The organism is Jiangella endophytica (genome assembly GCF_003427025.1).
GTDB classification, from domain to species: Bacteria; Actinomycetota; Actinomycetes; order Jiangellales; family Jiangellaceae; genus Jiangella; species Jiangella endophytica.
Window position 1 is genome coordinate 1 of the sequence record NZ_QVAI01000004.1, and the last position, 57,145, is coordinate 57,145.

A 57,145-nucleotide genomic window follows, 5' to 3' on the forward strand; every position below is an offset into this window, starting at 1 on the left:
GTGACGGTCCGGATGCCGATGACGGCCGAGGCGCTGGGCCGGTCCCGGTTCGGCATCTCGCCGTGCGCCGAGGTGGTCGGGAGCCTGCGCGCGCTGCACCGTCCGTCGCCCGGGTCGCCGCACCTGATGCGCTGGCGGGCGCGGGCGCTCGACGCCGTCCCGGGCACCCAGCTGAGCCTGCTCGCGGCGCTGACCGGCAGCACCGTCTACATCCTCGACCTGCTCACACCGCCGCCGGACGCCGCGGTGATGACGATCGACGACGAGGCCTCCGCCATCGCGGCGACGCCGGCCGAACTGACCGAATACCAGCTGGACATCGCGTTCCGCGGCCGCGCGATCCCGCCCGCCGTGGCCGCGAGCGTCGGCGGGCCGGCCCGGTTCGAGGAGCTGCGCCAGCCGATGCCGGCCGTCGTCGCCGAGGCGTTGGCCGGGGGAGTGACGGCATTCGTCAAGCGGCTGGCCGACGCGATGCGCACGTACTTCGAGCGGCTGCTGGCGCCTGACTGGCCGCGGGTGCTGGACGTGCTGACGGCGGACGTCGCCTACCGCGGCGACCGGATCGTGCGGGACGGCGCGCTGGCCCTCCTGGACGACTTCCACCCGTCGGTGCGCTGGGACGACGGCGCGATCCTGGTGCGCAAGCCGTTCGAGCTGGTGGTCGACTGGCCGCACGACGGCCTGCTGCTGATCCCGAGCACGGGGCTGAGCGACGGTGTGCTGCTCAACGCCGAGCGCCCCACGACGCCCTCGATCCTGTACCCGGCCCGCGGCCTGCACGCGCTCTGGTCGACGACGGCGGCGGCGCCGGCCGATCTCGGCGAGCTGATCGGGCACACCCGGGCCACGCTGCTGGCCGCGCTGGACGCCCCGCGCACCACCGCCGAGCTGGGCCGACGCGAGGCGCTGTCGGCTGCGACGATCTCGTACCACCTGGCGATCCTGCACCGCACCGGCCTGGTCGCTCGCCGCCGCTCCGGCCGCCGCGTCGTCTACACCCGCACCGACCTCGCGGCGGCGTTGCTGGGGTAGCCGGCCCGACCGAGAGGTGCTGGAGATACGGGTGCGTGCGGGTGGTGGCGGGTGCGTGCGGGCGTCGGCGGGGGTGGGTCCGGGCGCTGGCGGGGCGCGTGCGGGTGGTCGTGGATGGGTGCCGGTGGTGGCGGGTGCGTGCGGGCGTCGGCGGGGGTGGGTCCGGGCGCTGGCGGGGCGCGTGCGGGTGGTCGCGGATGGGTGCCGACGGTGGCCGGGCACGGTGCGTGCGATGGCCGCAGGTATGTGTCGGCTCTGCCGGGGCGCATGCCGGCGCTGGGGCTGCCGCGCGGCGGCTGGCGTAGCAGCCGACGACAGGTGCGGCACCGGCGGTTGGACGGTGCAGATGGGGCTGCCCGCTGATTGCGTGACCAGTGACCAGTGACCAGTGATCAACGGGCAGTGATCAACGGGCAGTGATCAGCGGGCAGTGATCAGCGGGCAGGCACGTCGCGGGTGGGGGCGTCGATGTGGGGGCGTCGATGTGCGCGGGGAGTGCCGGCCGTGTCGCGGGTGGGGGCGTCGATGTGCGCGGGGAGTGCCGGCCGTGTCGCGGGTGGGGGCGTCGGCCGTGGGGCCGCCGTGACGCGATCGATTCGACCCAGCAGGGTGGAGGCCGGTACAGGTCAGAAGGGCACCACCTCCTGACGAGCGCCGTCGGCCGGTGGGCGGGCGCGGATCGGGCCGACGACTTCTGGCGCGACCGGGTAGCGGCGACCGGCCGGGGTGATCCACCAGGTCGTCCGTTGCGAGTCGGTGGTGACGGCGAACCCGTGCCATGTCTTGGCCCGGTGATGACCGCCGTGAAGTGCCCACGTGTTGTCCGGGCCGGTGTTGCCGCCCTGCGCGAAGGGCACCTGGTGGTCGATCTCGGACTCGGTGGCGGGTCGGTGGCAGGTGGGGAACCGGCAGGTCCGGTCGCGGGCGACGACGTGGGCCGCGAGGCCGGCCGGCGGCGCGTAGGTGGCGCGGCCGTACTCGAGCAGTCGGCCGTCGGCGGGATCGGTGAGCAGCCGGCGCACGGTGGCGTCGCCGGCGATGCGGCGGGCGGTGCCGGCGGTGATGGGGCCGAATCCGGCGAGCTCGCCCGGCGCGTCCTGGGCCCCGGTGAGGACGTCGATCGGCACCGTGACCAGCACAGCGGCGGCCTCGCCTCGAGACCGGCCGAGAACTACCGGCCCGGCGGGGTGCGCCCGAGCCGCGGGACGGGCCGTAGCGGCGGAGTCGGTTGGTGTGCCGGGACTGGTGGGGTGGCCCGGGCTGCTGAGCGTGCCCGGGGCGACGGGCCGGCTGGACGCCGCGATGGCTGAAGGGGCGGCGGGAGCGCGCCGGAGCGGGTCGGGATCGGTGTCGTCGGCTGCGGCACGATCAGCCGGACGTACCTGGAGCATCTGCCCCGCGCTGGTGGGGTGTCGTGGGGTGCTGGGGTGGCCCGGGATGCCGGGTGTGCCGGGGTTAGCGGGTCGGTCCGGGGTGGTGGGGTGGGCCGGTCGGCTCAGGAAGGTTGATCTCGGGTGGCCGGCGGGTGTGGGGGCGGGGGTCGGCGCGGGGTCGCGGGCTGTGCAGGTGGGGTGACAGCAGCCGAGGTGCCCGGACTCGAGTGCCGTCCAGCCCAGGCCGGTGAGGAGGTCGAAGCGCAGTTGGTCGAGGGTGCGCGACTCACCGCTGGCACGAGCGTGGCGGGCGGCGGCATCGGTGGCGGTCCACAGCGCGGCGAGATCTTCGGCAGGTCCGCAGAGCATGAGGGTGGCCATGCCGTCCTCACCACCCGGCGCGGCGGGCTCGGGACGACCGACGTAGCGGCGCTCAGCGGCGCGGCGGCGGCGATCTTCGGCCCCGGTGGGATCGGCGATGATCACCTCACGGCGCAGGCTCCGGTCCAACGACCACCACGTGCGCGTCTCCGCGTCGGGCAGCACGGCCGCCTCGACCTGACGGCGCTGGACGGGGCCGGCCAGACAGCGGGTTCGGTCGGCGATCAGCCGCGCCTTGTCGGCGTCGAGGCGTCCCGCGGCGAGCGCCTCGAAGGTCTCCGGGAGGTCCTCGAGCAACTCGACCGCCAGGGCGACGCGCGCAGTCGCGCGGCCCGGACTCCAGCGCAATGCCAGGGACACTTCGTCGCCGGCGGCCTCGACCGCTCGATGCATGTGCGCGGAGGCCAGCTCAGGAGGAGCGCCGCACCGCTGGTACTCCGGCCGGCCCGCCAGCTCGGCGAAGACGCGCAACAACGCGGCTTCCTCGTGCGCGAGCTGCCGCTGCCGCGCCTGCGCCGCCACGATGAGGTCATGAGGGGACAAAGCCGTGAGGTCGATGCACGCGAGCAGCGCGGCCAGCTCTGCGCCCGGCGGAGCCATGGCCAGACGGTCGATCGGATTGGACACCACGCACGTCCCTTCTCGTCCACGATGAGGATGCGCTCCGATGCTGGAGCGCCATACCACCCGCGTTGGCCCATGGGGCTGGGGTGGACGACCGCAGGGACTGCGACCGTGGACGAGGCGGGGCATCTGGCGTGATGCCCTCTTCGCTGCCCGGGAACCCACTGCTGCCGCTCCCGGTGACGGCTGGATCTTGTTCTGAAGATGATCTTATCGAACAGGTGTGCGGATCGCAAATTCGATGAACTCGAGGAGCGGGCGCGTGGAGCGGCGCGATGCATCGTGGATAGATTGTCGCCCGGCGACAGCGCCTGCGGAGGGAGGGCGGGGTGCGGCGGACGGCGGCGGTGCTCGCGGCGACCGCGCTCCTCGGTATGACCCTGGCGATACCCGTGGCCGCGACCGGCAGCGCCACCGCAGACACCGGCAGCGCGCCTTCATCCGCGACGGGCAGTGCGGCCGCATCACACACGGGCAGCGCCACCGCAGACACCGGCAGCGCGCCTTCATCCGCGACGGGCAGTGCGGCCGCATCACACACGGGCAGCGCCACCGCAGACACCGGCAGCGCGTCTGCATCCGCGACGGGCAGTGCGGCCGCATCACACACGGGCAGCGCCACCGCATCACGCACCCGCAGCGCCATCGCAACACACACGGGCAGCGCGGCCGCATCCGCGACCGGCAGCGCCACCGCTGCAACGCCGTCCGGCACTGCCGAGGTACGGGACAGCGAGTGCCTCGTCGCCGTCCCGGCCGGCGGCGAGTGCGGCGTCCTCACCGTGCCGGAGTACCGCGCCGACCCTGAGAGCCGCACCATCGAGCTGCCGTACGTCCACGTCCGCGCCGAGCATCCGGCCGCGCCGCCGCTGGTGTTCATGAACGGCGGCCCGGGGTCGGGTTCGCTGCAGCTGGCCGGCTATTTCGCCGACGGCCTGGGGCTGCGCGAGACCCGTGACGTCGTCGTGCTGGAGCAGCGGGGCGGCGCCCGCGGCACACCGTCGCTGCAATGCCCGGGCGCGGCCGCCGCGATGGCCGACGCGTTCACCACCACCGATGACCCGTACGAGGAGTTCGAACCGGCCGCGGTCGCGATGCGTGCCTGCCTGGACGACTTCGTGGCCGGCGGCGGCGAACCGCGCGGGTACACCGTCACCGAGACCGCCCAGGACCTGCGCGACCTGCGGGAGGCGCTGGGCTACGACAGCTGGACGGCGTACGGGTTGTCGTGGTCGACGCAGGTGATGGCGGAGCTGGCGCGGATCGACCCGGACGGCGTCGACGCGGTCGTGCTCGACTCGTTCAGCGCGCCGGACCGTGACTTCGCCGCGACCGCGTACGAGGGGCTCGAGCTGTCGCTGGACCGCCTCGGCGAGCGTTCCGGCGGCGACTTCCCGGACCCGTACGCCGACCTGCTGGCGGCCGCGGATCTGCTGGACGCCACCCCGGTCGCCGTCGACGGTCACAACCCGGTGACCGGGCAGCCGCGCACGTTCCGGCTCACCGGCGACGACCTCATCACGTTCGTGCACGCCGGCCTGTACGACGTCGAGCTGCTGCCGGTGATCCCGTACCTGCTGGACCGCCTCGCCGGCGGGAACACGGGCGCGCTGGGCACGCTGGTCGACCTCGGCGTCGAGGAGCTGACCAGCCACACGCTCGGGCAGTACTGGGTCATGCAGTGCCAGGACGAGGTCGCCTACCGCCGGGCCGGCGCCGGACGCGCGTCGCCGCTGATCGAGTGGCTGGTCGCCGACGAGGTGGTCTGCGCCGAGCTGGGGCTGGCGTCACCACCGCTGCCGCCCGCGCCGGTCGCGTTCACCCAGCCGGCGCTGGTGCTGGCCGGGAGCGAGGACCCGGTGACGCCCGCGCCGGTGGCGGACGAGGCGTCGGCCGGGCTGGCGGACCGGCAGTTCCTCGAGTTCGCCGGCGTCGGCCACGCGGTGCTGCTGCAGAGCCGGTGCGGGCGCGAGAGCATCGCCGCCTGGCTGGCCGAGCCGGGGCACGACGTCGCCGACCTGTGCGACCGCGCGACGCCCGCGTACGCCGTCGTCGGCGCGGGAGACCTGCACCCGACGACGCGGGTCGCCCGGGCGGCGCTGGCGGCCGACGACGGCGACTGGCTCGGGGTGGCGCTCCCGGCGGCGTTCGCGCTGCTCTGCGTGGGCTGGCTGGCCGGCTGGCTGGCCCCGGTCGTGGCCGGACGCGGGCGACGTGGCGGCGCGGCCGGGCTGGTCGCCGGAGTCGCGCCGCTGTCGGGCACCGTGTTCCTGCTGGCGGCCGGCGGGCTGGTCTGGGCCGCCGCGGGCTCGCTGCCGACCCAGCTGGTGGTCGGCGTGCCGCGGGCGGTGCCGTGGCTGGGGCTGCTGCTGGTGGCCGGGGCGGCCGCGATCGGGCTCACGGCGCGACGGGCGCCGTCCGCCCGGGCCCGGCTCGCCCTGGCCGGCGCCGGCCTGCTCTGGCTGGCCTTCGCCGCCTGGTTCGTCGTGATGGTCGTTCTGCCCAGCTGACGGCTCGCGTTCCGTTAGAGTGACTGCCGCCGGGCGCACACCGATCAGAGGAACGTTCTGCCGATGAGTTCTGCCGCCCTGGCCACCCGTCTCGCCGTCCTCGTGCTGGCGCTCGCCTCGTGCTCGTCCGACTCGGGCTCCGGCTCCGGCTCGGCCTCCGACGACGCCACCCCCGCCGGCGACGAGGAGTCCGCGTCCGTCGTCGAGGATCTGAGTGCCGACGAGTTCTGCGCCCTGCTGTCCGCCGAGACCATCGAGCAGTCGCTGGGCGTCGTCGTCGAGGGCAGCGAGGGCACCGAGCGTGGCCGGGCGCCGGTCATGCGCTCGCCGTACTTCCTGTCGCGCGAGTGCGACTACAGCTCCGACCTGCCCGCCCTCAACACCCGCCTCTCCACCGAGTGGGACGAGGACGACACCGACCGCGACGTCGTGGACCGCGCCTTCACCGACATCGTGAACGAGACCGTCGGCGACTACGAGGAGGTCGCGGACCTCGGCATCGTCGCGGGTTACGGGCCCAATGCGATGCTCGACGAGGCCGACGTCGCCAGCGCGAGGCTCGAGGTGGTGCTTCGCGCCGGCGACGAGCGCCTGTTGCTGAGTGTGTACACGACCGGCCCCGCCACCCTCGACCAGCTGCGCCCGCTGGCGGAGGAACTGGTCGCCGGCCTGGACTTCTAGCCCTCCAGGCCGTTGCGGGCGACGACGCCCTGGTACCAGTGCGCGGAGTCCTTCCAGGTGCGCTCGAGCGTGTCGTAGTCGACCCGGATGAGGCCGAAGCGACGCTCGAACCCGAAGGACCACTCGAAGTTGTCGAGCAGCGACCACGCGAAGTAGCCGCGGACGTCGGCGCCCTGGTCGATCGCCTGGCCGGTGGCCTCCAGGTGGCGGGCGATGTAGTCGATGCGCAGCGGGTCGTGGACGGCGCCGTCGGGGGAGACGGTGTCGGCGTAGGCGGCGCCGTTCTCGGTGATCATCATCGGCAGGCCGGGGTGCTCGCGGTGCACGCGCAGCAGCAGCTCGGTGAGGCCGCTGGGGTCGATGTTCCAGCCCATGGCGGTGTAGGGGCCCTCGGGACGGACGAACTCGATGTCGTCGGCGCCGACCCAGGGGGAGCCGAGCGCGTCGTCGTGGCCGTCGTCCTCGGAGCGCGGGCCGCTGCCGTCCCAGCGGCGGACCAGGCCGGTCGAGTAGTAGTTGACGCCGAGGACGTCGAGCGGCTGGTTCGCGATGGCGGTGTCGCCGTCGTGCACGAACGACCAGTCGGTGACGTGGGCGGTGTCGGCCAGCAGGTCGGCCGGGTAGGCGCCGTTCAGCAGCGGGCCGGTGAACGCGCGGTTGGCCAGCGCGTCGACCCGGCGGGCGGCGTCGAGGTCGGCCTCGGACGAGGGGTCGACCGGGCGGATGACGTGCAGGTTCAGCGTCACCGAGGCACGCGCCGACGGCAGCACCGAGCGGACCGCCTGCAGGCCCAGGCCGTGCGCGAGGTTGAGGTGGTGGACGGCGGCCAGCGCGGCGGCCGGCTCGGCCCGGCCGGGCGCGTGGGCGCCGGAGGCGTAGCCGAGGTAGGCGCTGCACCACGGCTCGTTCAGCGTGGTCCACAGGTCGACGCGGTCGCCCAGCTCGCGGGCCATGATCTCGGCGTAGTCGGCGAAGCGATAGGCGGTGTCGCGGGTGGCCCAGCCGCCGGCGTCCTCGAGATCCTGAGGCAGGTCCCAGTGGTACAGCGTCAGTACCGGCGCGACGCCCCGCTCGAGCAGGCCGTCGACCAGCCGGGAGTAGAAGTCCAGGCCCTCGCGGTTGGCCGGGCCGCGGCCGCCGGGCTGCACCCGGGGCCAGGCCGTCGAGAACCGGTACGCGCCCAGGCCGAGGTCGGCGATGTGGCCGAGGTCCTCCTGCCAGCGGTGATAGTGGTCGTCGGCGACGTCGCCGGTGTCGCCGTTCAGCGTCTTGCCGGGGGTGCGCGAGAACGTGTCCCAGATGGACGGCCCGCGGCCGCCCTCCTTGGCCGCGCCCTCGATCTGGTACGAGGCCGTGGCCGACCCCCAGAGGAAGCCGTCGGGGAACCGACGGCCGGTGCCGGTGCTCATGTGTCGCGACTCCTAGCGAAGACGTGGCCGGATCAGCCCTGACCTTATCTAAGCTGCGGTGCATGAGCGGCGAGTGGGAATCGTGGCGGCACGGCGCGCGCGCCGACGTGCTGCTGGCCGCGGGCACGCTGCTGTTCGTCGTGCTCACGACGGTGATCGGCCAGGGCGATCCGGTGGCGCTGCGCTCGGTCCCGGCGACCGGCTGGCTGCTGATCGTCGTGGGCTGCGGCGCGCTGGCGTTCCGGCGCCGGTTCCCGGTCTCGGTGGGCATCGCCACGTTGGCGGCGTCGGTGATCTACTACCCGGCCGTCAACCCCGACGGCGCCCTGCTGATCACGTTGATCATCTCCCTGTACTCGCTCGCGTCGGACGGCCGCACGGTCGCGGCGGCGGCCATCGGCGGGCTGGCCATCGCGGGCTCCGCGTTCGGCGAGTACGGCACCGACGAGTCGCCGCTCGGCGACGCGGGGATGTTCCTGCTGGTCAGCTGGCTGGTCGCGGCCGTCGCGATCGGGGCGGTCATGCACAGCACACGGCGCGAGCGCGAGGAGGCGCTGCGTCGCCGGGCGACGGAGGAGCGGCTGCGCATCGCGCGCGAGCTGCACGACGTCCTCGGGCACAACATCTCGCTGATCAACGTCCAGGCCGGCGCCGCGCTGCACGCCCTGTCGCGCGACGGCGCCGACGGCCCGGCCGCCGACGGCCCCGCCGAGGCGCTGGCGGCGATCAAGGAGACCAGCCGCGAGGCGCTGCGCGAGCTGCGCGGCACCCTCGGCGTGCTGCGCCAGGTCGACGAGCAGGCCCCCACGGCGCCCGCGCCGGGGCTGCGCCGGCTCGCCGAACTGGCCGAGCGCAGCCGGGCCGCCGGGCTGGCCGTCGACGTCGCGACCGACGGCTCGCCGGTCGGCCTGACGCCGGCGGTCGACCTCGCGGCGTACCGGATCGTCCAGGAGGCGCTCACCAACGTCACCCGGCACGCCGGTGCGGGGCGGGTGGCGGTCCGGATCGGCTATGGGCGCGATGATGTGACGGTGGACGTGAGCGACGACGGGCGAGGTGCCGGCAGCCGCACCGGCGGCGGCAGCGGCATCACGGGCATGCGGTCGCGGGCCGAGGCGCTCGGCGGCTCGCTGGCCGCGGCCGACCGGCCCGAGGGCGGCTTCCGGGTCACCGCGCGGCTGCCGTACGGGGGCCCGGCGTGACGACGGTGCTGCTGGCCGACGACCAGCGGCTGGTCCGCGCGGGGTTCCGGTCGATCCTCGCCGGCGAGCCCGACCTCGACGTCGTGGGCGAGGCGGCCGACGGCGCGGAGGCGCTGACGCTGGTGGGCGAGTTGCGCCCCGACGTCGTGCTCATGGACGTGCGGATGCCCGAGTTGGACGGGCTGGAGGCGACCCGCCGCATCGTCGCCGACCCCGCGCTGGCCGGCGTGCGCGTCGTCATCCTCACCACGTTCGACCTCGACGACTACGTGTACGGCGCGCTGCGGGCCGGGGCGAGCGGCTTCCTCGTCAAGGACACCGAGCCGATGGAGCTGATCCACGCCGTGCGGGTCGTGGCCCGCGGCGACGCGCTGATCGCGCCGTCGATCACCCGCCGGCTGATCTCCGAGATCGCCGGCCGGGCCGCCAAGCCGGTCCCGAACAGCCGTCTCAACGCGCTCACCGAGCGGGAGCGCGAGGTGCTCGAGCTGGTCGCGGCGGGACTGTCCAACGACGAGATCGCCGACCGCCTGGTGCTGAGCCCGGCCACGGCGAAGACGCACGTCAGCCGCATCCTCACCAAGCTGGGCGCCCGCGACCGCGCCCAGCTGGTCGTCCTCGCCTACGAGGCCGGGCTGGTCACACCCGGCTGGCTGGGCTGACGGCGTCGCCGCCGCGCCACCAGCGCATGCGCGGCGGCGAACGCGACGGCGACGGCGGGAGCCGCCAGCAGCGCCGGTCTGAGACCCGCCGGGGGCAGCAGCAGCCCGAGGACACCCGGCAGCCCCGGCTCGTCGGCCACGCCGGCCGCCGCGTCGACGACGCCCTCGTGCGTCACCACCGCGAGCGTGAACGCGTACCAGGCCGCCAGCAGCGTCGTCGCGGGCCGCGACCGCAACGGCTGGGTGTGCACCTGGAAGTACGCCAGTGCGAAGACCAGCACGAACACCTGGATGGCGTAGATGCGCACCAGCCCCGCGCGCCCGCCGAGCAGGATGTCCGCCGGGTCGGTCGGCGCCTCCCCGGCGATGAAGGTGAGCCCGCTCACGCAGCCGTCGGCGGACGGGCTGCCCGCGCACCACAGCCGTGCGACCGGCTCCGTGACGGCGCTGAGCACGTCGGGGACGACGGTCATGAGCAGGTACGCCACGAGAGCCGCCAGGACGGCGAGGCCGATGCGCCGCCAGAGCGTCGGCGCGGGGCCGCGCAGGAGCACGAGGGCCGACGTGGCGGTGACCCGCACGGTGCCGTCCGGCTCATGGGGCCAGAGCCGGTCGGCGTGTGTGACGAGGACGAGCGTCGCGCCGGCCAGCGCGACCAGCAGGACGTGGCCCGAGGCCTGCTGGGCGTCGGTCAGGATCCGCCCCAGCCGCTCGCCCCGCCCCGCCGCGTCGGCCGCCAGCCCGCCCGCGTCGACGAGCAGCATCGCGGTGAGGTTCGCCAGCGGTGCGACCACCGGCAGGGCCAGCACGACCACCACGGGACGCGTCCAGTCGTCGGCGATCGCCGTCGCCAGCCACCACGACACCGCGAGCAGCAGCGCCACGAACAGCGCCGCCCACAGCAGCTCGGTCAGGTACGCCGGCCAGCCGGACCGGTCGGACAGGAGCAGCGTCGGCGAGACGGTCAGGAAACGGAGGCGGTCGCCGAGCCGCTCCGGCGGCCCGAGCCGGTCGGCCCAGTCGATCTGCGCCGGCAGCGCCGCGACGACCAGCATCGCGACCAGCCCGGCCAGCGCGGTGCGGAGCGGGTGCCCGCGCATCAGTCCTCCCGGATGGGCAGCGGGCCTGTCACGCGGAACGGCGCACCGTCGTTGTCCAGCACGTCGGTGTGCACCTGCTCGCCGTCCCACCAGGTGACGGTCGCCCGCCACTCGGTGTCGTGACCGGCGCTGCGGCCGACGAGCGTGAACGAGTAGAAGTCCTGGGCGCCGACCGTGCGCGGCAGCGTGATCTGCTCGCCGAGCAGGTCCGCCTCGGCCCGGGCCTGTGCCTGCTGGTCGCTGCCCTGCAGGTATCCGATGGGGACGTCGGTGCCGATGGGCAGCGTGTCGAGGTCGACGACGACGAAGTCCGGCTCGTCGCCGTCGTCGGGCTCGCCGCCGCAACCCTGAGCCCGGGACTGCTCGCCGGTGACGGGGTCGGTCCGGCTCAGCACGGTGATGGTGAGGTCGCGCACCTCGATCGGCGCCTCGGCGCTGTGGACGCCGACCTGTGCCTTGACGGAGCCGCGGTGGGTGATGCGGCCGTCGCGCTCCCACCGGGCCAGCTGCCGATTGTCCTTGTTGGCGATGATGTCGTCCACCAGCTCCGCGCTGCGGTCCGGAACCGTCCACACCGAGGTGCAGCCGTTGTTGTCCTGGTCGACCAGCAGGCCGACCTCCGGCCCGGTCGTCGCCGTCCACACGGCGGCCGCCACGGGCGCCAGGACGCCGATCGCCGTCAGCACCAGCGCGTAGAGGCCCAGCCGGTTGGCCAGGCTCAGAGTGGCGTGCCAGTGCTTCAGGCGCGCGAACGGGCTGGGACGTGGAGGCGGCGGCGGTGCGTCGTCCTCGTGGCTCACCTGACTCCCTGCGTCGTCGGTGGGTGCCCGCGAGCCAGTCATCCTAGACAACTCCCGGCGTACGTGATCACCCCTAGGCCGCAACTCCTGGTGTACGTCAGGTGTCCGCTCCAGCCGGACGCGCCGGGCCGTGCCGTCACCCGATGCTGGTCAGCGTCGGAGATCTCCGCACGGACGAGGAAGGAACGAACATGAGGCTGGAACGGCTCGCCGCCTGGTCGCAGCGGCACCACTGGCTGGCCATCGGTCTGTGGCTGGTCGTGCTGGCCGGCGTCACGGTGCTGTCGCAGGCCGTCGGCGACGACTACCACGACGACCACGCGCTGCCGGGCACGGAGTCGCAGCAGCTGTCCGACGCGCTGGAGGACGCCGCGCCCGCGCAGGCCGGCGACTCCGTGCAGGTCGTGCTGCACGACGAGGACGGCGTCGAGGGGCGACGCGACCGCGTCGAGCCGATGCTCGGCGAGCTGAGTACGCTGCCGCACGTCGTCCACGTGTCCAGCCCGTTCGACGCGCCGGGGGCGGTGTCGGCGGACGGGACCGTCGCGTACGCGACGGTGACGCTGGACGGCAGCGCCACGGACGTGCCGGCCGACGCCGTGCGGGAGATCATCGACACCGCTCAGGCGGCCGGCGGCGACGGACTGCGGGTCGAGCTGGGCGGTGATGCCGTCCGAGGGGCCGAGGAGTCCGCCGGCGGGGCCGCCGAGGGCGCCGGCATGCTGGCCGCGCTGGTCATCCTCGTGTTCATGTTCGGCTCGTTCCTGGCCGCGACGCTGCCGCTGATCACCGCGGTCTTCGCCGTCGGCAGCACGCTGGGCGTCATCGTCGTGCTGTCCAACGTCGTGACGATCGCGACGTACACCGCGCCGTTGATGATGCTGGTCGGCATCGGCGTCGGCATCGACTACGCACTGCTGGTGTTCGCCCGCTACCGCTCGGAGCTGCTGGCCGGCGGCGACCGGCAGCAAGCCGCCCGTACGGCACTGGACACCGCCGGCCGCTCGGTGATCTTCGCCGGCTGCACGGTCATCATCGCGCTGCTCGGCCTGTTCGCGCTGGGTCTCGGGTCGCTGCAGGGTGTGGCACTGGCCGTCGCGCTGACCGTGCTGGTCACCATGCTCGCGTCGCTGACGCTGCTGCCTTCGCTGCTGACCGTGTTCGGCCGGCGGATCGAGAAGCGCGTCCTCGCCCACGCCCGGCGGTCGAAGCGGCAGCCGGGCGCGCGGTGGCGGCGGCTGGCCGACGCGGTCCGGCGGCGCCCGCTGCCCCCGCTCGTCGCCGCGGTCGCCGTCCTGCTCGCGCTGTCCGCACCCGCGCTCGGCCTGCGGCTCGGGTTCGCCGACGCCGGCAACGAGGCGTCGTCGTCGACCAGCCGGCAGGCCTACGACCTGCTCGCCGAGGGGTTCGGCCCGGGCTTCAACGGGCCGCTGATCGTGCTGGCGGAGGGCGCGGCCGACGGCGGCGCCGCCCTGGCGGCCGCCCTCGAGGACACCGACGGCGTCGCGGGCGTCGTGCCGCCGCAGCCGCTGCCGGACACCGACCTCGCGCTGGTCGTCACGTTCCCGGAGTCCGCCCCGCAGGACGCCGCGACCGCCGACCTCGTCCACCGGCTGCGCGACGACGTGCTGCCGCCGCTGGCGTCGGAGACCGGCGTGACCTACCTGGTCGGCGGGTCGACCGCGGCCGCCGAGGACTTCGCCGACGCCGTCAGCGACCGGCTGCCGCTGTTCGTCGCCGTCGTCGTCGGGCTGTCCGCGCTGCTGCTGATGGCCGTGTTCCGATCGATCTGGGTCCCGGTGAAGGCGGCCGTGCTGAACCTGCTGAGCATCGGCGCGTCCCTGGGTGTCGTGACGCTGGTGTTCGGCGAAGGGCTGTTCGGCGTGCCCGCCGGCCCGGTCGAGGCGTTCGTCCCGGTGATGATCTTCGCGATCGTGTTCGGCCTGTCGATGGACTACGAGGTCTTCCTGGTGTCGCGGATGCACGAGGAGTGGCGCCGGTCGGGCAACGCCGTCCGCGCCGTCCGGGAGGGTCTGGCCACGACCGGCGGCGTGATCACGGCAGCCGCGGCGATCATGGTCGTGGTGTTCGGGGCGTTCCTGCTCAGCCCGGACCGCATGCTGCAGCAGTTCGGCCTCGGCCTCGCGGTCGCGGTGTTCCTCGACGCCGTCGTCATCCGCTGCCTCATCGTCCCGGCCGTGATGAGCCTGCTGGGGGAGCGGGCGTGGTGGCTGCCGCGCTGGCTGGATCGCATCCTGCCGCACATCGCGCTGGAGCGGCCCGAACCGGCGCGGGGTGACGCCGACGCCGTCACCGCCGGGCAGACGCGGTAGCCGCAGTGGATGTGCTGGAGCTGGCGCGCCTGCAGTTCGCGCTGACCGCGGGCGCCCACTTCCTGTTCGTCTCGCTGACGCTCGGCCTGGCCACCGTCCTCGCCGTCCTGCAGACGCGGGCCACCGTCGGGCGCAGCCCGATCCACGCCCGGATGACCCGGTTCTGGGGCCGGCTCTACGTGACCAACTACGCGATGGGCATCCTCACCGGTCTGGTCATGGAGTTCCAGCTGGGGCTGAGCTGGAGCGGGCTGACGCACTTCGCCGGCAACGTCGTGGGCGCGTCGCTGGCGATGGAGACGCTGGTGGCGTTCTTCGTCGAGTCGACCTTCCTCGGGCTGTGGATCTTCGGCTGGGACAAGCTCAACCGGTGGGCGCACCTGGCCGCGATCTGGGTGGTGACGCTGACCGCGTACGCGTCGGCGTACTGGGTGCTGGTGGCGAACGGGTTCATGCAGCACCCGGTCGGCGCGGCGCCCGGCGAGGACGGGCTGCGGCTCACCGACGCCGCCGCGGTGCTGACGAACCCCAGCACGCTCCAGGCGTTCTGGCACGTGCTGGCCGGTGCGCTCGTCACGGCCGGGTTCTTCGTCGCCGGTGTGAGCGCCTGGCACCTGCTGCGGCGCACGCCGGAGCAGGAGTTCTTCGGCCGGTCGCTGCGGATCGGGGTGTTCGTCGCGGCGCCGGCGCTGTTCGGGTCCGCGATCACCGGCGGCCGGCAGCTGCAGCTGATCGAAGAGATCCAGCCGCACAAATGGGAGGCGTTCTCCGGCGGCGCGGGCCTGGCACGGGCCGGTGCCCTGCTCATGCTGATGGCGTTCGCGGCGATGTTCTTCTTCTCCTTCCTGAACGTCGTCCTGGCGCTGTCGCGGCGGGTCGTCGTGACGGCGCGGCCGTGGCACGTCGCGCTGATCGCGGCGATCCCGCTGCCGTACGTGGCGATGATCTCCGGCTGGGTGTTCCGCGAGGTGGGCCGCCAGCCGTGGGTCGTCGACGGGCTGCTCACCACGCGCGACGCGCTGTCGGACGTGTCGCCGGCGGCGATCCGGTTCTCGTTCGTGACGTTCGTGGGCGTGTTCGCGGTGCTGATCGCCGTCAACGGGTGGCTGCTGGCGCGGCAGGCCCGGCGCGGGCCGGAACCGGCGACGGCGCCGCTGGAGGTGCTCGTATGACGGAGACACTCGCCGCGGCGCTGTTCGGCTTCTTCGCCACCGGGTACTTCGTGCTCGGCGGCGCGGACATCGGCACCGGGATGATGCTGCCGTTCCTCGGCCGCGACGGCGCCGAGCGGCGGCAGGTCGTGGCCGCGATCGTGCCGTTCTTCCTCGCCGACGAGGTGTGGCTGGTCGCCACCGCCGGGCTGTTGATCGGGGCGTTCCCCGCCCTGGAGGCCGAACTCTTCTCCGGGCTGTACCCGCTGATCGTCGTGCTCGTCGCCGCCTGGATCATCCGCGACGTCGGGCTGTGGGCACGGGACCGGGCCTGGCCGGCGGCCTGCGACGTCGCGGTGACGGTCGGCTCCTGGACGGTGGCGGGCGCCTGGGCGTGGATCCTGGCCGGGCTGCTGACCGGCGTGACCGACGGCGTCGCCGGCGGCGCGGCGGTGGCACTGCTCGGCGCCGTCGTCGTCGCGCTGTTCGCTCTGCACGGGCTGTCCTTCGCCGGGCTGCGGCTCACCGGCCGTCCGCACGAGCGGGCCCGGGCACTGGCCGGCCCGGTGGGGGACCGGGCGACGTTCGCGCTGACGGCGGTCGTGCTGGCCGCGGCGCCGCTCGCCGCCGGCGCCCGGCTGGAGTTCGCGGGCGCCGCCGCCGACGACGCCACACTGCGGCTGCTGGTGCCCGCGGTCTGCGCAGTTCTGCCGTTGCTCCTGGCCGGGCAGGCGATGACGTGGTGGGTGTTCCGCCACCGCGTCGCGACACCCGCCGGCGCACCCTAGGACGGGCGGCGGACCTCGGCGTGGAAGCAGCCGAACTCGACGGCCCGCACGTGGACGACCTCGACCGCCGGGTCGGCGAACAGGTCGTCCAGCGCGGCGGCCGCGACGTCCGCGGCGTGGCCGGGCGCGGGGGAGACCAGCCGGCCGCCGACGATGTGGCCGCGCTTGTCGTAGCCGCGGTACACCCGCCTGGCCGACGCGACCTCGGCCGGGAAGCCGTCGTGCCGAGGGCCGCCGCACGCGCGCGCGTGCAGGAACACCGGGCCGGTCTCGTCGTAGGCGCCCGGGTCCGCGCCGTGCTCCTCGGCCCACCGGCGCAGCGGCGCGTACGTCACCAGCACCAGGCTGTCGCCCGGCACGCTGCGGGCCAGGCAGCAGCGCAGCGGCGCGCCGCCGTCGACGTCGGTGAACGGCTCGCGGGTCAGCCCGGCGTCGTCCCGCTCGCGCAGCCGGGCGGTGACGTCGGCGGGGATCGGGCGGTACTCGTAGCTGCTCATGCCTCCAGCGTCGCGGCCGGGCGCGGGCCGTGCTGGCGGGAATCGGACGGGGCGTCGGCCTGCCTACGATGACCTGGTGCCCGGACTCCCGCTTCCGCTGACCACCGACCGCCTGACCCTGCGCCCGCACGTCGAGGCCGACCTCGACGAGCTGCACCGCCTGCACGCCCACCCCGACGTCGCCCGCTACATGTTGTGGGAGCCGTGGCAGCGGGGCTACGCCATCGAGCGGCTCGGCCGCCGCCTGCAGCAGACCACCCCCGTCGCCGACGGCGACTCGCTCGACCTCGCGGTCCTGCGCAGCGCCGACGACACCTACGTCGGCGAGGTGCACCTGCACGTCGTCAGCGCGGAACAGCAGTGCGCCGAGATCGGCTTCGCGTTCCACCCGGAGCACCACGGCCACGGCTACGCCCGCGAGGCGGCGACGGCGATGCTGGGGCTGGCGTTCGACCCGCTCGGCTTCCGCCGCGTCATCGGCCGCTGCGCCGCAGCCAACGCCGCGTCCGCCGGCCTGATGGAGCGGCTCGGCATGCGGCGCGAGGCGCACCTCGTCGAGAATCAGCTCGTCAAGGGCGAGTGGGTGAGCGAGTACGACTACGCGATGCTTGCCCGCGAGTGGGCGGCCCGTTAGACCAGGCCGGCGTCGTGCACGAGCAGCGCGATCTGCACGCGGTTGTTGAGGTCGAGCTTCGTGAGCACCCGCGACACGTGCGCCTTCACCGTCGCGACGCTCATGAACAGCTCCGTGCTGATCTCGGCGTTGGATCGGCCGTGGGCGATGGCGACGGCGACCTCCAGCTCGCGCTCCGACAGCTCGGCCAGCTGTGTCTCCGCGCGCTGCGTGCGGCCGCCGCCGTCGCCGTCGGACACGTGCGCGATGAGCTGCCGGGTGACCGACGGCGACAGGATCGGCTCGCCGGCCGCGGCGCGACGGACCGCGGCGACGATGTCGCCCGGCGGCGTGTCCTTCAGCAGGAAGCCGGTCGCGCCGGCCCGCAGCGCGCGCAACACGTGGTCGTCGGTGTCGAACGTGGTGAGGATGACGATCTCCGGCGGGTCGGTGCGCCGCCGCAGCGACTCGGTGGCGGCCAGTCCGTCGACCCGCGGCATGCGGATGTCCATGAGGACGACGTCGGGCCGGGCCGCCTCGACCATGGCGGGCACCTCGGCGCCGTCGGCCGCCTCGCCGACGATCTCGAGGTCGGGCACGCCGGCCAGCATCATCGACAGCCCGGCCCGGACGAGAGCGTCGTCGTCGACGATGAGAATCCTGGTGACAGCGGTCGCGGGCTCGGACGTCATGCGGGCCACGGTAGCCAGGCGTGGACGCGGAAGTCGCCGTCACGGGTGATTCCGTGCTCCAGCGATCCGCCGGCCAGCTCGACCCGTTCGGCCAGTCCGATGAGCCCGGTGCCGGTGCCGGGGATGTCGCCCGCCGAGCCGAAGTCGCCCGACCCGACCGGCAGGCGGTTGCGCACCTCGACCGCCAGCCCGCCGCCGGGCCCGCCGGTCAGTGTGACGATGACGCCGGTGCCGCGCGCGTGCTTGCGCACGTTGGTGAGCGCCTCCTGCACGACGCGGTAGGCACAGCGCGCCACGACCGCGGGCGGTTCGGCGCCGTCGCCGGCCACCTCCTCGACGACCGTGACCCGCATGCCGGCCTGCCGGGACTCCTCGACCAGCGCCGGCAGCTGGGCGAGCGTGGGCTGCGGCCGGTCGGGGTCGTCGTCGGACGACGGTGCCCGCAGCACGCCGATGATCTCGCGGAGGTCCTGCAGCGCCTGGTGCGCGCTGGCCCGGATGACCCCGGCAGCGTTCGCGACGTCCGCGCGCGGGGCGTCGGGGCGGTACTCCAGCGCGCCGGCGTGCACGCTGAGCAGCGAGATGCGATGGGCGAGGACGTCGTGCATCTCGCGGGCGATGCGCTCGCGCTCGAGGTGCCGGGCCCGCTCGACCCGCAGCGCCGACTCGGCCTCGGCCTGGTAGGCCCGCTCGCGCAGCGACAGGACCAGCTGCCGCCGCGAGCGCACCAGCATGCCCCAGAGCGTGACGGCGACGACCCCGAAGATGGTGAGCAGCGCGGCCCAGCGGTAGGCCAGCTCGGGGTCGGGATAGACCTGGTAGAAGACCAAGCCGGTGCAGACGTGCATGCCGGCGACCGCGGCGGCCACCGCCCAGCGGCGGTGCACCGCGACGGTGAACAGCAGGACGATCGCGGCGCCCGCCGCCGAGGACGCCGCGATGGACAGCAGCGCGATGCCGACCGCCAGGTGCACCGGCCAGCGGCGCCGCCACCACAGCGTGAGGCAGGCCGCCGCGCCGAGGATCAGGTCGATCAGTGCGACCAGCTCGGGCGGGTCGTTCTGCATCGCGGCGTCGTAGGTCATGAGCCCGATGAACACGGCGACCAGGAAGCACAGGGTGTCGACGATCCAGTCGCGCACCGACCGGCGCACCCGGCCGCGCCGGGAGGGATCGGCGGTGTCGGGATCGACCCGCAGCACGCCCGGCAGCAGCGACGGCAGCTCGGGACTGCCGGCCGCGGGAACCGGGGCATGGGTCGTCATGAGACACCACGCTACGAGCCGATCGGCCTGCGCGGGTAGCGACGAAGGTCGATCGGGCCCTAGACCAAGGTCGCGGTGCGGCATCCTTCGGGCCGACGCGCGGAGCCGGGTCCGGCGGCCAGAGTGGATGCCATGATCACTGTCGAGCACCTGACGAAGCGGTACGGGGCCTTCACCGCCGCGAACGACGTGTCGTTCACGTGCGTCCCCGGCACCGTCACCGGCTTCCTCGGCCCGAACGGCGCGGGGAAGTCCACCACCATGCGGATGATCGCCGGCCTGACCCCGCCCACGTCGGGCACCTCCACCGTCAACGGCGTCGCTTTCCGCGACCTGCCGAACCCGGGCCGCCACATCGGCGTCCTGCTCGACGCGTCGGCCCAGCACGCCGGCCGCACGGGCCGCGAGATCCTGTCGCTGTCGGCCCAGGTGCTCGGCGTCGGCTCCAAGCGGGTCGACGCCATGCTCGAGCTGGTCGGCCTCGCCGGCACGGCCGAGAAGCGCCGCGTCGGCAACTACTCGCTCGGCATGCGCCAGCGGCTCGGCCTGGCGCACGCGCTGCTCGGCGACCCGACCGTGCTGATGCTCGACGAGCCGGCCAACGGCCTCGACCCCGAGGGCATCTTCTGGATGCGCGGCGTCTTGCGCGATTTCGCCGACCGCGGCGGCACCGTCATGCTCTCGTCGCATCTGCTTCGCGAGGTCGAGGCCGTCGCCGACCACCTGGTGGTCATCGGCTCGGGCAAGATCGTCGCCGACGGCTCCAAGGACGAGCTGCTGCACGCCGGCGGGCTCTACGTCCGCGGGCTCGAGCCCGCCCCGCTGGAGAAGGCGCTCACCGAGGCCGGGCTCTCCGTCCAGCCCACCCGCGACGGCGGCTTCAGCGTCGCCTCCGACCCCGAGACCGTCGGACGCGCGGCGCTCGCCGCGGGCGTCGTCCTGCTGGAGCTGCGCGCCGCCGACTCCGGCGGCCTCGAGGAGATGTTCCTCCGCCTGACCTCGAACCACGACTCGTCGAAGGGTGCCGCCTGATGTCCGCCGCCACCTCCACTCCCGCCGCCGGCACGCGCCGGCCGGTCCGCGTCTCGCGCCCGTCGCTGGCCCGGCTGACCGCCGTCGAACTGCGCAAGGCCACCGACACCCGGGCCGGGTTCTGGCTGCTCGCCGTCATCGCGCTGGTCGCGCTGGGCATGGTCCTCATCCAGATCTTCACCGGCAGCGCCGAGGACCGCAGGTTCTCCGAGTTCCTCGGCGGCGCCCAGCTCCCGGTCGGCATCCTGCTGCCGGTCGTCGGCATCCTGGCCGTCACCGGCGAGTGGTCGCAGCGCACCACGCTGACCACGTTCGCGCTGGAGCCGCGGCGGGAACGGGTCATCGCGGCCAAGGTGTCCGCGGCGGTCCTGATGGCCGTCGGCGCCGTCGTCGCCAGCGTCGCCTGGGCCGCGCTGGCCAACCTCGTCGCGCCGCTGATCACCGACGCCGACGGCAGTTGGGGCTTCAGCGCCGAGGGCTTCGGCCGGGTGCTGCTGTTCCAGGTCATCAACGTGCTGGTCGGCACCGCGTTCGGTCTGGCACTGCTGAGCACGCCGCTGGCCATCGTGCTGTTCTTCGTGCTGCCCACCGTGTGGACCATCCTCGGCAGCACCATCTCCGCGCTGAAGACGCCGGCCGAGTGGCTCGACTACACCAGCACCACCATGCCGCTGCTCGACGGCGACCTCAGCGGCGAGGCGTGGGGGCAGCTGGGCACGTCGCTGGCACTCTGGCTGGTGGTCCCGCTGGTCTTCGGCCTGTGGCGGGTCATACGGTCGGAGATCAAGTAGGCAGCCGGAGCGGATCGGGAGAGCGCTCGATGAGTGGAACGACGAACGGCCCGGGCGGCGAGACGGTGGTCGGCCGCCCGGGCTGGGAGGCGGTACTGGCCCGGGTCGGGTTCCCGGTGCTGGGCGTGCTGGTCGGGCTGGGCGTCGGCCCGCTGGCCGACTGGGCGGTCGACACCTCGTGGATCCCCGGCTTCGGCCCCATCAGGTTCATCGCCGAGCTGCCGCAGCCGGGCGGGACCATCGCGACGGTCGCCGCGGGCCTGGTGCTCGGCGTCCTCCTGGCGTTGACGGCCGAGGGCGAGGTGCTGCGCGTCGGCGTCGGGTCGTCGGCCGTCACGCTGACCCGCGACGGCAAGACCCGCACCATCGCCCGCGGCGACGTCACCGCCGTCTTCGCCGACGGCAAGGAGCTGGTGCTGATCTCGCGCGCCGGACTCGAGCTGGCCCGCGAGAAGTCCGACCTCGCGCCGGCGAGGCTGGCGGCCGCGTTCGGCGAGCAGGGCTATCCGTGGCGGCCCGACGGCGACCCGCACCGCGACCAGTACCGTCGCTGGGTGCCCGACGAGCCGGAGCTGCCGGCCGGCGCCAACGCCGTGCTCAAGGCGCGGGCCGTCGCACTGGAGAAGGGCGAGCAGACCGACCTCGCCGAGCTGCGCGAGGAGCTGGGCAAGCTCGGCGTCGTGGTGCGTGACCAGGACAAGCGGCAGTACTGGCGGCGTGCCAGGATAGGCGGATGACGCAGACCCCCGCCGCGCCGCCGAGCACCGCCGACGCCGAGGTCGTCGACCTCTGCCGCGACCTGCTGCGCATCGACACCTCGAACTTCGGCGACAGCAGCGGCCCCGGCGAGCGCAAGGCCGCCGAGTACGTGGCCGAGCAGCTCGCCGAGGCCGGGCTCGACCCGGTCGTGTTCGAGTCCGAGCCCGGGCGCACCACCGTCGTCGCCCGGGTCGAGGGAGCCGACCCCGACCGCTCCGACGCGCTGCTCCTGCACGGTCACCTCGACGTCGTCCCGGCCGACGCCGCCGACTGGACGCACCACCCGTTCTCCGGCGAGATCGCCGACGACTGCCTGTGGGGGCGCGGCGCCGTCGACATGAAGGACATGGACGCCATGATCCTGTCGGTCGTGCGCGACCGTCTGCGAACGGGACGGCGTCCGGCCCGCCCGCTCGTCCTGGCGTTCCTGGCCGACGAGGAGGCCGGCGGCGTGCTCGGCGCCCACTGGGCCGTCGACCACCGCCCGGAGCTGTTCGAGGGCGTCACCGAGGCCATCAGCGAGGTCGGAGGGTTCAGCCTCACCGTCAACGACGACCTCCGGCTCTACCTGGTCGAGACCGCCCAGAAGGGCATCGACTGGATGAAGCTCACGGTCGAGGGCCGGGCCGGCCACGGTTCCATGGTCAGCGCCGGCAATGCCGTGACCGAGCTCGCCGAGGCGGTCGCGCGGGTCGGCCGCTACGAGTGGCCGGTGCGGCTCACCCCGACGGTGCGCTCGTTCCTCGAGGAGGCCGGCCAGGCGTTCGGTGTCGAGTTCGATCCCGACGACCCCGAGGCCGTGCTCGGGCAGCTCGGCAACGTCGGGCGCATCGTGGGCGCCACCCTGCGCAACAGCACCAACCCCACCATGCTCAAGGCCGGCTACAAGCACAACGTCATCCCCGGCCGCGCCGAGGCCTACATCGACGGCCGCTTCCTGCCCGGCCAGGAGGAGGAGTACGCCGCCACCCTCGACGAGATCCTCGGGCCGGACATCCGGCGCGAGGCGCTGGTGCACGACATCGCCGTCGAGACCACGTTCGACGGCCCACTCGTCGACGCCATGAGCGCCGCGCTGCTGGCCGAGGACCCCGGCGCCCGGGCCGTTCCGTACTGCCTCTCCGGCGGCACCGACGCCAAGGCGTTCAGCCTGCTGGGCATCCGCAACTTCGGCTTCGCGCCGCTGCGGCTCCCGCCCGACCTCGACTTCGCCGGCATGTTCCACGGCGTCGACGAACGCGTCCCCGTCGACGGCCTCCGGTTCGGGGCCCGCGTCGTCGACCGTTTCCTCGACCTCGCGTGACAATCTGTTACCTCTCCCTGGAATACCTGCTCGTGATGTAGCCTGCGTCCGACATTTCGGACGCACACTCTCGTGCATTCTTCTGGGGGCACCCTTTGAGGTTCATCGGGCGGACCACGGTCCGCGCATTGGCCGGAGCCGGCCTGATCGGGGCGACCGCCCTCGGTCTGGCCGCTCCCGCAGCCGCTGACGAACTGACGCTCGACTTCATCGTCGACGTGCAGGAGATCTCCGGCTACGCGGGCAGCACGGTGCAGGCCTACACCTCTGTCGCGAACGACCGCGGACTCGACATCGACGGCTGGAGCGCCGACTTCACCGTGCCGGATGGCGCCACGATCACCGGCATCGCCGGCGAGGAGTTCGCCGACGGCACCGAACGGCCCGACGAGGGCTGCGCACTGGTGACACCGCAGCGGGTCGAGTGCCACACGAGCGCCACGCTGGGCCACGTCGACAACGTCGACACCCTCTTCGAGGTCGCGCTCCCCGCCGGCGCCTCGGGCGTCATCGGCGCGGCCACGTATACCGTCACGCCCGACGAGGGCGCGGCGAAGACCGCCGAGGCCGACGTCACGGTCCTGGAGCCGCTCGAGCCCGACCTCGTCGCGACCCTCGGGCCGGACTTCGACATCGCGGCGCCGCCTGGGGCGGGGTTCGACCAGATCCTCGAGGTCACCAGTCTCGGTGGCGACATGGCCGGTGGCTCGATCGACCTCACCCTGGTCGGGGGCGTCACCCTGACGGGCATCACCGGGCTCGACCTGGTCGACGGCGGCGCCCGCCCGGACGAGGGTTGTGTCGTCGTCGACGCGCAGGTGCAGTGCCACACGAACGCGACGCTCGCCCAGGGAGCCACCACCGAGATCACGTTCCACCTGCTGATGCCGGCGACCGCGGAGCGCTCGAAGCTGGGCGACGCCACGGTCACGGTCACCGGCGACAACGGCGGCACGGCCTCGGACACGCAGGCGGTCTACCTCGACGTCGACCCGCGCGTACTCGAGGTGACCGCGACGCCGTCGGTGGCGGGCGCGGCCGGCGACGTCGTCGAGATCGTGGTGGACGCGGCCAACGGCGGCCCGATCGGCGTGGCCTCCCGGGTCGTGGACCTGGTCGTTCCGGAGGGCGCCACGATCGTCGGCGTCGAGGGGTTCGAGCTCGTGGACGAGAGCACCTGGCCGGACGAGGGCTGTGCCCTGCTGTCGCCGCGGCAGGTCGAGTGCGCGCGCACCAGCCCGCCGCTCCTCACGGGCGAGGCCGAGCAGTGGACGATCGAGGTCCGCCTGGACGACGACGCCGCCACCGGCGAGCTGGGTGCCGCGCAGCTGACCTACCGGGGCGGCGACGAGTTCTACGAGGCCGAGACCGTCGTGACGGTCACGGCGGGCGGCGGCACGGCGTCGGGCGGTGACGGTGAGGAACTGCCGGACACCGGCACGAGCAGCACCACCGTCGCCCTCGCCGCGGTCGCGTTGCTGCTGGCCGGCGGCGCGGCGATGACGCTGCGGTCGCGTCGGGCCTGACGATATGCACGCCCGACGCTCTGGCCGGGGCGGTCAGAGCGTCGGGCGGACCCGCAGGATCTTGCGTCGGAGCACGATCTTGCGCGTGCCGTCGGGGTGGAGGCGCAGCCGAGCGAGTTCCCAGTGGCCGTGCTCCGCCTGCTCGGTCAGCAGGCGCCGTGCCGCGCCACGCGAGGTGGTGCGGGGGAGTGAGATGTGCCGGAACTCGTACTCGGTGGCCGGGACTCGGGAATTGAGGCTTCTCGCCACCGACCATTCCATTTACGTATCTTGCCACGGCAGGACCGGGTACGGTCGTCGACTGTGACCATGCCGCCGCACGACGCCGAGCGCCTGCAGGCCGCGCTCGACGACCTCACCGACGCTCTGGAAGCTCACCTCAACGCGTCCCTCGCCCGCACCGGTGAATCTGACCCGCTGGTCCAGGCCGCCTACAACAAGCTGCGGATCGCCGCCGACCGCTACGACGATCTGTTGTACGACGCCACCGACGAGGTCACGCCCTGGGAGTTCCCGGAAGAGCCGCCGAGCACGGAGTACGAGGACCTCGAGTCCGAACCCGGCGTGGTCGGCGTGCTGGTCCGCCGCGATTACGAGATCGACGACACCGACCGGCTGATCGTCGCCGGTCGCGAGGCGTACGGCGAGCTGTACCCGCAGGACCCGCGCGAGTCCGCCGTCGCCGACGTGTCGCACCCGGGCCGGGCCCTCTACCAGATGCTGCACGCCTACGGCGTCGACGGCCTGGACGAGCGGGCCGAGGAGGCCGGGCTGCTGCCGCGCGGCGGGACGGTGTGGGTGCAGGCGCTGGGCGAGGCGGACGAGCAGACCCTCACCACCGACCCGTTCGGCGTCGCCGACGAGGACCTGCTGGTGTACCGCGTCGACGAGATCATCCACACCGAAGACTGACGCGGCGAGGCGCTGAGCAGGCATGACGCGGCCGTGACACCGATCTGAAGCCGCACCGGAGCTCAATGGCGGGGTAGTGCACCGCTGTCGAGTGAAGGAGGATGCGATGCGGCTCGGTGGAACAGTACGGCTGGCGGCGGCGACCACGATGCTGGCCGGCCTGGTGGCCGCCGGCTCGGCGGCGCCGGCCGTCGTGGCGGACCGGGAGTACGGTCCCGGCCCGGACGACCGCGATTTCTCGGTCGTCGCCGACCGGGAGTACACGGTCGCGGACCGGGAGTACTGAGGTAGGCCTGCCCGGAGAGCCGCGCCGAGTGGGGGCGCTCATCGGTTCTCCGGGCAGCCGGCCGGGCAGCCGGCCGGCTCCCGTCATACGCGGTGACGAGACGGTCAGGAGCGCTCCGGGTAGCTGAACTCCAGCCCCGACACCTCGTCCAGCGCGGCCCGGATCTCCGCCGGCAGCTCGAGGTCGTCGGAGCCGAGGACGTCGCGGAGCTGGCCGGCCGTGCGGGCGCCGACGATCGCCGCGGCGACTCCCGGGCGGTCGCGCACCCACGTCAGCGCCACCTCCAGCGGCAGCGCGTCGAGCCCGTCGGCGGCGGTGCAGACGGCGTCGACGATCTTGGCCGAGCGGGCGGTGAGGTACTTGTCGACGAACGGCGCGAAGTGCGTCGTGGCGGCCCGGGAGTCGGCCGGCGTGCCGCTGCGGTACTTGCCGGTGAGGACGCCCCGCCCGAGCGGCGACCACGCCAGCACGCCCAGCCCGAACCGCGCCGCCGCCGGCAGCACCTCGCGCTCGACGCCGCGTTCGAGCAACGAGTACTCGATCTGGGTCGAGACCAGCGGCGCCTGCGTTCCGGCGACCGAACGCTGGTGGACGGCGGCCGCGGCGGTCTGCCAGCCGGCGTAGTTGGAGACGCCGGCGTAGCGCGCCCGGCCGGACGTGACGGCGTGCTCCAGCGCGCCCATCGTCTCCTCCAGCGGCGCGGCGTCGCTCCACGCGCCGACCTGCCAGAGGTCCACATAGTCGAGGTCGAGGCGGTCGAGCGAGTCGTCGAGCTGGTCCAGCAGCGCCCGGCGCGACACGTCCACGCGACCCGGCCCGCCCGGCCGCGGCGCACCCGCCTTCGTCGCGATGAGCAGGTTGGCCCGCGACACCGCGCTGTCGAGCAGCGTGCCGATGAGCTTCTCGCTCTCGCCGTTGCCGTACGACGCCCCGGTGTCGAGCAGGGTGCCGCCGGCGTCGGCGAACGCCTTCAGTTGCTCCCGTGCGTCGTGCTGGTCGGTGTCGCGTCCCCACGTCATGGTGCCGAGCCCCAGCCGCGAGACGTACAGCCCGCTTCCCCCGAGTCGTCGCTGTTCCACGCCGCGAGGCTACCGGGTGCGGCGCGGGCTCGGGCCGCGCCGCACCGACGGGTAGAGTCGCCCGGAGTGTCTCGTGGGAGGTGACGGATGCGGCTCGGGCTGAACCTGGGCTACTGGGGCGGTGGCGACAACCACCTGAACCTGGCCCTGGCCAGGGAGGCCGACCGGCTCGGCTACGCGGTGGTCTGGGCGGCCGAGGCGTACGGGTCCGACGCGCCCACGGTGCTCTCCTGGGTGGCGGCGCAGACGGAGCGGGTCGACGTCGGCAGCGCGATCATGCAGATCCCGGCCCGCACCCCCGCGGCCACGGCGATGACGGCGGCCACGCTCGACAGCCTGTCCGACGGCCGGTTCCGGCTCGGCCTCGGCGTCTCCGGCCCGCAGGTCTCCGAGGGCTGGCACGGCGTCCGCTTCGATCACCCGCTGGCCCGCACCCGCGAGTACGTCGACATCGTCCGGCTCGCGCTGGCGCGGCAGCGGCTGGCCTACGACGGCGAGCACTGGCAGCTCCCGCTGCCGGGCGGCCCGGGCAAGGCGCTGCAGCTGACGGTGCACCCGGCGCGGCCGTCCATCCCGGTCTACCTGGCCTCCATCGGCCCGCGGAACCTGGAACTGACCGGCGAGATCGCCGACGGCTGGCTGGGCGTCTTCTACGCGCCGGAGCACGCGAGCGAGCTCCTCGGCCTCATCCGGTCCGGCCGCGCGAAGGCCGGCGCGACGATGGACGGCTTCGACGTCGTGCCGACCGTTCCGGTGTCGGTCGGCGACGACCTCGAGGCCTGCGCCGAGCCGGTCCGGGCGTACTCCGCGCTGTACCTCGGCGGCATGGGCAGCCGGCAGCAGAACTTCTACAACGCGCTCGCCGTCCGCATGGGCTTCGGCGACGCCGCGCGCACCGTCCAGGACCTGTTCCTGGACCGCAAGCACCGCGAGGCCGCGGCCGCCGTCCCGCTCGAGTTCGTCGAGCGCACGGCGCTGATCGGCCCGCCCGAGCGCATCCGCGACCGACTGCACGCCTACGCCGAGTCCGGCGTGACGACGCTGTCCGTCGCGGCGCACGCGGGCCCGCTGGAGGCCCGCCTGGCGGCGCTGCGCACCGTCGCCGAGGCCCTGGACGCCTCCGGCCTGGCATCCTGACCACGTCAGAGGGAGTCGACGCATCACATGGAGTGGTTCCAGGCCGCCGTCCTGGGCGTGCTGCAGGGGCTGACCGAGTTCCTGCCCATCTCGTCCAGCGCCCACCTGCGCATCTACCCCGAGTTGTTCGGCTGGGAGGACCCGGGCGCCGCGTTCACCGCGGTGACGCAGATCGGCACCGAGGCCGCGGTCATCGTCTACTTCGCCCGCGACATCGGCCGTATCGTCAGCGCCTGGTTCCGCTCGTTGAGGGGCTCCCGCGCTGCCGAGCGGTCGCGGGGACGCCGCAGGCGCAACACGTACGACCCGCAGGACGCCCGCATGGGCTGGTTCGTCATCATCGGGACGATCCCGATCGGGGCGCTCGGCTACGTGCTCCAGGACGTCATCCGCGACGATTTCCGCTCGCTGTGGATCGTCGCGACGACACTCGTGGTGCTCGGCGTGATCCTCGGCATCGCCGACCGCGTCGGGCGCAAGGAGCGCACCATCGCCGACCTCACCTACAAGGACGCGATCCTCATCGGCTTCGCCCAGGCGATGGCGCTGATCCCGGGCGTCTCGCGGTCCGGGGCGTCGATCAGCATGGGCCTCTTCCTCGGCCTCGACCGTGCGGCGGCGGCCCGGTTCGCGTTCCTGCTGGCGATCCCCGCGGTGCTCGGTTCGGGCATCTTCGAGTGGCCGGGCGCCATGGAGGAGGGGTCGGTCATCGGTGTCGGCCCGACGATCCTCGCGACGGTGATCGCGTTCCTCGTCGGTCTCGGCGTCATCGCCTGGCTGATGTCGTGGCTGGAGAAGCGCTCGTTCGCGCCGTTCATCGTCTACCGCATCGCGCTGGGCCTGTTCACGTTCGCGATGCTGGCGACGGGGACGTGGAGTGCGTGAGCGCAGTGGCCGGCGAGGACATGGACGAACGGCTGCTGCGGACGCTCCTGGGTGAGCAGCATCCCGACCTCGCGGACCTGCCCGTGCGCGCCGCGGCCAGGGGGTGGGACAACCAGTTGTGGCGGCTGGGCGACACCCTCGCCGTGCGCGTCCCGTGCACGGAGCGCGCCCCGGACCTGCTGCGCAAGGAGTACCGGTGGGTGCCCGAGCTCGCCCCGAGGCTGCCGTTGCCGGTCCCGGTGCCGCTGCGCCTGAGCGAGCCGTCCGCGAGCTTCCCCCACCCGTGGGCCGTCACGGCGTGGGTCGGCGGCGAGCCCGCCGATCGCGCGGCGGTCACTCGCGGCGACCACGCGGCCGAGGCGCTGGCCGGCTTCCTGCGCGCGCTGCACCGGCCCGCGCCCGAGGAGGCGCCGGACAACCCGGAGCGCGGGGTCGGTCTCACGGTGGTGGCCGACGGGGTGGAGCAGGGCCTGCCGGTGCTGTTGCCGCCCGCGGTGGCCTCGGCGGCCCGCGCGGTGTGGGACGACGCCGTGTCGGCGCCCGCCTGGGCGGGCCCGCGGACCTGGCTGCACGGCGACCTGCACCCCGCCAACGTGACCGTCGCCGGCGGGACCCTCGCCGGGGTGCTCGACTTCGGCGAGCTGTGCGCCGGCGACCCCGCGACGGACCTGGCGGCGGCCTGGACGCTGCTGCCCGCCGGCGCGTCCGGGCGGTTCTTCCAGGCCTACGGCTGCGCCGACGACGCCACCATCAGGCGGGCGCGCGGGTGGGCTGTGCGCACCGCCCTCGGGCTGATCGGCATCGGCCGGGCCGGCGACCAGGGCCTGCCCGGCGGGAAGCCCACCTGGGGGCCGGCCGGGCGGAGTGCGCTGGACCGGGTGCTGGCCGACGCCGGCTAGGGTGCGTCTCCCGAGTCCATGGCGTCCTGCGCGACGCCGAGGCCGGGGAGGCACACCCGAGGTGTACCCGGCCAGGGTCGAGCGCCGTGGTGCGTTCGAGGTGGGCTGGTGCGTCTGGAACGCGTCCTGGCATCCCTGGTGTCGGTGGTTGTCTCCGGGGGTGTGCGTTCGCCGCCACGTTCGCCCCGGAGAACGCCTCGCGAGCCGGCCACTGCTGCGCGGACTCGATGCCGCCGGACCACCGCCGGCCGGCGCCGTGCCGGGGCATCGGGTCGGTCAGGACGTACCGCCGGGAAGCGGCGCGCTGGCCACCCACGGCCACGGGTCGGTGTGCTGGCCGTCGAGGCGGACCTCGAAGTGCAGGTGCGGTCCGGTCGAGTAGCCCGTCGAGCCGATGTTGCCGATGTACTGGCCCTTCTCGACCCGCTGGCCCGGAGCGACCATCAGGTCGGACTGGTGGGCGTACATCGTGGTCAGCCGCTGGCCGTTCACCATGCCGTGGTCGACGATGACCATGTTGCCGTAGGCGTTGTTCCAGCGCGCCTCGACGACGGTGCCGGCGTCGGCGGCGTAGATGCGGCCGTCGCCGCGGCCGAAGTCGAGGCCGGTGTGCATCTTCACGTAGCCGAGGATCGGGTGCAGCCGCTGGCCGTACTCCGACGTCGTCGGGCCGGTGGCCGGCCGGATGAAGGCGCCGGTGCCGTAGCCGGGCCCGTAGTTCACCGCGGCGAGCAACTCGCCGACCTCGGTGGACTGCTGCAGCAGTTCCATGTAGCGCTGGTAGTCCTGCAGCCGGGCGCTGGCCGCGGACTGCAGGGCGGCCTCGACCAGCGTCTGCGTGTTGTCGACGACCTGGCGGGCCGCCAGGGCCGCCGCCTCGGCCGTCTCCAGGGCGGCCAGCGACTTGCCGGCCTGGTCGGCCAGCGTCTCGAGCTGCAGCCGCTGCCCCTCCAGCCGCGCGTGCGCGTTGGCCAGCTCGGCCTGGGTGTTCGCCATCTCGCCGAGCGCGCCGTCGGCGGTGCGCAGCAGCGTGCGCATGCCCATGTAGCGCGACGCGAGGTCGTCGGGCGTCTCGGCGCCGAGGACGACGCCCATGGCGGCGAGGTTGTTGCCCTGGTAGGCCTCGCGGGCGATGGTGCCGATGGTGTTGCGGGTGGCCTCGGAGCGGGCGTCGAGGTCGTCGATCTCGCGCTGCGTGCGGGCGACCGACTCGGTGGCGATCTTCAGCTGCTGCCGGGCGTGGACGTCGCTGGCGCGGGCGTCGTCGGCGGCCGCGGAGGCGGTGGTGAACACCTCCTGGGCCGAGCTGAGGTCCGACATCACCTGCGCGAGCAACCGCTGTGCCTCGGCCACGGCGACCGTCTGGGCGCCCTCGAGACCCTGCGCGTACGCGGTCTCGGGGTCGCCGGGGGCCGGCGGCGCCTCGACCGGCGGGGGCGCGACGGTGCCCGGCGGGACGTCGTCGGGCGAGACGTCGGTGGGCGCGTCGTCCGTGGGCGGGTGCACCGGCGGCTGGGTGGCCGGGGGAGTCGCGGGCGGGGTGCTGACGGGCTCCGCGGCGGCAGGTCCCGCGGCGGCGGCCAGCGCGAGGCCCGCCGTGGCGGCGATGGCCGCCACGTGGCGACGTCTGAGGAACCGCATGCGCGTCGTGACCCCTCCCGTGCCTGGCGCGCGAAGCCCGGATGGGCCGAACGGTCCTGGCGACGAAGACGTTTGTCTGAAGACTTGATAACCCATTTCGGTGATCAGCGCGACCCTCTGGGCAGATGTTCATGCGATCGGTACTCCTCGTAGGCTTCCCACATGCCCACAGTCGTCCTGATACGCCACGGCCGTACCACCGCCAACGTCGCCGGCGTCCTGGCCGGGCGGACGCCCGGCGTGGGCCTGGACGACATCGGCCGCGACGGCGCGGCGGCGCTCGCGCGGCGGCTGGAACCGGTGCGCCCGGCGGCCGTCGTCAGCAGCCCGCTGCAGCGGTGCGTGCAGACGGCCACGGCCGTCGCGGGCGGCCGCGACGTCGTCACCGACGACGGCCTGAGCGAGTGCGACTACGGCGACTGGACCGGCCGGTCGCTGGCCGAACTGCGCCGCGAGAAGCTCTGGAAGGTCGTTCAGGAGCACCCGTCCGGCGTCGTGTTCCCCGGCGGGGAGTCGCTGCGCTCCGTCCAGCAGCGCGCCGTCGACGCCGTCCGCACGCGTGACGCGCAGTTGGCGGCCGAGCACGGGCCGGGCGCGGTGTGGTTCGCCGTGTCGCACGCCGACGTCATCAAGGCGGTCCTCGCCGACGCGCTGGGAATGCACCTCGACCACTTCCAGCGGCTGGTCGTCGACCCGTGCTCGGTCTCCGTCGTCTCGTTCACCGAGCGGCGGCCGTTCGTGCTGCGCGTCAACGACGCCGGCGGCGACCTCGGCTTCCTCCGCTCGCCGGCCCGGCGGCGCCGCCGCGCCACCCGCGTCGACGCGGTCGTCGGCGGGGGAGCGGGCGACGCGTCGGAGTAGATCATGGTTCGCGGCGGGTCGCGAGATAGGCTTTCCGACGTGGCCGCGCAGGTGTACCGATTCGACCAGCCCGAACGCTTCATCGCCGGAACCGTCGGGCGTCCCGGCGAGCGTTCGTTCTTCCTCCAGGCCCGCGACGCCACCAAGTTGATCAGCGTGCTGCTCGAGAAGGAGCAGATGTCGGTGCTGGCCGAACGGGTCGACGACATGCTCGACGAGATCCTGCGCCGGGCCGGCGGTCTGACCACCGTCCCCGCCGTCGCGCCGGCCGACCTCGACGACCTCGACCCGCTGGAGCAGCCGATCGTCGAGGAGTTCCGCGTGGGCTCCATGACGCTGCGGTGGGACGCCGACGACGAGCAGGTCGTGGTCGCCGCCTACGCCGTCGTCGACGACGACACCGAGCCACCGGACGACCCCGACGAGTCCGACCGCGACGTCATGGTCGTGCGGCTGTCCGGCCCCGCCGCCCGGGCGTTCGTGAAGCGCGCCCAGGCCGTCATCGCCGCCGGGCGACCGCCCTGCCCGCTGTGCAGCCTGCCGCTGGACCCCTCCGGGCACGTCTGCCCCCGGCAGAACGGCTACCGGCGGCGGGACTGACCGCCGTGGACCTGCTGAGCCTGCTGCGCGAGGGCGAGCTGACCGTCGACGGCCGGCTCGTCGTCGCGTCCAACCTCACGCTGCTCGGACGTGTGACGCACGGCGACGCGTCGGTCCGCTGCGTGTACAAGCCGGTCAGCGGCGAGCAGCCGCTTTGGGACTTCCCCGACGGCACGCTGGCCGCACGCGAGGCGGCCGCCTACGAGGTGTCCGCGGCGGCCGGGTGGCACCTCGTACCACCGACGGTGCTGCGTCCCGGCGGCCCGTTCGGCGCCGGCATGTGCCAGGCGTGGATGGACCAGGGCTCGACCGAGGTCGGCGCCGGCCGGGTCGACGTCGTGCCCGCGTCGTCGCCGGTCGAGGGCTGGCTGCCGATTCTCGAGGCGGTCGACGGCGACGGCACGCCCGTCCTGCTGGTGCACGCCGACGACCCCGGGCTGCGCCGGCTGGCCGTGTTCGACGCCGTCGTCAACAACGCCGACCGCAAGGGCGGGCACGTCCTCACCGGCGATCGCTCCGTCGCGCCGTCGGTGGCCGAGGTGGTCGGCGTCGACCACGGCGTCTGCTTCAACCTCGACCCGAAGCTGCGCACCGTCCTGTGGGGGTGGGCCGGGTCGGCGCTCACGCCGGCCGAGCGGTCCGAGCTGGAGCGGCTGCGGGCGCTGGTCGACGGCGACCTGGGGACGACGCTGAGGGCGCTGCTGGCCGACGACGAGGTCGCGGCGACGACGGCGCGCATCGACGCGTTGCTGGCGCGCGGGACGATGCCCAGTCCCGAGGGGCGGATGCCGGTTCCGTGGCCGGTCTTCTGAGACCTTAGGCTGAGCGCATCATGCGAGCCTGGTCTTCCCCCGACGTGCCCGCCCTGCCCGGGCGTGGCCTGCCCGTCCGACTCCACGACACCGCCACGGGGTCGGCCCGGCCACTCGAACCGGAACCGGTCGCCAGCATGTACGTCTGCGGCATCACGCCGTACGACGCCACCCACCTGGGCCACGCCGCCACGTACGTCGCGTTCGACCTGCTCAACCGGGTCTGGCGCGACGCCGGCCACGACGTCCGCTACGTCCAGAACATCACCGACGTCGACGACCCGCTGCTCGATCGGGCCACCGAGACCGGGCAGGACTGGCGCGAGCTGGCCGACGCCGAGACGCGGCTGTTCACCGAGGACATGGCCTGGCTGCGGGTGCTGCCGCCGTCGTCGTACGTCGGCGCCGTCGAGGCGATCCCGCTGATCACCCGGTTGATCCAGCGCATGGAGCCGTCGGTCTACGAGGTCGACGGCGATCTCTACTTCTCCGTGCGCACCGACCCCGCGTTCGGAGCGGTGTCGCGGCTGTCCGAGGCGCAGATGCGCGCATTGTTCGGCGAGCGCGGCGGCGACCCCGACCGGCCCGGCAAGAAGGACCCGCTCGACCCGGTGGTCTGGCTGAAGGCGCGCCCCGGGGAGCCCTCGTGGGACAGCCCGTTCGGCCGCGGCCGGCCCGGCTGGCACGTCGAGTGCGCCGCCATCGCCATGGAGTATCTCGGCGTCCCGTTCGACGTCCAGGGTGGCGGCAGCGACCTCGTCTTCCCGCACCACGAGATGTCCGCCTCGCACGCCCACGTCGTCGCCGGCGCGTTCGCGTCGCTGTACGCGCACGCCGGCATGGTCGGGCTCGACGGCGAGAAGATGTCCAAGTCGCTGGGCAACCTGGTGTTCGTCTCCAGGCTGCGGGCCGAGGGCACCGACCCGGCGGCGGTGCGGCTGGCGCTGCTGTCCGGGCACTACCGCGCCGACCGCGAGTGGTCGGCGGCCGTGCTGTCCGAGGCCGTCGAGCGGCTGAGCCGCTGGCGCACGTCGGTCGCGGCGGGCGTCGGCGCGCCCGCGGAGCCGGTGCTGGCCGAGGTCCGCGAGCGTCTGGCCGACGACCTCGACGCGCCCGGCGCGCTGGCCGCGATCGACCGCTGGACCACCACGCCCGGCACCGACCCCGGCGCCCCCGCGCTCGTCGCCGCCACCGCCGACGCCCTCCTCGGCCTCGCCCTCTGAAATGATCACGTTCAGCAGGGGTGTTCACGCTCTACCACCCATGCATTCCTGGTGAAGCGGTAACTCGCCTGGTCTCACGGTTGTCCACAGGCCCGGCGGATCCGCTCCACCGTCCACAGATCGACGATTCGCTCTTCCGCACCGGGCCGCGGGCGCCGAGGGTTGATCGACATGGACGAACACATCTCGCGGCTGGCGGCCGGCCAGGGCAACGTCGTGCTGCGCCGGCAGCTCCTGGACGCCGGCTATTCCGACAACGAGCTCTACCGGCTCCGGCAGCGCGGTGAGCTGGTCCTGATCCGTCGCGGCGCGTACGCCGAGACCAGGATCTGGGACGTCCTCGACGACCTCGAACGCCACAAGGCGCTGGTTCGCGCGGTCCTGCTGCAGATCAAAGCGCCCGCCGTGCCCAGCCACATCTCGGCGGCCGTGATGCTGGGCCTGCGGCTGTGGAAGCCCGACCTGTCCGTGGTCCACGTGACCCGGACCGACCTGCACTCGACCCGGCGCGAGGCCGGGGTCCTCCACCACGGGGGAGCGCTCTCGGACGCCGACCTGGCGCCCGTCGACGACGGCGTCATCGTCACGGCGCCGCATCGCACCGCCATCGACGTCGCGCGGGTGACCGGTTTCGAGCCCGCGGTCGTGGTGGCCGACGCCGCCCTCACGTTGCTGGCGAACGACCACGATCTGCTGCTGAGGACGCTCGACCGGATGCGCGACTGGCCCGGTGCGCGAGCTGCTGGGCGGGTCGTCGAGTTCGCCGACGGGTTGTCGGAGTCCGTCGGCGAGTCACGCGCGAGGGTGCAGTTCGAGCGCGTCGGGCTGCCGCGGCCACGGCTGCAGATCGTGATCGGCACCGAGAATCAGGACCGGGTCGACTTCCTGTTCGAGGACGAATGCACCGTCGTCGAGTTCGACGGGCGGCTCAAGTACGGGCGGCTGCTGGCACCCGGCACGGACGCCTCCGACGCCGTCTGGCGGGAGAAGCGGCGCGAGGACCGCATCCGCGAGCAGGGATTCGGGTTCGCACGCCTGGTGTGGGCCGACCTCTACCGGGACGACGTCGTCCGGAAACGGCTCCGCCGAGCCTTCTCGCTCGCGTCCCGGCAGCCGGCGTCGGTCGCACTCAGCTAGGACTCTGTTCGCTTCAGCACGAATGCATGGGTGGTGGAGCGTGAACACCCCTGCTGAACGTGATCATTTCGCCGAGAAGTGGGGGGGAGGGTCAGGTGTCGCGGCGGCGGAGGTAGCGCTCGAACTCGCGGGCGATGTGCTCGCCGGAGGCCTCGGGGAGGTCGACGGTGTCGCGGGCCTCCTCGAGGCGGCGGACGTACTCGGCGACGTCGGAGTCCTCTTCGGCCAGTTCGTCGACGCCGTGCTGCCAGGCCTCGGCCTGCTCGGCGAGGTCGCCCATGGGGACCGGCACGCTGAGGAGGTCTTCGACTCGCTGCAGCAGCACCAGGGTCGCCTTGGGGCACGGTGACTGGGCGACGTAGTGGGGGACGGCCGCCCACAACGACACGGCGTCGAGACCGGCGCGGGTGGCGGCGTCCTGGAACACGCCGACGATGCCGGTGGGGCCCTCGTAGCGCGACTGCTCGAGCCCGAGCGCCTCGGCCTGGTCGGGGTCGCTGGCCGACACGGTGACGGGCACCGGCCGGGTGTGCGGCACGTCGGCCAGCAGCGCGCCGAGCGTGACGACCTGCTCGCAGCCGAGATCGGTGGCGACGGAGAGCAGCTCGGCGCAGAACGCCCGCCACCGCATGTTCGGCTCGATGCCGCGCAGCAGCACGATGTCGCGCTCGTGGTCGTCCGTGCTCACCACCGACAGCCGGGTGGTCGGCCACTGGATGGTGCGGTTGCCGTCGTCGTCGACGCTGACCATCGGCCGGTTGACCTGGAAGTCGTAGTACTCGTCGGGGTCGAGCTCGGCCACGGAGCTGGCGTTCCAGACCCGCTCCAGGTGCTCGATCCCGGCCGTCGCGGCCTCGCCGGCGTCGTTCCACCCCTCGAATGCGGCGATCAGGACAGGATTGCGCAGCTGCCGCGCTCCGTCGTTCTCCATCGCGCTCGTCTCCCTGCCTGGAAGGGTCACCACCCCGTCGTCCTCTCGACCAACCCTACGGCTCCCGGACGCGAAAGGCGCGCCGAGGCTCGTCCCAAAATCAGAGACGAATCGTCCGTATGCCGGACCATTCCTTGTGAGCTGGCCGGACGGACCTAGTCTGGCGGAATGCGCGGGAGCCTGAGGGAAGCCTTGTCCCGGCGCGTCGTGGTCGCCGACGGCGCCATGGGGACCATGCTGCAGGCGGCCGACCTGACTCTCGACGACTTCGAGGGTCACGAGGGCTGCAACGAGATCCTCAACGTCACACGGCCCGACGTCGTCCGGCACATCCACGACGCCTACTTCGCGGTCGGCGTCGACGCGGTCGAGACGAACACGTTCGGCGCCAACTGGGCGAACCTGGGGGAGTACGGCATCTCCGAGCGGATCCGCGAGTTGGCCGAGTCCGGCGCGCGGCTGGCCCGCGAGGTCGCCGACGACTGGTCGACGGCCGACCGGCCGCGCTGGGTGCTCGGCAGCGTCGGCCCGGGTACCAAGCTGCCGTCGCTCGGGCACATCGACTTCGCCACGCTCCGCGACGCGTACCGCACCCAGGCCGAGGGCATGCTGGCCGGCGGTGTCGACGCGGTCCTCGTCGAGACCGCTCAGGACCTGCTGCAGGCCAAGGCCGCGATCATCGGCGCCCGCCGGGCTCTGAAGGCGGCCGGCGCCGAGGACGTCGCGCTGATCGTCAACGTCACCGTCGAGACCACCGGCACCATGCTGCTCGGCTCGGAGATCGGGGCCGCGCTGACGGCGCTCGCACCGCTCGGCGTCGACCACATCGGCCTCAACTGCGCCACCGGCCCGGCCGAGATGAGCGAGCACCTGCGCCACCTGGCCCGCTACTCGCGGACCGGCCTGGCCTGCATGCCGAACGCCGGCCTGCCGGAGCTGACGGCGAACGGCGCGCACTACCCGCTGACGCCGCAGCAGCTGGCCGACGCGCACGACCTGTTCACCGCCGAGTACGGCCTCGCGCTGGTCGGCGGCTGTTGCGGCACGACGCCGGAGCACCTGCGCCAGGTGGTCGAGCGGGTCGGCGGACGCGAGATCGCCCCCCGCCGCCCGCAGGACGAGCCCGGCGCCGCCAGCCTCTACCAGCACGTCCCGTTCCGCCAGGACACCTCGTACCTCGCCATCGGCGAGCGCACCAACGCCAACGGCTCCAAGGCGTTCCGGGAGGCGATGCTCGACGGCCGCCTCGACGACTGCGTCGAGATCGCCCGCGCCCAGACCCGCGACGGCTCGCACCTGCTCGACCTGTGCATCGACTACGTCGGCCGCGACGGTGCGGCGGACATGCGCGAGCTGGCCGCCAGGCTGGCCACCGCCAGCACGCTGCCGCTGGTCCTGGACTCCACCGAGCCGGCGGTCATCGAGGCCGGGCTCGAGTGCCTGGGCGGGCGCAGCGTCGTCAACTCCGTCAACTACGAGGACGGCGACGGTCCCACCTCGCGCATCCGCACGCTGATGCCGATCATCCAGGAGCACGGCGCCGCCGTCGTCGCGCTCACCATCGACGAGGAGGGCCAGGCCCGGACGGCCGAGTGGAAGGTCCGCGTCGCCGAGCGGCTGATCGGCCAGCTCACCGGCGAGTGGGGCATGCGCATCGAGGACATCGTCGTCGACTGCCTGACCTTCCCGATCGCCACTGGCCAGGAGGAGACCCGCCGCGACGGCATCGAGACCATCGAGGCCATCCGCGAGCTCAAGCGCCGCTACCCGTCGGTGCAGACGACGCTCGGCGTCTCGAACGTCTCGTTCGGCCTCAACCCCGCCGCGCGCGTCGTCCTGAACTCGGTCTTCCTCGCCGAGTGCGTCGCGGCCGGCCTCGACTCCGCGATCGTCCACTCCGCCCGTATCCTGCCGGTGTCGCGGATCCCGGAGGAGCAGTACCAGGTCGCGCTCGACCTCGTCTACGACAGACGCAGCCCGGCGTCCGATGGCCGCGAGGCCTACGACCCGCTCACCCGGTTCCTGGAACTGTTCGAGGGCGTCACGTCGGCGACGGAGGACCGCGCGGCCGCGCTGGCCGGGCTGCCGCTGTTCGAGCGGCTGGAGCGGCGCATCGTCGACGGCGAGCGCAAGGGCCTGGAGGCCGACCTCGATGAGGCGCTGCTGGCGAAGCCGGCGCTCGAGATCGTCAACGACACGCTGCTGAACGGCATGCGCACCGTCGGCGAGCTGTTCGGCAGCGGCCAGATGCAGCTGCCGTTCGTGCTGCAGAGCGCCGAGGTGATGAAGGCCGCCGTCGCACACCTCGAGCCGCACATGGAGAAATCGGACGACGGCAGCGGCAACATCAAAGGCACCATCGTGCTGGCCACGGTGAAGGGCGACGTCCACGACATCGGCAAGAACCTCGTCGACATCATCCTGTCCAACAACGGCTACTCCGTCGTGAACCTCGGCATCAAGCAGCCGATCAGCGCGATCCTCGACGCCGCGGAGCAGCACGGCGCCGACGTCATCGGCATGTCCGGCCTGCTGGTGAAGAGCACGGTCGTGATGAAGGAGAACCTCGAGGAGATCAACCAGCGCGGGCTGTCGGCGCGCTGGCCGGTCATTCTCGGCGGCGCCGCGCTGACCCGCGCGTTCGTCGAGGACGACCTCGCCGAGCTGTACTCGGGGGAGGTCCGCTACGCCCGCGACGCGTTCGAGGGGCTGCGGCTGATGGACGCGATCGCCAGCGTCCGCACCGACCCCGGCAAGCAGCTCGCCGACGTGCTGCCGGCGCTGCGCAAACGGCGGGTCGCGCGTACCTCGGCGGCCGGCCGCGACGAGGGCGACGGCGGCGCCGACGTGCGCTCGGACGTCGCCACGGACAACGCCGTGCCGGTGCCGCCGTTCTGGGGCACCCGGGTGGTCCGCGGCCTGCACCTCGCCGACTACGCCGCCTACCTGGACGAGCGGGCCACGTTCATGGGTCAGTGGGGCCTCAAGGGCGGCCGCGGCGGACCGTCGTACGAGGAGCTGGTCGAGACCGAGGGCCGGCCGCGGCTGCGGATGTGGCTGGACCGCCTGCACACCGAGAGCATCCTCGAGGCGGCCGTCGTCCACGGCTACTTCCCGGCCGTCTCCGAGGGCCGCGACCTCGTCGTCCTCGACCCCGACGACCACGGCAAGGAACTCGAGCGGTTCACGTTCCCGCGCCAGCGCCGCGATCGCCGCCTGTGCCTGGCCGACTTCTTCCGCCCGCGCGAGTCCGGCGAGGTCGACGTCGTCGCGTTCCAGCTGGTGACGATGGGCTCCGGCGTGGCCGAGGCCACCTCGAAGCTGTTCGCCGCCAACGCCTACCGCGATTACCTGGAGCTGCACGGTCTGTCGGTGCAGCTGACCGAGGCGCTCGCGGAGTACTGGCACGCGCGAACCCGCGGGGAGCTGGGCTTCGGCGCCGAGGACGACGCCGAGCTGGGCGGCATCCTCAAGCAGGAGTACCGCGGGTCGCGCTACTCCTTCGGCTACCCGGCCTGCCCCGATCTCGCCGACCGCGTCAAGCTGGTCCGGCTGCTGCGCCCGGAGCGGATCGGCGTCGTCCTCTCCGAGGAGCTGCAGCTGCACCCCGAGCAGTCGACCGACGCGCTGGTCGTCCACCACCCCGAGGCGAAGTACTTCAACGCGACCTGACGGCCGCGGGGACGCGAGGGGACGGCCTCAGCCGGGCATGCCGTTGGTCTCGGGCCGGCCGGCCTGCTCGGTGACGGCGAAGCGCACCGACCCCTCCGGGTCGACCGACGCGTCGAGCGCCTTGTCGTCGAGCATGGCCGCGGCGTCGGCCTCGAGGAACAGCACCGCGCCGGCCTCGTCGAGGATCTGGTCGCCCATCTCGGGCGCGGGCCGCAGCTCGAGGTCGAGCCCGCCCTCGGCGTTGGCGGCGATGCGCACGCCGGTGCCGGTGGGAAGGTCGTCGCGGCTCTCGAGGTTGCGGATGACCGCCGCGGCGTTCTGGGTGAGTGTGAGCATGGTGATACGCACCTCCGTGGGCGCGCGGGAGCGCACCCGATTCTTCGGTGTGGGGATTGTCGGCATCGGCACCGATGCCCGGAGACCGCGGGCCACCGGCCGGCGATCGTACGGCGGAGTTATCGATCCTCTCCCGGCCGACACACGCCGGTTGACGAGCCGCTCGCATCGCCCACGCTTCCCGCTCCTGGCCCATGAGTCAAGCGAGGTGCGGTCATTCGCCGGATTGGGGTGCCGGGACCGCGGCATGGGACCATGCAGTACGTGACTTCGCCACTGCCTGCGGCCGTCCTGTGGGACATGGACGGCACCATCGTCGACACCGAACCGCTGTGGATGGGCGCCGAGGAGGCCCTCGTGCACCGCCACGGCGGCACCTGGACCGACGCCGACAGCCTGTCGCTCGTCGGCAGCGATCTCCTCGAGGCGGCCGCCTACATCCGCGAGCGCGGGAACATCCCGATGACGCCCCAGCAGATCGTCGAGCACATGCTCGGTGAGGTGCTGACCGGCATCGGCCAGGGCATCACCTGGCAGCCGGGCGTGTTCGAGCTGCTGACGGAGCTGCGCACGCTCGGCGTTCCGCAGGCGCTGGTGACCATGTCGTACCGCGAGCTCGCCGACGCCGTCGTGGCCCGGCTGCCCGAGGGCCTGTTCGGCGCGGTCGTCACCGGCGACGAGGTGACCAACGGCAAGCCGCACCCGGAGCCGTACCTGACGGCCGCCCGCGAGCTGGGCGCCACCGCGGCCGAGTGCGTCGTCATCGAGGACTCGCCGCGCGGCGCGGCGGCCGGGCTGGCGGCCGGAGCGCTGGTGCTGTCGGTGCCGAACGCGGTCGCGGCGGTGCCTGAGCCCGGGCTGGTCGTCATCGACTCGCTGGCCGGTGTCCGGGCGACTGACCTGCTCGCATTGTTCGACGAGTCGCGCCTCGACCCGGTGTAATGTCACACCGCTATTTCACATGGTCGATTTCGCAATAACGTTGCGAAATCGCGACTTCATCCTGACAACTCAGTGACTTCCGATCACACCCGCACGAAGTACTGTCACAGGCCAACCGGTCGGGAACACCGCCCGGCAGTCGAGCTGTGTGAGGTGTGACATGCGTGGCATGAGCCTGAACCGCAGGCTGGCCGCGGGAGCCGCGGCCGGTGCACTGGCCCTGGGACTCACGGCCTGTGGCGGAGACGACGACGAGGGCTCCGCCTCGGGTGATGGTGGCGGCACACTCGTGTTCGCCGGTTCGGCCGATCCGGTGATCCTGGACGGCTCTCTGGTGAGCGACGGCGAATCCACCCGGGTGATCAACCAGATCTTCGAGGGCCTGGTCCGCAGCGAGGAGGGCGGCACCGAGATCGAGCCGGCGCTGGCCGAGTCCTGGGAAGCCAGCGAGGACGGTCTCACATGGACCTTCAGGTTGCGTGAGGGCGTGACCTTCCACGACGGCGAGGCGCTGGACGCCGAGGCCGTCTGCTTCAACTTCGAGCGCTGGTACAACTTCGCCGGCGTCCTGCAGAGCCCCGCGGTCTCCTATTACTGGGGCACCGTGATGGGCGGGTTCGCCGCCAACGAGGACCCGGCCATGGGCGAGAGCCTCTACACCGGCTGCACGGCGCAGGACGAGCAGACCGTGGTCATCACGCTGTCGCGTCCGTCGTCGGCGTTCCTGTCCGCCCTGGCCATGCCGGCGTTCACCATCGCCAGCCCGGCCGCGCTGCAGGAGTACGAGGCCGACGCCGTCAGCGGCACCGGCGAGTCGCCGTCGTTCGACGGCACGTTCGGCTACGAGCACCCGGTCGGCACCGGCCCGTTCCAGTTCGAGTCGTGGGAACGCGGCTCGGAGGTGCGGCTGTCCAAGTTCGACGACTACTGGGACGAGCCCGCGCAGGTCGACGAGCTGATCTTCACCGTCATCCCGGACGGCCCGGCCCGCCGCCAGGCGCTGGAGAGCGGCGAGATCGACGGCTACGACCTGGTCGACCCGGCCGACGTCGAGCTCCTCGAGAGCGGCGGCTACCTGATCCAGCGCCGCCCGGCGTTCAACGTCGCCTACATCGGGTTCCAGCAGAACGTCGCGCCGTTCGACAACCTGCAGATCCGGCAGGCCATCGCGCACGCGATCGACTTCGACAACGTCATCCGGACCAACTACCCCGAGGGCGCGGTGCGCGCGACGCAGTTCATGCCGCCCGAGCTGTTCGGCTGGGCCGACGACGTCACGACGTACGACTACGACCCGGACCTCGCCCGCGACCTGATCGCGCAGTCGGGGGTCACGAACCTGACGCTACCGTTCTGGTACCCGACCGACGTCACCCGCCCCTACATGCCGAACGCGCAGGCCAACTGGGAGCTGATGGCGGCGGACCTCGAGGCGGTGGGCTTCACCATCGAGCCGCACACCGCGCCGTGGAACCCGGACTACCTGGACGCCACCCAGACCGGCGGGACGCCGATGTTCCTGCTCGGCTGGAACGGCGACTTCGGTGACCCGGACAACTTCATCGGCACGTTCTTCCAGGACATCAACCCGCAGTTCGGCAGCTTCGACAACCCGGAGATCTTCGCCAAGCTCGACGAGGCCGAGCAGGAGACCGACCAGGATGCGCGCGCTGCGCTGTACCAGGAGGCGAACCGGATGATCATGGACTTCGTGCCGGGCATCCCGTACGTCCACAGCGAACCGGCCATCGCCTTCCGCGAGGGCGTGGACGGCTTCGTGCCCGACCCGTTGTCGAACGAGAGCTTCTCCACCGTCACGGTCGACTGACCAGATGCTCAAGTTCGTCGTACGGCGGCTCTTCCAGCTCATCCCGATCCTGCTTGGGCTGTCGGTGCTGCTGTTCGTGTGGCTGCGCGCGCTCCCGGGAGGGCCGGCCCAGGCCCTCCTGGGGGAGCGCGCGACCGCCGAGTCCGTCGCCCGCATCGAATCGCTCTACGGCCTGAACGAGCCCTGGTACGTCCAGTACTGGAAGTTCATCTCGGCCGCGGTGCGCCTCGACTTCGGCAACAGCGCCCGGACCAACCGGCCGGTGACCGAGGAGATGATGCGGACGTTCCCGGCCACCCTGGAGCTCGCGGTCGCCGCGTTGATCTTCGCGGTCGGCATCGGCATCCCGCTGGGCTACTACGCCGCGAAGAAGTACGGCAGCTGGCTGGACAACCTGTCGGTGTCCGGCTCGCTGCTGGGCGTCGCGGTGCCGGTGTTCTTCCTGGCCTACATCCTCAAGTACGTGTTCAGCGTCCAGCTGGGCTGGTTCCCGACCCAGGGGCGGCAGGACCCGCGCATCGACGCGGACCATCCGACCGGGCTGTACGTGCTCGACGGCATCCTCACCGGCAATCTCGAGGCCAGCTGGGACGCCATCCTGCACCTGGTGCTGCCGGCCATCGCGCTGGGCGCCATCCCGCTGGCCATCATCGTCCGCATCACCAGGGCCAGCGTCCTCGACGTCGTGCACGAGGACTACGTGCGCACCGCCGAGGCGAAGGGCCTGTGGGAGCGCACCATCACCCGCCGGCACGTGCTGCGCAACGCGCTGCTGCCGGTGGTCACCGTCATCGGGCTGCAGGCCGGCCTGTTGTTCTCCGGCGCGATCCTCACCGAGACGGTGTTCGCGTTCGACGGCGTCGGACGGTTCATCGCCGAGGCCATCAGCAACCGCGACTACGCGGTCCTGCAGGGGTTCATCCTGGTCATCGCGGCGATGTACGTCATCGTCAACCTGGTCGTCGACGTGTCCTACGGTCTGATCGACCCACGAGTCCGGGTGAGGTGAGCGCATGAGCCTGTCCGAGATCGAGGCGACCACCGAGTCCGAGCAGGTCGAACAGCCGGCCGGCAACCTGCGCAAGGAGGCCTGGAAGCGGCTGCGCCGCGACCCGGTCGCGCTGGTCGGGTTCGGCCTGATCGCGTTCTTCGTGCTGGTCGCGATCTTCGCGCCGCTGATCGCGCCGTACGCGCCGGACGCCCAGCCCGGCCGCGGGATGATCACGCCGACGAACATCCCCGGCCCGTCCGCGGACCACTGGTTCGGGCTGGACGCCTCCGGCCGCGACGAGTTCAGCCGGGTCGTCTACGGCGCCCGGCAGTCGCTGCTGGTGGGTGTCGTGGCGACGCTGTTCGGCATGGTCGGCGGCCTGACGCTGGGCATCCTCGCCGGCGCGTTCGGCGGCAAGGTCGACACCGTCATCATGCGGATCGTCGACATCATGCTCTCGATCCCCGGCCTGCTGATGGCCATCGCGATCGCCGCGCTGCTGGGCGCCAGCCTGTGGTCGGTGATGATCGCCATCGCCATCATCAACGTGCCGGTGTTCGCCCGGCTGCTCAGAGGCCAGATGCTGGCCCAACGCGGGGCCGACTACGTCCTCGCGGCGGTGTCGCTGGGCGTCCGGCGGCGGCCGATCGTGTTCGGGCACGTCCTGCCGAACTCGATCTCGCCGGTCATCGTCCAGGCCACCCTGACGCTGGCGACGGCGATCATCGAGGCGGCCGGGCTGTCGTTCCTCGGCCTGGGCAGCGCCGACCCGCGCGTCCCGGAGTGGGGCCGCATGCTCGCCGACACCCAGCGCTACCTGGCCTCGGCGCCGCACCTGGCGTTCTTCCCCGGCATCGCCATCGTCATCGCCGCACTGGGCTTCACCATGCTCGGCGAGCGGCTGCGCGAGGCCATCGACCCCAAGTACCGGCGGTGAGCGTGACGAACTCCGAACCTCTGCTCGACGTCCGCGACCTCTCCGTGACGTTCACCCGCAAGGGCGGGCCGACGGTGCGAGCGGTCGACGGCGTCTCGTTCACGGTCCGGCCTGGCGAGACGGTCGGCCTGGTGGGGGAGTCCGGGTCGGGCAAGTCGGTGACGTCGCTGGCGGTCATGGGGCTGCTGCCGCGCCGCGGCGTCCAGGTCGGCGGCCAGGTGCTGTTCGACGGCGACGACCTGCTGACGCTGCCGCGTGACCGGATGCGCGACATCCGCGGCCGAGACATCGCCATGGTGTTCCAGGACCCCATGTCATCGCTCAACCCGGTGGTGCCGATCGGCGTGCAGGTCACCGAGGTGCTGGAGCGGCACCAGGAGCTGAAGGGCGAGGCCGCCCGGTCCGCCGCCGCCGAGCTGCTGTCGCGCGTCGGCATCCCGGATCCGAACCGCCGGCTCAAGGAGTACCCGCACCAGCTCTCCGGCGGCATGCGCCAGCGCGCGCTGATCGCGATGGCGCTGGCCTGCCGGCCGCGGCTGCTGATCGCCGACGAGCCGACGACGGCGCTCGACGTCACCATCCAGGCGCAGATCATCGAGCTGCTCAAGGAGCTGGTGCAGGACACCGGCGCGTCGCTGGTGATGATCACCCACGACCTCGGCATCGTCGCCGGGCTCTGCGACAACGTCCACGTCATGTACTCCGGCCGGGTGGTGGAGTCGGCCGGGCGGCGCGAGCTGTTCGCCCAGCCGCGGCACCCGTACACCGGCGGGCTGCTGGGGTCGGTGCCCAGGCTCGACGCGCCGCGCGGCGCCCCGCTGCACCCGATCCCGGGCTCGCCGACGGACGTGCTGCGCTGGGATCACGGCTGCGCCTTCGCGCCGCGCTGCCAGAACCGGGTCGACGCCTGCCTCGATGGCCCGCCGCCGCTGGAGGCGTACGCCGGCCGGTCGCTGCGCTGCCTGAACCCGCTGACCGAGTCCGAGGAGGTGTCCGTATGAGCGACCAGACGGCCGCGCCCGCCGCCGAGGAGCGTGCCCCGGCCGAGGGCCTGCTCTCCGTGCGCGGGCTCGAGGTCCACTTCCCGATCAGGTCCGGCATCCTCGTCGAGCGGCAGGTCGGCTCGGTCAAGGCCGTCGACGGCGTCGACCTCGACATCCCGCGCGGTGCCACCGTCGGGCTCGTCGGCGAGTCGGGGTGCGGCAAGTCCACGCTCGGGCGGGCCATCCTGCGGCTCGTCGAACCGACCGCGGGCACCGTCACGTTCGACGGCACCGACCTGCGGGCGCTGGGCGGCGAGGAGCTGCGGCGCATGCGCCGGCAGCTGCAGATGGTCTTCCAGGACCCGATGGCCAGCCTCGACCCGCGGCAGAACGTCCAGTCGGTGCTCAGCGAGCCGCTACGGGCGCACGGCATCGGCGGCGACCACCGCGCCCGGGTGCGCGAGCTGCTCGACGTGGTCGGCCTGCCGGCGTCGGCGGCCAACCGGTACCCGCACGAGTTCTCCGGCGGCCAGCGCCAGCGCATCGGCATCGCCCGCGCCATCGCGCTGGAGCCGCAGCTGATCGTCGCCGACGAACCGGTGTCGGCACTGGACGTGTCGATCCAGGCGCAGGTGGTGAACCTGCTGGAGGAGCTGCAGGACCGCCTCGGGCTGACGTATCTGGTCATCGCGCACGACCTCGCCGTCGTCCGGCACATCGCCGACGTCGTCGCCGTCATGTACCTGGGCGGACTGGTCGAGCAGGCGCCGTCTGACGACCTGTACGCGACGCCGCTGCACCCGTACACGAAGGCACTGATGTCGGCGGTGCCGATCCCGGACCCGGAGGTCGAGGACACCCGGCAACGGATCCTGCTGCAGGGCGACCTGCCCTCGCCGGCCGACCCGCCGGCCGGGTGCCGGTTCCACACCCGCTGCCCGTTCCGGCAGCAGACCCGGTGCGCCGACGAGCGCCCGGTGCTGCGCACGGTGGCCGGCCATCCGGACGCGCATCGGGTGGCCTGCCACTGGGTCGAGGACATCGAGGCCGGGCGCATCCGGCCCGCCGCCGGCGCCGTCGTCGAGCCGGACCCGGACCCCGAGCCCGACGCCGAGCACGCGCCGAACCCCGCGGCCTGACGGCGAGTGCCGCCGGGCCGCGGGGTCCGGGGTGGTGCCTACTCGGTGGTGATGGCCCGCAGGACGTCGAGTTTGGCCGCGCGGCGGGCCGGCCAGACGGCGGCCAGCACGCCGATGACCGCGGCGAGCACGACGAACACGATCAGCTGCCCGCCCGGGATCGCCAGCTGGTCCAGGCCGTCGTCGGCGATGGCACGCTGCAGCGACACCCCGAACAGCAGGCCGAGCGCGACACCGAGGACGGCGCCGAGGACGGCGATCGCGATCGACTCCAGCCTGATGGTGCGCCGTAGCTGACGCCGGCTGAGGCCGACCGCCCGCAGCAGCCCGACCTCGCGGGTGCGCTCCATGACCGACAGCGCCAGCGTGTTGACGATGCCCAGGACCGCGATCAGCACGGCCAGCCCGAGCAGCGCGTACACCAGGAACAGCAGCTGGTTCACCTGGTCGCGGGACTGCTGCTTGTACTCGTCCTGGTCCTGGACGGTGACCGTCGGGAGGTCGGCGGTCGCCGTGTTCAGGCCCTCGTGCACGGCGGCGAGATCGGCGCCGTCGGAGGCGATGACGTAGAGCATGGAGTCGAGCGGGGGGACCGCGCCGTCCTCCAGCGTCTGCTGGCTGACGACCACGCCGCCGCCCAGCAGCGGCGTCTGCGCGTAGATGCCGGCCAGCTCGATCTCACCGTCGGAGCCGGGCAGCTGCAGCCGGACGGTGTCGCCGACGGACAGCCCCTTGGACTCGGCCTGGTCCTCGCCGATGAGGAACTGGCCGGGCCCGAGCTCGTCGGTGCCCTCGACCATCTCGAGGTCGGCGGCCTGGCTGTACGCGACCGGATCGAACGCCTGCAGGAAGGTCTGGTCGCCGTCGACGAGGCCGCCGGACATGCGCACCGAGACCACGTCGTCGACACCGTCGACCTGGCTGACCTGCTCGGCGATGGCGGGGGAGAACGGTTGCCCGACCGCGTTGGACACCACGAACTGTGCGCGGACGCCGTCGTCGAGAGCCTTGTCGACGGTCGCGTTGGCCGACGCTCCGACGATGGAGATGGCCGTGACCAGCGCCATGCCGATCATCAGCGCCGACGCGGTGGCGGCCGTGCGTCGCGGGTTGCGCAGCGCGTTCTCGCGGGCCAGCCGTCCGACCGTGCCGAACGCCTTCGGGTACCAGCCGGCCACCACGCGCAGCACCGGCACCGCCAGTACCGGCGCCAGCAGCGCCACGCCGATGAACACCGCGAAGATGCCGGCGCCGACCAGCAGGGCCGCGTCGCTGACGTCGGCGAACAGGCCGACCGCCATGGCCGCGGCGCCGGCCAGCGTCAGCGCGCCACCGACGTACAGGTGCACTCGCCGGGACGACTCGGTGGAGACGATGTCGTCGCGCATGGCCGCGATGGGCGGGACCTTGGACGCGCGCCGGGCCGGGACGTACGCCGCGATCATCGTGACCACGATGCCGACCACGTACGAGATGACGACCGTGCGCGGCTGCAGCACCAGCCCACCGGCCAGCTCCAGCCCGAACGCCCCGAACACCGTCTTGAGCAGTTGCGCCACGCCCAGACCGAGCAGCAGGCCGAGCGTCGAGCCGACGACGCCGACGACGAACGCCTCGAGCAGCACCGACCGCGTCACCTGCCGGCGGCCGGCACCCAGCGCGCGGTACAGCGCCATCTCCTGCGACCGCTGCGCCACCAGGATCGAGAACGTGTTGAGGATCAGGAACACGCCGACGAACAGCGCGATGGCGGCGAACACCAGCAGGAACGTGTTGAAGAAGCCGAGGCCCTCCTCGATCGCCGACGCGGTCTCCTCGTCGACGTCGGCGCCGGTCAGCGCCTCGAAATCGCCCGGGAGGATCGCGCTGATCTCGTCGCGGACCTGCTCGGCGCTGCTGCCCTCGGAGGCCGTGACGGAGATGCGGTTGAAGGCGTCGTCGCCGCCGAGGAACAGCTCCTGCGCGTAGCGGGTCTCGAACACCGACAGGCTGGCGCCGGCCAGGCTGCCGGACTCGCCGAACTGGACCACGCCGACCAGCTCGGCCGAGACCCGCGGTTCGTCGCCGGTGCTGACGAACTGGACCTCGTCGCCGATCTGGTAGCCGGAGTTCTCGAACGTGCGGTCGTCGAGCGCGACCTGACCGGGGCCGGCCGGCAGCTCGCCGTCGACCAGCTGGAGCACCGGGTCGCCCTCGGCGTTGGGGCCGTCGTGCCAGTTGACGGCGATGCCGGGCGCGCCCTGGGTGGTCATGACGTCGCCGTCGGTGTCGAGGACGAAGAAGCTCTGGTCCTCGATCTCGCCGTCGGCGCGTTCGACGCCGGGCAGTGCGCTGACGTCGTCGACCAGGCCGGCCGGGATGGTCGTGGTGGTGCCCGTGGCGAAGCCGGTGAACAGATCGGTCTCGCCGGGCAGGTCGGGCCGGACGACGACGTCGGAGGACAGTCCGCCGAAGATGTCGTCGAAGGTGCGGTCGATGGTGTCGGTGAACACGTACGACCCGGCCACGAACGCCACGCCCAGCACGATGGCGAACGCGCTCATCGCCAGCCGCAGCTTGCGTGCGGCCAGGCTCTTGAGGGTGGCGCGGATCATGCCTGCTGCCCCACGGAGTCGAAGCCCTTCATGCGCTCGAGGACCTTCTCGGCCGTCGGGTCGGTCATCTCGTCGACGATCTGGCCGTCGGCGAGGAACAGCACGCGGTCGGAGTAGGCGGCGGCGCTGGGGTCGTGCGTGACCATGACGATGGTCTGGTCGAACTCGCGGACCGAGCGGCGCAGGAACGACAGCACCTCGGTGCCGGACCGGGAGTCGAGGTTGCCGGTGGGCTCGTCGGCGAAGATGATCTCGGGCTTGCTGACCAGTGCCCGCGCGCAGGCCACGCGCTGCTGCTGACCACCGGAGAGCTGGTTGGGCTTGTGACTGAGCCGGTCGGCCAGGCCGACAGTGGCGATGACGTTGTCGAACCAGTCCTTGTCGATGGAGCGGCCGGCGATGTCGAGCGGCAGCGTGATGTTCTCGCGCGCCGTCAGCGTCGGGATCAGGTTGAACGCCTGGAACACGAAGCCGATCTTGTCGCGGCGCAGCTTGGTGAGCTCCTTGTCGTTCAGGCCGCTCAGCTCGGTGTCGCCGATGTAGACCTCACCGGACGTCGAGGAATCCAGCGCGGCCATGCAGTGCATGAGCGTGGACTTGCCCGACCCCGACGGGCCCATGATGGCGGTGAACCGGCCGGCGGCGAACTCCACCGTCACGCCGCCGAGCGCCACCACTTGTGTGTCGTCCTTGCCATAGATCTTCGTCAGGTCAACGGCGCGGGCCGCCGTGCGCGGCGAGCTGGGTTCCGTCGTCACCGGTGCGCTCCTCGTCAGCTGGTTCGTGGATCATGTTCCACGCTAAGGGCAGGCGACGCGTTGGTGATCAGCGAGCCGCACGGTCTGTCGGCTCCACCGTGAGGAGTAGGGCACCGGCCGGGGCCGTCCTGCGGGCGTACGACCGGCCCCGAGACGGCCGCGGCGCCGGGGCCGCCCTACAGCGCGCCGGGCTGGACCAGACCGCTCTCGTAGGCATAGACGGCGGCCTGGACGCGGTCGCGCAGCCCCAGCTTCGTGAGCACGTTGCCGACGTGCGTCTTCACCGTCGTCTCGGAGACCACCAGCTCGGCGGCGATCTCGGCGTTGGAGTAGCCGCGCGCCACCAGCGTCAGCACCTCGCGCTCGCGGTCGGTGAGGTGCGCCAGGTTGGCCGGCGTGGGGGAGTCGGCGGCCGGGAAGCGGCTGGCGAACATGTCGAGCAGCCGGCGGGTGATGCTCGGCGCCACGACGGCGTCGCCCCGTGACACCGTGCGGATGGCCGTCACCAGGTCCTCGGCCGGGACGTCCTTGAGCAGGAAGCCGCTGGCGCCGGCCCGCAGCGCCTCGACGACGTACTCGTCGAGGTCGAAGGTGGTGAGCACCAGGACGCGCGGCGCGGTCTCGCGGGCCGCGCCGGTGATCTGCCGGGTCGCCTGGACGCCGTCGACCCGGGGCATGCGGATGTCCATCAGCACGACGTCGGGCTGCAGCGCCCGGGCGTCGGCCACCGCCTGCTCGCCGTCGCCGGACTCGCCGACCACCGCGATGTCGGTCTCGGCCTCGAGGATCATGCGGAAGCCGGTGCGCAGCAGCGGCTGGTCGTCCACCAGCAGCACCCGGATGGGCTGGGCCGTCATCGTGACATCGCTCCGTTACTGTCGTACGGGATCTTCGCCCGCACCTCGTAGCCGCCGCCGCGGCGTGGTCCGGCCGCGAGGGTTCCACCATAGAGGGCAACGCGCTCGCGCATGCCCAGCAGGCCGTGGCCCGGCCGCCGCCCCTCCAGCGCCGCCGCGACGCCGCGGCCGTCGTCGCTGATCTCGACGTGCACCTCAGACGGCAGGTAGCGGACGTGGACGGCGGCAGCGGACGGGCCGGCGTGCTTGATGGTGTTGGTCAGCGCCTCCTGGATGACCCGGAACGCGGCGAGGTCGACGCCCACCGGCACCGCACCCGGCTCGCCGTCGACCGTCACGTCGACCGGCAGCCCCGCGTCGCGCATCTGCTCGGCCAGCAGGTCGAGGTCGCCGAGGCCCGGCTGCGGCGCCAGCGTGGCCGGTTGGGCGCCGCGGTCGTCGCCGTCGGGAGTGCGCAGGACGCCGACGACGCGGCGCATCTCCGCCAGCGCGGACCGGCCGATCTCCTCGATCGCCTCCAGCGCGTCGGCGGCGCGGTCGACGTCGCGGTGCAGTGAGCGGCGGGCGCCGGCCGCCTGCACCGTCATGACGGACACGTGATGCGCGACGACGTCGTGCAGCTCGCGGGCGATGCGGGAGCGTTCCTCGGCGATGGCGGCCCGCACCTCGACCTCGTTGGCGCGTTCCAGGCGCCGGGCGCGGTCCTCCAGCTCGGCCGTGTAGAGCCGGCGGCTGCGCAGCGCCCTGCCGATGCCCCAGACGCCGACGATCAGCAGTCCGCTGATGATCACGCTCGCGCCGGCGTCCATGGTCTGCTCGTCGTGCCGGTCGGAGCTGACCACGGTGTAGGCGATGGACACCGCCACCTGGGCGACGAGGACCAGCACCGACGCGCTCAGGCCGGCGTAGGCGGCGGCGCTGTAGACGGCGATGAGCAGCACCGCGGCCGCCGTCGGCATCGCGTAGTCGACCGCGACGAACGGCAGGACGGCGACGGCCGTGCCCAGCCCGACGGCCACCGGGTGCTGTCGTCTGGCGATCAGCGGCAGCGTGATGACCAGCACCAGCGCCACCCCGAGCGCGTCGGGCTCGGCGTAGTCGATGCCGCTGGGGTCGGTGTACACGAACAGCGCGACGACGCCCGTGACCGCCAGGACGAACGTGATCGACGCGTCCAGCAGCCACGGCTCGATGCGGGGGAAGAGCTTGGCGCGCGCCGTCGTCACACGATCAACGGTAGGCCGCCGGACACCGGCCGCGACTCGTCCGTGACGGCGAGGTGCGGTCTCCACCGGCAGGAGGATCCCCGCGATCCGGGGGACACCACGCCACTAGGTTGCAACGCTAACTAGGTCGCGTTACTGTCTAGCCATGCCCGACGAGAGATGGCCCGCGGAGTGGATGCGGGCCGTGCTCCCGCTCAGCGTCCTGAGCGTCGTGGCCGCCGAGGAGACGTACGGCTACCTGATCGCCCGGCGGCTGGACGAGGCCGGCCTGGGAACGGTGAAGGGCGGCACGCTGTACCCGATCCTCGGCCGCCTCGAGGACGACGGGCTCGTGAGCTCGTCCTGGCGCGAGGGGGAGGGCGGGCCGGGGCGGAAGTACTTCGCCGTCACGCCCGCCGGCCGGGCCGCGCTGGCCGACCGCTCCGAGCGCTGGGCGGCCTTCGCCGCCGCGACCCACGGACTGCTGACCACGAGGAAGGCCGACGCATGATCACCGACACCGAGAAGTACCGCCGCGAGCTGCTCACCGCGCTGCGCCTGCGCGACGTCGAACCCGACCGCATCGGCGAGGTGCTGGCCGAGGTCGACAGCCACGTCGCCGAGACCGGCGAGGATCCCCGCGACGCCTTCGGCGCCCCGGCCGACTACGCGCGCGTCGTCGGCGAGGGCCGCCGCGGCCTCACGCCGTCGGAGCACCGGACCCGCAACGCCGGCCACGCCCTCATGGGCGCGGTCGTCGGCGCCGTCAGCGCCCTCGGCATCACGGCCGTCGTCCGTGACGACGAGACCGCGCTCGGCGTGCCGGCCTGGCTGACGCTGGCGCTCGGCGTGACGGGCGCCGTCGTCGGCGTGGTGCTGCTGGCGGTGCGGGTCCGCGTCGTGCGCGACCCGCGGACCGGCCGCCCGGTCGACTGGTCGCAGCGCTGGTTCGCTCCGTTGGTCCTCACCGGGTACATCGCCCTGCTGGGCGTGTGCGCGGGGCTCGCGGCAGTGCTTTAGACGGGCGGCCCGCCCAGCTGACGTCCTACGCTCGACCGCCCATCCGGCGGAGCCGCGTTGATCAGGGAGAAACGCGGGTTTCTCGACGCGGGAACCTGCATTTCCCCTTGCTCGACTTTCGAGCGGGATTCCCACACGCGGCGAGTCTCGCGGCTGGTGCTCGTGGGCGGCGGTGTGGTCGCTTCAGCGGGATGGGCCGGCCTGACGGGCGCCCCGCTCCACTCACCGCGAGCAGCGGTGTCCACCAACCCGGGGGAGAAGGCGCTGGGCGGGTCGCGCCGGTCTGCTCGTCGCAGGCGGAGCGGTCGCCCGACGGGCGCTAGGCGGCATGACAGGTCGCTCGGTTGCTGGCCGGCAGTTCGGCGACGGTCACGCTGCCGAGCAGAGGAGCGGGCGCACGGTCCTCCGTCAGGCGTCGACGGGCGAGGTGCGGGGCGAGGGGGCCTCGTCGTCGTCGGAGGAGTCGACGCGGGTGGGCAGGGGCGGCGGGGTGCCGCCGTACGCCGGGCACAGGGCCTGGTACGAGCACCAGTCGCACAGCCGGCTGGGGCTGGCCCGCCAGTCACCGGACTCGCGCGCCCGCTCGATGGCCGCCCACAACGCCGCCAGCTTGCGCTCGGTGGCCCGCAGGTCGGCTTCGTCGGGCTCGTACCGCAGCAGTTCGCCGCTGCCGAGGTAGATGAGCTGCAGCAGCCGAGGCACCCGCCCGTGCAGCCGCCACAGCACCAGCGCGTAGAACCGCATCTGGAACATCGCGCGCTGCTCGAACCCGGCCCGCGGTGCCTTGCCGGTCTTGTAGTCGACGACGCGGAGGTCGCCGGTGGACTCGGCGCGGTCGAGGCGGTCGACGTAGCCGCGCAGGCGCAGGCCGGAGTCGAGCGTCGTCTCGACGTAGAGCTCGCGCTCGGCGGGCTCGAGGCGGCGTGGGTCCTCGAGCGAGAAGTAGCGCTCGACAAGCTCCTCGGCGCTGGCCAGCCAGCCGGCGAGCGCCGAGCCGTCTTCGTCGTCGGCGAACAGCTCGCCGACGGCCGGCTCGGCCTCGAGCAGCTCGTCCCACGCCGGCCGGACCAGCTCGGTGGCGCGGCCGGGCGTCCGCTCGCCGGCCGGGAGCTCGTACAGCCGCTCCAGCACGCTGTGCACGACGGTGCCGCGGGTGGCCTCGGAACTGGGCGGCTCGGGCAGCCGGTCGATGGTGCGGAACCGGAACAGAAGCGGGCAGGTCATGAAGTCGGCGGCGCGCGACGGCGACAGGCTCGGCACGCGCTCGGCCCCGGGGCCGTCGTCCCCGGGAGCGGTGCGCGTGCGGATCGTCATATTCGTGACTGTAGATCACGCCTCCGACAGTGCGGGGCCGCACACGCCGCCGGTGCCGCCACGTAGCCTTGGAAGATGGCAACCGGTCGTGGGCGGCAGCTGAGTCTCGGGCGCATCGCGGGCATCCCCGTGTACGTCAGCCCGACGTGGTTCCTCGTGGCCGCCGTCATCACGTACTGGGGCCGCGACTTCGTCCTGCGCTACCTCCCTGAGCTCACCGACGGCGCCGCCTACATGGTCGCGTTCCTGTTCGCCGTGCTGCTGTACCTGTCGGTCTTCATCCACGAGCTGGGCCACGCCCTCACGGCGCGGCGGCTCGGGCTGCCGGTGCGCGGCATCACGCTGCACTTCCTCGGCGGCTTCACCGAGATCGAGCGTGACGCGCCGACGCCGGGCCGCGACCTCGTCGTCTCGGCCGCGGGGCCGCTGCTGTCGCTGGCGCTGGGCGGGCTCGGCCTGCTCGCGGGCGAGGCCATCGACGACCGCGTGCTGACGTTCCTGGTGTGGGAGCTGGCGGTCGCCAACCTGCTCGTCGGCGTGTTCAACGTGCTGCCCGGCCTGCCGCTGGACGGCGGGCACATGCTGCGGGCCGCCGTCTGGCGGGTCAGCGGCGACGAGCATCGCGGCACCGTCGTCGCGGCCCGGTCCGGCCAGGTGCTGGCCGGCCTCGTGCTGTTCCTCCCGTTCGTGCTGAACGGCGGCCGGCCGCAGCTGCTCACCATCATCTGGGCCGGTCTGGTGGCGGCGTTGCTGTGGACCGGGGCGACGCAGGCGCTCGCGGTCGGCCGCATGCGGGCCCGGCTGCCCCGGCTCGACACCCGGACGCTCGCCCGCCGCGCCGCCCCCGTCGCGCCGGACCTCCCGGTCTCCGAGGCCATGCGTCAGGCCCACGAGGCCGGCGTCACCTCACTGGTCATCGTCGACAGCGCCGGGCGCCCCACCGGCATCGTGAGCGAGAGCTCGGTGGCCGCCATCCCGGAGCAGCGCCGCCCGTGGGTGACGATCGGCCAGTCGGCCCGGTCGCTGCAGCACGGCCTGATCCTGCCTCTCGACGTCCGCGGCGACGACCTGCTCAAGGCCATGCGCGAGACCCCGGCCACCGAGTACCTCGTGGTCGACGCCGAGAGCCGGGTCTACGGCGTCCTCGTCACGTCCGACGTCGACCACGCGCTGGCCGCTCGCTGAGCGCCGTCCGGGCGTCGGCCTGTCGGACCCGGCGGATAGCCTCGACCGCATGTCCGCGACCGAATCGTCTCGCCGCACCGGGCCCTTCCGGGTCGGCGACCAAGTGCAGCTCACCGATCCCAAGGGACGCCACCACACCATCACGCTCCAGGACGGTAAGGAGTTCCACACCCACAAGGGATCGTTCAAGCACGACCAGCTCATCGGCCAGCCCGAGGGCTCCGTCGTCGTCTCGACCGGCGGCACGGCCTATCTCGCTCTGCGGCCGCTGTTGTCCGACTACGTGCTCTCCATGCCGCGGGGCGCGGCGGTCGTCTATCCCAAGGACGCGGGCCAGATCGTCGCCATGGCCGACATCTTCGCCGGTGCCCGCGTGGTCGAGGCCGGGGTGGGCTCCGGCGCGCTGACGATGTCGCTGCTGCGGGCGGTCGGCGAGCACGGCACGGTGCACTCCTAC

At 73.0% G+C, this 57,145-nt stretch carries 52 protein-coding genes (1 of these 52 cut by a window edge); 35 read left to right on the top strand and 17 right to left on the bottom strand.

The window, feature by feature from the left end; all coding sequences use genetic code 11:
- A partial coding sequence (locus DZA62_RS09480) for an ArsR/SmtB family transcription factor (RefSeq protein WP_157987572.1) occupies positions 1–1,032 on the top strand: 1,032 nt, incomplete at its 5' end.
- A gap of 626 nt (positions 1,033–1,658) precedes the next feature.
- On the opposite strand, the gene DZA62_RS09485 is transcribed toward DZA62_RS09480, so the two are convergent.
- A complete protein-coding gene (locus DZA62_RS09485; protein ID WP_198663591.1) occupies positions 1,659–3,413 on the bottom strand; it encodes an HNH endonuclease signature motif containing protein in 1,755 nt (584 codons plus the stop codon).
- 779 nt (positions 3,414–4,192) lie between these two features.
- On the opposite strand from DZA62_RS09485, the gene DZA62_RS09490 reads away from it, so the two are divergent.
- Both DZA62_RS09490 and DZA62_RS09495 read left to right on the top strand, forming a co-directional pair.
- Positions 4,193–5,920: an alpha/beta fold hydrolase gene (locus DZA62_RS09490; protein WP_157987573.1), complete on the top strand. Its 1,728-nt coding sequence runs from the start codon at positions 4,193–4,195 to the stop codon at positions 5,918–5,920.
- 63 nt (positions 5,921–5,983) lie between these two features.
- The gene (locus DZA62_RS09495; RefSeq protein ID WP_116948653.1) at positions 5,984–6,601 is read left to right on the top strand and encodes a hypothetical protein; all 618 of its coding nucleotides are present in this window, start codon (positions 5,984–5,986) and stop codon (positions 6,599–6,601) included.
- Here the strand turns inward: DZA62_RS09495 and DZA62_RS09500 are convergent.
- A complete protein-coding gene (locus DZA62_RS09500) occupies positions 6,598–8,010 on the bottom strand; it encodes a GH1 family beta-glucosidase (protein WP_116948654.1) in 1,413 nt (470 codons plus the stop codon). The genes DZA62_RS09495 and DZA62_RS09500 overlap by 4 nt on opposite strands.
- A gap of 62 nt (positions 8,011–8,072) precedes the next feature.
- On the opposite strand from DZA62_RS09500, the gene DZA62_RS09505 reads away from it, so the two are divergent.
- The gene (locus DZA62_RS09505) at positions 8,073–9,212 is read left to right on the top strand and encodes a sensor histidine kinase (RefSeq protein WP_116948655.1); all 1,140 of its coding nucleotides are present in this window, start codon (positions 8,073–8,075) and stop codon (positions 9,210–9,212) included.
- Positions 9,209–9,874, top strand: coding sequence for a response regulator (locus DZA62_RS09510; RefSeq protein ID WP_116948656.1), 666 nt, complete (start codon positions 9,209–9,211; stop codon positions 9,872–9,874). Before DZA62_RS09505 ends, DZA62_RS09510 begins: the two co-directional genes overlap by 4 nt.
- Here DZA62_RS09510 and DZA62_RS09515 read toward each other — a convergent pair.
- A complete protein-coding gene (locus tag DZA62_RS09515) occupies positions 9,835–10,974 on the bottom strand; it encodes a hypothetical protein (protein ID WP_116948657.1) in 1,140 nt (379 codons plus the stop codon). The genes DZA62_RS09510 and DZA62_RS09515 overlap by 40 nt on opposite strands.
- On the bottom strand, positions 10,974–11,774 hold the full coding sequence (locus tag DZA62_RS09520) for a hypothetical protein (RefSeq protein WP_116948658.1): 801 nt from the start codon (positions 11,772–11,774) through the stop codon (positions 10,974–10,976). The genes DZA62_RS09515 and DZA62_RS09520 overlap by 1 nt, the downstream gene beginning before the upstream one ends.
- 191 nt (positions 11,775–11,965) lie before the next feature.
- Here DZA62_RS09520 and DZA62_RS09525 point away from each other — a divergent pair, with 191 nt between their 5' ends.
- Genes DZA62_RS09525 through DZA62_RS09535 form a run of 3 tightly spaced genes read left to right on the top strand, consistent with a single transcriptional unit; the run spans position 11,966 to position 16,046 of the window.
- The gene (locus DZA62_RS09525) at positions 11,966–14,107 is read left to right on the top strand and encodes an MMPL family transporter (RefSeq protein ID WP_198663592.1); all 2,142 of its coding nucleotides are present in this window, start codon (positions 11,966–11,968) and stop codon (positions 14,105–14,107) included.
- A 5-nt stretch (positions 14,108–14,112) separates the two neighbouring features.
- Positions 14,113–15,279, top strand: coding sequence for a cytochrome ubiquinol oxidase subunit I (locus DZA62_RS09530; protein ID WP_116948659.1), 1,167 nt, complete (start codon positions 14,113–14,115; stop codon positions 15,277–15,279).
- The gene (locus DZA62_RS09535) at positions 15,276–16,046 is read left to right on the top strand and encodes a cytochrome d ubiquinol oxidase subunit II (protein WP_116948660.1); all 771 of its coding nucleotides are present in this window, start codon (positions 15,276–15,278) and stop codon (positions 16,044–16,046) included. The genes DZA62_RS09530 and DZA62_RS09535 overlap by 4 nt, the downstream gene beginning before the upstream one ends.
- Here DZA62_RS09535 and DZA62_RS09540 read toward each other — a convergent pair.
- Positions 16,043–16,543, bottom strand: a complete 501-nt coding sequence (locus tag DZA62_RS09540; RefSeq protein WP_116948661.1) for a DUF1203 domain-containing protein — start codon at positions 16,541–16,543, stop codon at positions 16,043–16,045. The two genes, DZA62_RS09535 and DZA62_RS09540, sit on opposite strands and share 4 nt — an antisense overlap.
- Before the next feature lie 76 nt (positions 16,544–16,619).
- Between DZA62_RS09540 and DZA62_RS09545 the strand changes: the two genes are divergently transcribed.
- Positions 16,620–17,177, top strand: a complete 558-nt coding sequence (locus tag DZA62_RS09545) for a GNAT family N-acetyltransferase (RefSeq protein ID WP_198663593.1) — start codon at positions 16,620–16,622, stop codon at positions 17,175–17,177.
- Here the strand turns inward: DZA62_RS09545 and DZA62_RS09550 are convergent.
- Positions 17,174–17,848, bottom strand: a complete 675-nt coding sequence (locus DZA62_RS09550; protein WP_116949063.1) for a response regulator — start codon at positions 17,846–17,848, stop codon at positions 17,174–17,176. The genes DZA62_RS09545 and DZA62_RS09550 overlap by 4 nt on opposite strands.
- Positions 17,845–19,113, bottom strand: a complete 1,269-nt coding sequence (locus DZA62_RS09555; protein WP_116948663.1) for a sensor histidine kinase — start codon at positions 19,111–19,113, stop codon at positions 17,845–17,847. Before DZA62_RS09555 ends, DZA62_RS09550 begins: the two co-directional genes overlap by 4 nt.
- A 132-nt stretch (positions 19,114–19,245) precedes the next feature.
- Here DZA62_RS09555 and DZA62_RS09560 point away from each other — a divergent pair, with 132 nt between their 5' ends.
- The 5 genes from DZA62_RS09560 to DZA62_RS09580 all read left to right on the top strand — a co-directional run bounded on the left by DZA62_RS09560 (position 19,246) and on the right by DZA62_RS09580 (position 24,524).
- A complete protein-coding gene (locus DZA62_RS09560; RefSeq protein ID WP_116948664.1) occupies positions 19,246–20,145 on the top strand; it encodes an ABC transporter ATP-binding protein in 900 nt (299 codons plus the stop codon).
- Entirely contained in the window at positions 20,145–20,936 is a 792-nt protein-coding gene (locus tag DZA62_RS09565) for an ABC transporter permease subunit (RefSeq protein ID WP_116948665.1), read from the top strand. Before DZA62_RS09560 ends, DZA62_RS09565 begins: the two co-directional genes overlap by 1 nt.
- 29 nt (positions 20,937–20,965) lie before the next feature.
- Entirely contained in the window at positions 20,966–21,673 is a 708-nt protein-coding gene (locus DZA62_RS09570; protein ID WP_116948666.1) for a YqeB family protein, read from the top strand.
- Positions 21,670–22,998 (top strand): M20/M25/M40 family metallo-hydrolase, encoded by a 1,329-nt coding sequence (locus tag DZA62_RS09575; protein WP_116948667.1) that lies wholly within the window; start codon positions 21,670–21,672, stop codon positions 22,996–22,998. The genes DZA62_RS09570 and DZA62_RS09575 overlap by 4 nt, the downstream gene beginning before the upstream one ends.
- 128 nt (positions 22,999–23,126) lie before the next feature.
- Entirely contained in the window at positions 23,127–24,524 is a 1,398-nt protein-coding gene (locus DZA62_RS09580) for an LPXTG cell wall anchor domain-containing protein (RefSeq protein WP_116948668.1), read from the top strand.
- Positions 24,525–24,557: 33 nt separating this feature from the next.
- Here DZA62_RS09580 and DZA62_RS09585 read toward each other — a convergent pair whose 3' ends face one another.
- Entirely contained in the window at positions 24,558–24,773 is a 216-nt protein-coding gene (locus tag DZA62_RS09585; RefSeq protein WP_232827331.1) for a DUF5703 family protein, read from the bottom strand.
- Positions 24,774–24,827: 54 nt separating this feature from the next.
- On the opposite strand from DZA62_RS09585, the gene DZA62_RS09590 reads away from it, so the two are divergent.
- The gene (locus DZA62_RS09590; protein WP_157987574.1) at positions 24,828–25,436 is read left to right on the top strand and encodes a hypothetical protein; all 609 of its coding nucleotides are present in this window, start codon (positions 24,828–24,830) and stop codon (positions 25,434–25,436) included.
- Positions 25,437–25,542: 106 nt separating this feature from the next.
- Entirely contained in the window at positions 25,543–25,722 is a 180-nt protein-coding gene (locus tag DZA62_RS09595; RefSeq protein ID WP_116948671.1) for a hypothetical protein, read from the top strand.
- Between the two features lie 104 nt (positions 25,723–25,826).
- Here DZA62_RS09595 and DZA62_RS09600 read toward each other — a convergent pair whose 3' ends face one another.
- Positions 25,827–26,801 carry an aldo/keto reductase gene (locus DZA62_RS09600; RefSeq protein WP_116948672.1) on the bottom strand — a complete coding sequence of 325 codons (975 nt, stop codon included), beginning with the start codon at positions 26,799–26,801 and terminating at the stop codon, positions 25,827–25,829.
- Between the two features lie 87 nt (positions 26,802–26,888).
- Here DZA62_RS09600 and DZA62_RS09605 point away from each other — a divergent pair, with 87 nt between their 5' ends.
- From DZA62_RS09605 to DZA62_RS09615, 3 genes are read left to right on the top strand one after another with little or no spacing between them, the layout of a single operon-like run.
- Entirely contained in the window at positions 26,889–27,938 is a 1,050-nt protein-coding gene (locus tag DZA62_RS09605; RefSeq protein ID WP_116948673.1) for an LLM class F420-dependent oxidoreductase, read from the top strand.
- Between the two features lie 27 nt (positions 27,939–27,965).
- On the top strand, positions 27,966–28,823 hold the full coding sequence (locus tag DZA62_RS09610; protein WP_116948674.1) for an undecaprenyl-diphosphate phosphatase: 858 nt from the start codon (positions 27,966–27,968) through the stop codon (positions 28,821–28,823).
- Between the two features lie 20 nt (positions 28,824–28,843).
- Positions 28,844–29,722, top strand: coding sequence for an aminoglycoside phosphotransferase family protein (locus tag DZA62_RS09615; RefSeq protein ID WP_116949065.1), 879 nt, complete (start codon positions 28,844–28,846; stop codon positions 29,720–29,722).
- 276 nt (positions 29,723–29,998) lie between these two features.
- On the opposite strand, the gene DZA62_RS09620 is transcribed toward DZA62_RS09615, so the two are convergent.
- The gene (locus DZA62_RS09620; protein ID WP_116948675.1) at positions 29,999–31,339 is read right to left on the bottom strand and encodes a peptidoglycan DD-metalloendopeptidase family protein; all 1,341 of its coding nucleotides are present in this window, start codon (positions 31,337–31,339) and stop codon (positions 29,999–30,001) included.
- Between the two features lie 186 nt (positions 31,340–31,525).
- Between DZA62_RS09620 and DZA62_RS09625 the strand changes: the two genes are divergently transcribed.
- The 5 genes from DZA62_RS09625 to DZA62_RS09645 all read left to right on the top strand — a co-directional run bounded on the left by DZA62_RS09625 (position 31,526) and on the right by DZA62_RS09645 (position 35,996).
- Positions 31,526–32,224 (top strand): histidine phosphatase family protein, encoded by a 699-nt coding sequence (locus DZA62_RS09625; RefSeq protein WP_116948676.1) that lies wholly within the window; start codon positions 31,526–31,528, stop codon positions 32,222–32,224.
- 39 nt (positions 32,225–32,263) lie between these two features.
- Positions 32,264–32,824 (top strand): DUF3090 family protein, encoded by a 561-nt coding sequence (locus DZA62_RS09630; protein WP_116948677.1) that lies wholly within the window; start codon positions 32,264–32,266, stop codon positions 32,822–32,824.
- Positions 32,821–33,636, top strand: coding sequence for an SCO1664 family protein (locus DZA62_RS09635; RefSeq protein WP_116949066.1), 816 nt, complete (start codon positions 32,821–32,823; stop codon positions 33,634–33,636). The genes DZA62_RS09630 and DZA62_RS09635 overlap by 4 nt, the downstream gene beginning before the upstream one ends.
- Before the next feature lie 20 nt (positions 33,637–33,656).
- Positions 33,657–34,859, top strand: a complete 1,203-nt coding sequence (gene mshC / locus DZA62_RS09640) for a cysteine--1-D-myo-inosityl 2-amino-2-deoxy-alpha-D-glucopyranoside ligase (protein ID WP_116948678.1) — start codon at positions 33,657–33,659, stop codon at positions 34,857–34,859.
- Positions 34,860–35,030: 171 nt separating this feature from the next.
- Positions 35,031–35,996 (top strand): type IV toxin-antitoxin system AbiEi family antitoxin domain-containing protein, encoded by a 966-nt coding sequence (locus DZA62_RS09645; RefSeq protein ID WP_157987575.1) that lies wholly within the window; start codon positions 35,031–35,033, stop codon positions 35,994–35,996.
- Positions 35,997–36,087: 91 nt separating this feature from the next.
- Here DZA62_RS09645 and DZA62_RS09650 read toward each other — a convergent pair whose 3' ends face one another.
- Positions 36,088–36,927: a PAC2 family protein gene (locus tag DZA62_RS09650; protein ID WP_116948680.1), complete on the bottom strand. Its 840-nt coding sequence runs from the start codon at positions 36,925–36,927 to the stop codon at positions 36,088–36,090.
- A gap of 168 nt (positions 36,928–37,095) precedes the next feature.
- Between DZA62_RS09650 and metH the strand changes: the two genes are divergently transcribed.
- Entirely contained in the window at positions 37,096–40,599 is a 3,504-nt protein-coding gene (gene metH / locus DZA62_RS09655) for a methionine synthase (protein WP_116948681.1), read from the top strand.
- 27 nt (positions 40,600–40,626) lie between these two features.
- On the opposite strand, the gene DZA62_RS09660 is transcribed toward metH, so the two are convergent.
- Positions 40,627–40,935, bottom strand: a complete 309-nt coding sequence (locus DZA62_RS09660; protein WP_116949067.1) for a hypothetical protein — start codon at positions 40,933–40,935, stop codon at positions 40,627–40,629.
- 264 nt (positions 40,936–41,199) lie between these two features.
- Between DZA62_RS09660 and DZA62_RS09665 the strand changes: the two genes are divergently transcribed.
- The 6 genes from DZA62_RS09665 (at position 41,200) to DZA62_RS09690 (ending at position 47,755) form a co-directional block, all read left to right on the top strand.
- Positions 41,200–41,877 carry an HAD family hydrolase gene (locus DZA62_RS09665; protein ID WP_198663595.1) on the top strand — a complete coding sequence of 226 codons (678 nt, stop codon included), beginning with the start codon at positions 41,200–41,202 and terminating at the stop codon, positions 41,875–41,877.
- Between the two features lie 169 nt (positions 41,878–42,046).
- A complete protein-coding gene (locus tag DZA62_RS09670; RefSeq protein WP_116948683.1) occupies positions 42,047–43,705 on the top strand; it encodes an ABC transporter substrate-binding protein in 1,659 nt (552 codons plus the stop codon).
- Positions 43,706–43,709: 4 nt separating this feature from the next.
- The gene (locus tag DZA62_RS09675) at positions 43,710–44,714 is read left to right on the top strand and encodes an ABC transporter permease (RefSeq protein WP_116948684.1); all 1,005 of its coding nucleotides are present in this window, start codon (positions 43,710–43,712) and stop codon (positions 44,712–44,714) included.
- 4 nt (positions 44,715–44,718) lie between these two features.
- Positions 44,719–45,633 carry an ABC transporter permease gene (locus tag DZA62_RS09680; protein WP_116948685.1) on the top strand — a complete coding sequence of 305 codons (915 nt, stop codon included), beginning with the start codon at positions 44,719–44,721 and terminating at the stop codon, positions 45,631–45,633.
- Positions 45,634–45,635: 2 nt separating this feature from the next.
- Positions 45,636–46,634: an ABC transporter ATP-binding protein gene (locus tag DZA62_RS09685; RefSeq protein ID WP_116948686.1), complete on the top strand. Its 999-nt coding sequence runs from the start codon at positions 45,636–45,638 to the stop codon at positions 46,632–46,634.
- Entirely contained in the window at positions 46,631–47,755 is a 1,125-nt protein-coding gene (locus DZA62_RS09690) for an ABC transporter ATP-binding protein (protein ID WP_116948687.1), read from the top strand. Before DZA62_RS09685 ends, DZA62_RS09690 begins: the two co-directional genes overlap by 4 nt.
- 38 nt (positions 47,756–47,793) lie before the next feature.
- On the opposite strand, the gene DZA62_RS09695 is transcribed toward DZA62_RS09690, so the two are convergent.
- The 4 genes from DZA62_RS09695 to DZA62_RS09710 all read right to left on the bottom strand — a co-directional run bounded on the left by DZA62_RS09695 (position 47,794) and on the right by DZA62_RS09710 (position 53,190).
- Positions 47,794–50,349, bottom strand: a complete 2,556-nt coding sequence (locus DZA62_RS09695; protein ID WP_116948688.1) for an ABC transporter permease — start codon at positions 50,347–50,349, stop codon at positions 47,794–47,796.
- Entirely contained in the window at positions 50,346–51,107 is a 762-nt protein-coding gene (locus DZA62_RS09700) for an ABC transporter ATP-binding protein (protein WP_232827333.1), read from the bottom strand. Before DZA62_RS09700 ends, DZA62_RS09695 begins: the two co-directional genes overlap by 4 nt.
- Positions 51,108–51,283: 176 nt before the next feature.
- Positions 51,284–51,964, bottom strand: coding sequence for a response regulator (locus DZA62_RS09705; protein WP_116948690.1), 681 nt, complete (start codon positions 51,962–51,964; stop codon positions 51,284–51,286).
- Entirely contained in the window at positions 51,961–53,190 is a 1,230-nt protein-coding gene (locus tag DZA62_RS09710) for a sensor histidine kinase (protein WP_116948691.1), read from the bottom strand. The genes DZA62_RS09705 and DZA62_RS09710 overlap by 4 nt, the downstream gene beginning before the upstream one ends.
- A gap of 145 nt (positions 53,191–53,335) precedes the next feature.
- On the opposite strand from DZA62_RS09710, the gene DZA62_RS09715 reads away from it, so the two are divergent.
- Positions 53,336–53,680 (top strand): PadR family transcriptional regulator, encoded by a 345-nt coding sequence (locus tag DZA62_RS09715; protein WP_116948692.1) that lies wholly within the window; start codon positions 53,336–53,338, stop codon positions 53,678–53,680.
- Positions 53,677–54,189: a hypothetical protein gene (locus DZA62_RS09720; protein ID WP_116948693.1), complete on the top strand. Its 513-nt coding sequence runs from the start codon at positions 53,677–53,679 to the stop codon at positions 54,187–54,189. The genes DZA62_RS09715 and DZA62_RS09720 overlap by 4 nt, the downstream gene beginning before the upstream one ends.
- Before the next feature lie 408 nt (positions 54,190–54,597).
- On the opposite strand, the gene DZA62_RS09725 is transcribed toward DZA62_RS09720, so the two are convergent.
- A complete protein-coding gene (locus DZA62_RS09725; protein ID WP_116948694.1) occupies positions 54,598–55,503 on the bottom strand; it encodes a RecB family exonuclease in 906 nt (301 codons plus the stop codon).
- Between the two features lie 75 nt (positions 55,504–55,578).
- On the opposite strand from DZA62_RS09725, the gene DZA62_RS09730 reads away from it, so the two are divergent.
- Positions 55,579–56,688, top strand: a complete 1,110-nt coding sequence (locus DZA62_RS09730) for a site-2 protease family protein (protein ID WP_116948695.1) — start codon at positions 55,579–55,581, stop codon at positions 56,686–56,688.
- Between the two features lie 49 nt (positions 56,689–56,737).
- Positions 56,738–57,145 carry the 5' portion of a tRNA (adenine-N1)-methyltransferase gene (locus DZA62_RS09735; RefSeq protein WP_116948696.1) on the top strand. Its footprint extends 492 nt past the window's final position, so the window shows 408 of its 900 coding nt (coding positions 1–408); the start codon lies at positions 56,738–56,740; the stop codon falls past the right edge of the window.

Coding starts and splice junctions, on each gene's coding strand:
- DZA62_RS09495 (WP_116948653.1), top strand. CDS start 5,984: ATGAGTTCTGCCGCCCTGGCCACCCGTCTCGCCGTCCTCGTGCTGGCG.
- DZA62_RS09500 (WP_116948654.1), bottom strand. CDS start 8,010: ATGAGCACCGGCACCGGCCGTCGGTTCCCCGACGGCTTCCTCTGGGGG.
- DZA62_RS09505 (WP_116948655.1), top strand. CDS start 8,073: ATGAGCGGCGAGTGGGAATCGTGGCGGCACGGCGCGCGCGCCGACGTG.
- DZA62_RS09515 (WP_116948657.1), bottom strand. CDS start 10,974: ATGCGCGGGCACCCGCTCCGCACCGCGCTGGCCGGGCTGGTCGCGATG.
- DZA62_RS09525 (WP_198663592.1), top strand. CDS start 11,966: ATGAGGCTGGAACGGCTCGCCGCCTGGTCGCAGCGGCACCACTGGCTG.
- DZA62_RS09535 (WP_116948660.1), top strand. CDS start 15,276: ATGACGGAGACACTCGCCGCGGCGCTGTTCGGCTTCTTCGCCACCGGG.
- DZA62_RS09540 (WP_116948661.1), bottom strand. CDS start 16,543: ATGAGCAGCTACGAGTACCGCCCGATCCCCGCCGACGTCACCGCCCGG.
- DZA62_RS09550 (WP_116949063.1), bottom strand. CDS start 17,848: ATGACGTCCGAGCCCGCGACCGCTGTCACCAGGATTCTCATCGTCGAC.
- DZA62_RS09555 (WP_116948663.1), bottom strand. CDS start 19,113: ATGACGACCCATGCCCCGGTTCCCGCGGCCGGCAGTCCCGAGCTGCCG.
- DZA62_RS09560 (WP_116948664.1), top strand. CDS start 19,246: ATGATCACTGTCGAGCACCTGACGAAGCGGTACGGGGCCTTCACCGCC.
- DZA62_RS09565 (WP_116948665.1), top strand. CDS start 20,145: ATGTCCGCCGCCACCTCCACTCCCGCCGCCGGCACGCGCCGGCCGGTC.
- DZA62_RS09570 (WP_116948666.1), top strand. CDS start 20,966: ATGAGTGGAACGACGAACGGCCCGGGCGGCGAGACGGTGGTCGGCCGC.
- DZA62_RS09575 (WP_116948667.1), top strand. CDS start 21,670: ATGACGCAGACCCCCGCCGCGCCGCCGAGCACCGCCGACGCCGAGGTC.
- DZA62_RS09595 (WP_116948671.1), top strand. CDS start 25,543: ATGCGGCTCGGTGGAACAGTACGGCTGGCGGCGGCGACCACGATGCTG.
- DZA62_RS09605 (WP_116948673.1), top strand. CDS start 26,889: ATGCGGCTCGGGCTGAACCTGGGCTACTGGGGCGGTGGCGACAACCAC.
- DZA62_RS09610 (WP_116948674.1), top strand. CDS start 27,966: ATGGAGTGGTTCCAGGCCGCCGTCCTGGGCGTGCTGCAGGGGCTGACC.
- DZA62_RS09615 (WP_116949065.1), top strand. CDS start 28,844: ATGGACGAACGGCTGCTGCGGACGCTCCTGGGTGAGCAGCATCCCGAC.
- DZA62_RS09625 (WP_116948676.1), top strand. CDS start 31,526: ATGCCCACAGTCGTCCTGATACGCCACGGCCGTACCACCGCCAACGTC.
- mshC (WP_116948678.1), top strand. CDS start 33,657: ATGCGAGCCTGGTCTTCCCCCGACGTGCCCGCCCTGCCCGGGCGTGGC.
- DZA62_RS09645 (WP_157987575.1), top strand. CDS start 35,031: ATGGACGAACACATCTCGCGGCTGGCGGCCGGCCAGGGCAACGTCGTG.
- DZA62_RS09650 (WP_116948680.1), bottom strand. CDS start 36,927: ATGGAGAACGACGGAGCGCGGCAGCTGCGCAATCCTGTCCTGATCGCC.
- metH (WP_116948681.1), top strand. CDS start 37,096: ATGCGCGGGAGCCTGAGGGAAGCCTTGTCCCGGCGCGTCGTGGTCGCC.
- DZA62_RS09660 (WP_116949067.1), bottom strand. CDS start 40,935: ATGCTCACACTCACCCAGAACGCCGCGGCGGTCATCCGCAACCTCGAG.
- DZA62_RS09670 (WP_116948683.1), top strand. CDS start 42,047: ATGAGCCTGAACCGCAGGCTGGCCGCGGGAGCCGCGGCCGGTGCACTG.
- DZA62_RS09675 (WP_116948684.1), top strand. CDS start 43,710: ATGCTCAAGTTCGTCGTACGGCGGCTCTTCCAGCTCATCCCGATCCTG.
- DZA62_RS09680 (WP_116948685.1), top strand. CDS start 44,719: ATGAGCCTGTCCGAGATCGAGGCGACCACCGAGTCCGAGCAGGTCGAA.
- DZA62_RS09690 (WP_116948687.1), top strand. CDS start 46,631: ATGAGCGACCAGACGGCCGCGCCCGCCGCCGAGGAGCGTGCCCCGGCC.
- DZA62_RS09695 (WP_116948688.1), bottom strand. CDS start 50,349: ATGATCCGCGCCACCCTCAAGAGCCTGGCCGCACGCAAGCTGCGGCTG.
- DZA62_RS09705 (WP_116948690.1), bottom strand. CDS start 51,964: ATGACGGCCCAGCCCATCCGGGTGCTGCTGGTGGACGACCAGCCGCTG.
- DZA62_RS09715 (WP_116948692.1), top strand. CDS start 53,336: ATGCCCGACGAGAGATGGCCCGCGGAGTGGATGCGGGCCGTGCTCCCG.
- DZA62_RS09720 (WP_116948693.1), top strand. CDS start 53,677: ATGATCACCGACACCGAGAAGTACCGCCGCGAGCTGCTCACCGCGCTG.
- DZA62_RS09725 (WP_116948694.1), bottom strand. CDS start 55,503: ATGACGATCCGCACGCGCACCGCTCCCGGGGACGACGGCCCCGGGGCC.
- DZA62_RS09730 (WP_116948695.1), top strand. CDS start 55,579: ATGGCAACCGGTCGTGGGCGGCAGCTGAGTCTCGGGCGCATCGCGGGC.